The sequence below is a fragment of the Nonomuraea sp. NPDC050540 genome, assembly GCF_044457485.1.
In the GTDB taxonomy this organism is placed as follows: domain Bacteria; phylum Actinomycetota; class Actinomycetes; order Streptosporangiales; family Streptosporangiaceae; genus Nonomuraea.
Genome location: NZ_JBITHA010000005.1, coordinates 452,551 through 507,210, shown reverse-complemented (window position 1 = coordinate 507,210; position 54,660 = coordinate 452,551). Strand labels below are relative to the sequence as shown.

The 54,660-nt window shown below is 70.6% G+C and carries 58 protein-coding genes and 3 pseudogenes (1 of these 61 only partly in view); 26 read left to right on the top strand and 35 right to left on the bottom strand.

Going from position 1 to position 54,660, the window contains the following annotated elements; all coding sequences use genetic code 11:
* Positions 1-1,463, bottom strand: partial view of a pyruvate, phosphate dikinase gene (gene ppdK / locus ACIBI5_RS20305; RefSeq protein ID WP_397248829.1) — the 5' portion only. Its footprint begins 1,171 nt before the window's first position; 1,463 of the gene's 2,634 nt are visible here — the first part of the coding sequence; it begins with the start codon at positions 1,461-1,463; the stop codon falls past the left edge of the window.
* A gap of 231 nt (positions 1,464-1,694) precedes the next feature.
* On the opposite strand from ppdK, the gene ACIBI5_RS20300 reads away from it, so the two are divergent.
* On the top strand, positions 1,695-3,020 hold the full coding sequence (locus ACIBI5_RS20300; RefSeq protein WP_397248827.1) for a cytochrome bc complex cytochrome b subunit: 1,326 nt from the start codon (positions 1,695-1,697) through the stop codon (positions 3,018-3,020).
* A 13-nt stretch (positions 3,021-3,033) separates the two neighbouring features.
* Complete coding sequence (locus ACIBI5_RS20295; RefSeq protein WP_397248825.1) at positions 3,034-3,453, top strand: septum formation family protein; 420 nt, start codon at positions 3,034-3,036, stop codon at positions 3,451-3,453.
* Here ACIBI5_RS20295 and ACIBI5_RS20290 read toward each other — a convergent pair.
* From ACIBI5_RS20290 to ACIBI5_RS20260, 7 genes are all read right to left on the bottom strand, one after another.
* The gene (locus tag ACIBI5_RS20290; protein WP_397248823.1) at positions 3,450-4,619 is read right to left on the bottom strand and encodes a sensor histidine kinase; all 1,170 of its coding nucleotides are present in this window, start codon (positions 4,617-4,619) and stop codon (positions 3,450-3,452) included. The two genes, ACIBI5_RS20295 and ACIBI5_RS20290, sit on opposite strands and share 4 nt — an antisense overlap.
* Positions 4,616-5,278 carry a response regulator transcription factor gene (locus ACIBI5_RS20285; RefSeq protein ID WP_397248821.1) on the bottom strand — a complete coding sequence of 221 codons (663 nt, stop codon included), beginning with the start codon at positions 5,276-5,278 and terminating at the stop codon, positions 4,616-4,618. The genes ACIBI5_RS20290 and ACIBI5_RS20285 overlap by 4 nt, the downstream gene beginning before the upstream one ends.
* A gap of 5 nt (positions 5,279-5,283) precedes the next feature.
* The gene (locus ACIBI5_RS20280) at positions 5,284-6,078 is read right to left on the bottom strand and encodes a S1C family serine protease (protein ID WP_397248819.1); all 795 of its coding nucleotides are present in this window, start codon (positions 6,076-6,078) and stop codon (positions 5,284-5,286) included.
* 65 nt (positions 6,079-6,143) lie between these two features.
* A complete protein-coding gene (locus ACIBI5_RS20275; protein WP_397248817.1) occupies positions 6,144-7,085 on the bottom strand; it encodes a VWA domain-containing protein in 942 nt (313 codons plus the stop codon).
* A complete protein-coding gene (locus ACIBI5_RS20270; RefSeq protein ID WP_397248815.1) occupies positions 7,082-8,026 on the bottom strand; it encodes a DUF58 domain-containing protein in 945 nt (314 codons plus the stop codon). Before ACIBI5_RS20270 ends, ACIBI5_RS20275 begins: the two co-directional genes overlap by 4 nt.
* Positions 8,023-9,051 (bottom strand): AAA family ATPase, encoded by a 1,029-nt coding sequence (locus ACIBI5_RS20265; RefSeq protein ID WP_397248813.1) that lies wholly within the window; start codon positions 9,049-9,051, stop codon positions 8,023-8,025. The genes ACIBI5_RS20270 and ACIBI5_RS20265 overlap by 4 nt, the downstream gene beginning before the upstream one ends.
* On the bottom strand, positions 9,048-9,245 hold the full coding sequence (locus ACIBI5_RS20260) for a hypothetical protein (protein ID WP_397248811.1): 198 nt from the start codon (positions 9,243-9,245) through the stop codon (positions 9,048-9,050). The genes ACIBI5_RS20265 and ACIBI5_RS20260 overlap by 4 nt, the downstream gene beginning before the upstream one ends.
* Positions 9,246-9,584: 339 nt before the next feature.
* Here ACIBI5_RS20260 and ACIBI5_RS20255 point away from each other — a divergent pair, with 339 nt between their 5' ends.
* The 5 genes from ACIBI5_RS20255 (at position 9,585) to ACIBI5_RS20235 (ending at position 12,450) form a co-directional block, all read left to right on the top strand.
* Positions 9,585-10,508, top strand: a complete 924-nt coding sequence (locus ACIBI5_RS20255; RefSeq protein ID WP_397248809.1) for a dienelactone hydrolase family protein — start codon at positions 9,585-9,587, stop codon at positions 10,506-10,508.
* A gap of 109 nt (positions 10,509-10,617) precedes the next feature.
* Positions 10,618-11,094 carry a methylated-DNA--[protein]-cysteine S-methyltransferase gene (locus ACIBI5_RS20250; protein WP_397248807.1) on the top strand — a complete coding sequence of 159 codons (477 nt, stop codon included), beginning with the start codon at positions 10,618-10,620 and terminating at the stop codon, positions 11,092-11,094.
* Positions 11,095-11,103: 9 nt separating this feature from the next.
* Positions 11,104-11,841 (top strand): 2OG-Fe(II) oxygenase, encoded by a 738-nt coding sequence (locus tag ACIBI5_RS20245; RefSeq protein WP_397248805.1) that lies wholly within the window; start codon positions 11,104-11,106, stop codon positions 11,839-11,841.
* Positions 11,838-12,104: an Ada metal-binding domain-containing protein gene (locus tag ACIBI5_RS20240; protein WP_397248803.1), complete on the top strand. Its 267-nt coding sequence runs from the start codon at positions 11,838-11,840 to the stop codon at positions 12,102-12,104. Before ACIBI5_RS20245 ends, ACIBI5_RS20240 begins: the two co-directional genes overlap by 4 nt.
* Entirely contained in the window at positions 12,097-12,450 is a 354-nt protein-coding gene (locus tag ACIBI5_RS20235) for a hypothetical protein (RefSeq protein WP_397248801.1), read from the top strand. The genes ACIBI5_RS20240 and ACIBI5_RS20235 overlap by 8 nt, the downstream gene beginning before the upstream one ends.
* A gap of 175 nt (positions 12,451-12,625) precedes the next feature.
* Here ACIBI5_RS20235 and ACIBI5_RS20230 read toward each other — a convergent pair whose 3' ends face one another.
* From ACIBI5_RS20230 to ACIBI5_RS20220, 3 genes are all read right to left on the bottom strand, one after another.
* Complete coding sequence (locus ACIBI5_RS20230; protein ID WP_397248799.1) at positions 12,626-14,011, bottom strand: glycine--tRNA ligase; 1,386 nt, start codon at positions 14,009-14,011, stop codon at positions 12,626-12,628.
* An 88-nt stretch (positions 14,012-14,099) separates the two neighbouring features.
* Positions 14,100-14,390 (bottom strand): antibiotic biosynthesis monooxygenase family protein, encoded by a 291-nt coding sequence (locus ACIBI5_RS20225; protein WP_184966420.1) that lies wholly within the window; start codon positions 14,388-14,390, stop codon positions 14,100-14,102.
* A gap of 12 nt (positions 14,391-14,402) precedes the next feature.
* Complete coding sequence (locus ACIBI5_RS20220; protein ID WP_397248797.1) at positions 14,403-15,632, bottom strand: BtrH N-terminal domain-containing protein; 1,230 nt, start codon at positions 15,630-15,632, stop codon at positions 14,403-14,405.
* 434 nt (positions 15,633-16,066) lie between these two features.
* On the opposite strand from ACIBI5_RS20220, the gene ACIBI5_RS20215 reads away from it, so the two are divergent.
* Entirely contained in the window at positions 16,067-16,456 is a 390-nt protein-coding gene (locus ACIBI5_RS20215) for a DUF6703 family protein (RefSeq protein WP_397248795.1), read from the top strand.
* Between the two features lie 62 nt (positions 16,457-16,518).
* Here the strand turns inward: ACIBI5_RS20215 and ACIBI5_RS20210 are convergent, their stop codons facing one another.
* From ACIBI5_RS20210 to sucC, 4 genes are read right to left on the bottom strand one after another with little or no spacing between them, the layout of a single operon-like run.
* On the bottom strand, positions 16,519-18,054 hold the full coding sequence (locus ACIBI5_RS20210) for an aldehyde dehydrogenase family protein (protein ID WP_397248793.1): 1,536 nt from the start codon (positions 18,052-18,054) through the stop codon (positions 16,519-16,521).
* An 8-nt stretch (positions 18,055-18,062) separates the two neighbouring features.
* Positions 18,063-19,739, bottom strand: a complete 1,677-nt coding sequence (locus ACIBI5_RS20205) for a thiamine pyrophosphate-dependent enzyme (protein WP_397248791.1) — start codon at positions 19,737-19,739, stop codon at positions 18,063-18,065.
* On the bottom strand, positions 19,736-20,614 hold the full coding sequence (gene sucD / locus ACIBI5_RS20200; RefSeq protein WP_397248789.1) for a succinate--CoA ligase subunit alpha: 879 nt from the start codon (positions 20,612-20,614) through the stop codon (positions 19,736-19,738). The genes ACIBI5_RS20205 and sucD overlap by 4 nt, the downstream gene beginning before the upstream one ends.
* Complete coding sequence (sucC, locus tag ACIBI5_RS20195; RefSeq protein WP_397248787.1) at positions 20,614-21,744, bottom strand: ADP-forming succinate--CoA ligase subunit beta; 1,131 nt, start codon at positions 21,742-21,744, stop codon at positions 20,614-20,616. Before sucC ends, sucD begins: the two co-directional genes overlap by 1 nt.
* Before the next feature lie 90 nt (positions 21,745-21,834).
* On the opposite strand from sucC, the gene ACIBI5_RS20190 reads away from it, so the two are divergent.
* From ACIBI5_RS20190 to ACIBI5_RS20175, 4 genes are all read left to right on the top strand, one after another.
* Positions 21,835-23,040 (top strand): hypothetical protein, encoded by a 1,206-nt coding sequence (locus tag ACIBI5_RS20190; protein WP_397248785.1) that lies wholly within the window; start codon positions 21,835-21,837, stop codon positions 23,038-23,040.
* 79 nt (positions 23,041-23,119) lie between these two features.
* A complete protein-coding gene (locus ACIBI5_RS20185) occupies positions 23,120-23,848 on the top strand; it encodes a GntR family transcriptional regulator (protein WP_397248783.1) in 729 nt (242 codons plus the stop codon).
* Between the two features lie 56 nt (positions 23,849-23,904).
* Positions 23,905-24,087 (top strand): hypothetical protein, encoded by a 183-nt coding sequence (locus ACIBI5_RS20180; protein WP_397248781.1) that lies wholly within the window; start codon positions 23,905-23,907, stop codon positions 24,085-24,087.
* Between the two features lie 25 nt (positions 24,088-24,112).
* Positions 24,113-24,421, top strand: a complete 309-nt coding sequence (locus ACIBI5_RS20175; protein WP_397248779.1) for a hypothetical protein — start codon at positions 24,113-24,115, stop codon at positions 24,419-24,421.
* Positions 24,422-24,458: 37 nt separating this feature from the next.
* Here ACIBI5_RS20175 and ACIBI5_RS20170 read toward each other — a convergent pair whose 3' ends face one another.
* The 7 genes from ACIBI5_RS20170 to ACIBI5_RS20140 form a co-directional block, all read right to left on the bottom strand.
* Complete coding sequence (locus tag ACIBI5_RS20170) at positions 24,459-25,418, bottom strand: TerC family protein (RefSeq protein ID WP_397248777.1); 960 nt, start codon at positions 25,416-25,418, stop codon at positions 24,459-24,461.
* On the bottom strand, positions 25,415-25,807 hold the full coding sequence (locus ACIBI5_RS20165) for a hypothetical protein (protein WP_379632684.1): 393 nt from the start codon (positions 25,805-25,807) through the stop codon (positions 25,415-25,417). The genes ACIBI5_RS20170 and ACIBI5_RS20165 overlap by 4 nt, the downstream gene beginning before the upstream one ends.
* Complete coding sequence (locus tag ACIBI5_RS20160) at positions 25,807-27,294, bottom strand: Nramp family divalent metal transporter (protein WP_397248775.1); 1,488 nt, start codon at positions 27,292-27,294, stop codon at positions 25,807-25,809. The genes ACIBI5_RS20165 and ACIBI5_RS20160 overlap by 1 nt, the downstream gene beginning before the upstream one ends.
* 76 nt (positions 27,295-27,370) lie before the next feature.
* A complete protein-coding gene (locus ACIBI5_RS20155) occupies positions 27,371-29,485 on the bottom strand; it encodes an acetate--CoA ligase family protein (RefSeq protein WP_397248773.1) in 2,115 nt (704 codons plus the stop codon).
* A complete protein-coding gene (gene frc / locus ACIBI5_RS20150) occupies positions 29,485-30,708 on the bottom strand; it encodes a formyl-CoA transferase (RefSeq protein ID WP_397248771.1) in 1,224 nt (407 codons plus the stop codon). The genes ACIBI5_RS20155 and frc overlap by 1 nt, the downstream gene beginning before the upstream one ends.
* A 7-nt stretch (positions 30,709-30,715) precedes the next feature.
* Positions 30,716-32,380, bottom strand: coding sequence for a thiamine pyrophosphate-binding protein (locus ACIBI5_RS20145; protein WP_397248769.1), 1,665 nt, complete (start codon positions 32,378-32,380; stop codon positions 30,716-30,718).
* 88 nt (positions 32,381-32,468) lie between these two features.
* The gene (locus tag ACIBI5_RS20140; RefSeq protein ID WP_397248767.1) at positions 32,469-33,590 is read right to left on the bottom strand and encodes a molybdopterin molybdotransferase MoeA; all 1,122 of its coding nucleotides are present in this window, start codon (positions 33,588-33,590) and stop codon (positions 32,469-32,471) included.
* A gap of 74 nt (positions 33,591-33,664) precedes the next feature.
* On the opposite strand from ACIBI5_RS20140, the gene ACIBI5_RS20135 reads away from it, so the two are divergent.
* From ACIBI5_RS20135 to fdhD, 5 genes are read left to right on the top strand one after another with little or no spacing between them, the layout of a single operon-like run.
* Positions 33,665-34,642: a 2-dehydropantoate 2-reductase gene (locus tag ACIBI5_RS20135; RefSeq protein WP_397248765.1), complete on the top strand. Its 978-nt coding sequence runs from the start codon at positions 33,665-33,667 to the stop codon at positions 34,640-34,642.
* 38 nt (positions 34,643-34,680) lie between these two features.
* Complete coding sequence (locus ACIBI5_RS20130; RefSeq protein WP_397248763.1) at positions 34,681-36,582, top strand: molybdopterin oxidoreductase family protein; 1,902 nt, start codon at positions 34,681-34,683, stop codon at positions 36,580-36,582.
* The gene (locus ACIBI5_RS20125) at positions 36,582-38,327 is read left to right on the top strand and encodes an NAD(P)H-dependent oxidoreductase subunit E (protein WP_397248761.1); all 1,746 of its coding nucleotides are present in this window, start codon (positions 36,582-36,584) and stop codon (positions 38,325-38,327) included. The genes ACIBI5_RS20130 and ACIBI5_RS20125 overlap by 1 nt, the downstream gene beginning before the upstream one ends.
* Complete coding sequence (locus tag ACIBI5_RS20120; protein WP_397249147.1) at positions 38,327-39,166, top strand: 2Fe-2S iron-sulfur cluster-binding protein; 840 nt, start codon at positions 38,327-38,329, stop codon at positions 39,164-39,166. Before ACIBI5_RS20125 ends, ACIBI5_RS20120 begins: the two co-directional genes overlap by 1 nt.
* Positions 39,159-40,016 carry a formate dehydrogenase accessory sulfurtransferase FdhD gene (fdhD, locus tag ACIBI5_RS20115; RefSeq protein WP_397248759.1) on the top strand — a complete coding sequence of 286 codons (858 nt, stop codon included), beginning with the start codon at positions 39,159-39,161 and terminating at the stop codon, positions 40,014-40,016. Before ACIBI5_RS20120 ends, fdhD begins: the two co-directional genes overlap by 8 nt.
* Before the next feature lie 147 nt (positions 40,017-40,163).
* On the opposite strand, the gene ACIBI5_RS20110 is transcribed toward fdhD, so the two are convergent.
* From ACIBI5_RS20110 to ACIBI5_RS20090, 5 genes and pseudogenes are all read right to left on the bottom strand, one after another.
* Positions 40,164-40,976 (bottom strand): lysostaphin resistance A-like protein, encoded by an 813-nt coding sequence (locus ACIBI5_RS20110; RefSeq protein WP_397248757.1) that lies wholly within the window; start codon positions 40,974-40,976, stop codon positions 40,164-40,166.
* A gap of 28 nt (positions 40,977-41,004) precedes the next feature.
* Positions 41,005-41,313: a hypothetical protein gene (locus ACIBI5_RS20105; RefSeq protein WP_397248755.1), complete on the bottom strand. Its 309-nt coding sequence runs from the start codon at positions 41,311-41,313 to the stop codon at positions 41,005-41,007.
* Positions 41,314-41,475: 162 nt separating this feature from the next.
* Positions 41,476-41,742, bottom strand: coding sequence for a hypothetical protein (locus ACIBI5_RS20100; protein ID WP_397248753.1), 267 nt, complete (start codon positions 41,740-41,742; stop codon positions 41,476-41,478).
* Positions 41,743-41,777: 35 nt separating this feature from the next.
* Positions 41,778-42,233, bottom strand: coding sequence for a serine hydrolase (locus ACIBI5_RS20095; protein ID WP_397249145.1), 456 nt, complete (start codon positions 42,231-42,233; stop codon positions 41,778-41,780).
* Positions 42,234-42,406: 173 nt separating this feature from the next.
* Positions 42,407-42,754 (bottom strand): annotated as a pseudogene (locus ACIBI5_RS20090) (serine hydrolase domain-containing protein); the annotation flags it as partial.
* Positions 42,755-42,865: 111 nt separating this feature from the next.
* On the opposite strand from ACIBI5_RS20090, the pseudogene ACIBI5_RS20085 reads away from it, so the two are divergent.
* Both ACIBI5_RS20085 and ACIBI5_RS20080 read left to right on the top strand, forming a co-directional pair.
* Positions 42,866-43,018 (top strand): annotated as a pseudogene (locus tag ACIBI5_RS20085) (sigma factor); the annotation flags it as partial.
* A gap of 37 nt (positions 43,019-43,055) precedes the next feature.
* Positions 43,056-43,190 carry a hypothetical protein gene (locus ACIBI5_RS20080; RefSeq protein WP_397249153.1) on the top strand — a complete coding sequence of 45 codons (135 nt, stop codon included), beginning with the start codon at positions 43,056-43,058 and terminating at the stop codon, positions 43,188-43,190.
* A 4-nt stretch (positions 43,191-43,194) separates the two neighbouring features.
* Here the strand turns inward: ACIBI5_RS20080 and ACIBI5_RS20075 are convergent, their stop codons facing one another.
* Positions 43,195-43,836: a TetR/AcrR family transcriptional regulator gene (locus ACIBI5_RS20075; protein ID WP_397248751.1), complete on the bottom strand. Its 642-nt coding sequence runs from the start codon at positions 43,834-43,836 to the stop codon at positions 43,195-43,197.
* A 125-nt stretch (positions 43,837-43,961) separates the two neighbouring features.
* Between ACIBI5_RS20075 and ACIBI5_RS20070 the strand changes: the two genes are divergently transcribed.
* Entirely contained in the window at positions 43,962-44,291 is a 330-nt protein-coding gene (locus ACIBI5_RS20070; protein WP_397248749.1) for a hypothetical protein, read from the top strand.
* Between the two features lie 34 nt (positions 44,292-44,325).
* A complete protein-coding gene (locus ACIBI5_RS20065) occupies positions 44,326-44,958 on the top strand; it encodes an SRPBCC family protein (protein WP_397248747.1) in 633 nt (210 codons plus the stop codon).
* A 67-nt stretch (positions 44,959-45,025) separates the two neighbouring features.
* Here ACIBI5_RS20065 and ACIBI5_RS20060 read toward each other — a convergent pair whose 3' ends face one another.
* The 3 genes from ACIBI5_RS20060 to ACIBI5_RS20050 all read right to left on the bottom strand — a co-directional run bounded on the left by ACIBI5_RS20060 (position 45,026) and on the right by ACIBI5_RS20050 (position 48,301).
* A complete protein-coding gene (locus ACIBI5_RS20060; RefSeq protein ID WP_397248745.1) occupies positions 45,026-45,961 on the bottom strand; it encodes a LysR family transcriptional regulator in 936 nt (311 codons plus the stop codon).
* Between the two features lie 103 nt (positions 45,962-46,064).
* Entirely contained in the window at positions 46,065-46,784 is a 720-nt protein-coding gene (locus ACIBI5_RS20055; protein WP_397248743.1) for a DUF5941 domain-containing protein, read from the bottom strand.
* Entirely contained in the window at positions 46,781-48,301 is a 1,521-nt protein-coding gene (locus ACIBI5_RS20050) for a CDP-alcohol phosphatidyltransferase family protein (protein WP_397248741.1), read from the bottom strand. Before ACIBI5_RS20050 ends, ACIBI5_RS20055 begins: the two co-directional genes overlap by 4 nt.
* A 118-nt stretch (positions 48,302-48,419) precedes the next feature.
* On the opposite strand from ACIBI5_RS20050, the gene recO reads away from it, so the two are divergent.
* Positions 48,420-49,154, top strand: coding sequence for a DNA repair protein RecO (gene recO, locus ACIBI5_RS20045; RefSeq protein ID WP_379622000.1), 735 nt, complete (start codon positions 48,420-48,422; stop codon positions 49,152-49,154).
* Positions 49,151-49,930, top strand: coding sequence for an isoprenyl transferase (locus ACIBI5_RS20040; protein ID WP_397248738.1), 780 nt, complete (start codon positions 49,151-49,153; stop codon positions 49,928-49,930). Before recO ends, ACIBI5_RS20040 begins: the two co-directional genes overlap by 4 nt.
* Positions 49,931-49,970: 40 nt before the next feature.
* On the opposite strand, the gene ACIBI5_RS20035 is transcribed toward ACIBI5_RS20040, so the two are convergent.
* The gene (locus ACIBI5_RS20035) at positions 49,971-50,519 is read right to left on the bottom strand and encodes a CGNR zinc finger domain-containing protein (protein ID WP_397248736.1); all 549 of its coding nucleotides are present in this window, start codon (positions 50,517-50,519) and stop codon (positions 49,971-49,973) included.
* Between the two features lie 72 nt (positions 50,520-50,591).
* Here ACIBI5_RS20035 and ACIBI5_RS20030 point away from each other — a divergent pair, with 72 nt between their 5' ends.
* The gene (locus tag ACIBI5_RS20030) at positions 50,592-51,515 is read left to right on the top strand and encodes a DMT family transporter (protein WP_397248734.1); all 924 of its coding nucleotides are present in this window, start codon (positions 50,592-50,594) and stop codon (positions 51,513-51,515) included.
* 95 nt (positions 51,516-51,610) lie between these two features.
* Positions 51,611-52,534, top strand: a complete 924-nt coding sequence (locus tag ACIBI5_RS20025; protein ID WP_397248732.1) for a hypothetical protein — start codon at positions 51,611-51,613, stop codon at positions 52,532-52,534.
* On the opposite strand, the gene ACIBI5_RS20020 is transcribed toward ACIBI5_RS20025, so the two are convergent.
* Positions 52,531-52,935, bottom strand: coding sequence for a YybH family protein (locus ACIBI5_RS20020; RefSeq protein ID WP_397248730.1), 405 nt, complete (start codon positions 52,933-52,935; stop codon positions 52,531-52,533). The two genes, ACIBI5_RS20025 and ACIBI5_RS20020, sit on opposite strands and share 4 nt — an antisense overlap.
* Positions 52,936-53,079: 144 nt before the next feature.
* Between ACIBI5_RS20020 and ACIBI5_RS20015 the strand changes: the two genes are divergently transcribed.
* The gene (locus ACIBI5_RS20015) at positions 53,080-53,634 is read left to right on the top strand and encodes a dihydrofolate reductase family protein (RefSeq protein ID WP_397248728.1); all 555 of its coding nucleotides are present in this window, start codon (positions 53,080-53,082) and stop codon (positions 53,632-53,634) included.
* Between the two features lie 62 nt (positions 53,635-53,696).
* Here ACIBI5_RS20015 and ACIBI5_RS20010 read toward each other — a convergent pair.
* A pseudogene (locus tag ACIBI5_RS20010) lies at positions 53,697-53,873 on the bottom strand (NAD-binding protein); the annotation flags it as partial.
* A gap of 208 nt (positions 53,874-54,081) precedes the next feature.
* The gene (locus ACIBI5_RS20005; protein ID WP_397248726.1) at positions 54,082-54,279 is read right to left on the bottom strand and encodes a DUF397 domain-containing protein; all 198 of its coding nucleotides are present in this window, start codon (positions 54,277-54,279) and stop codon (positions 54,082-54,084) included.
* Positions 54,280-54,660: the final 381 nt, after the last annotated feature.

Here is a 54,660-nt window from a genome sequence, read left to right as displayed (position 1 = left end):
CCCTCGCGCACCTCGACGCCGCCCGGGGCGGTGAAGCGCTTCTGCGAGGCGGAGACCTCCAATTCCTCCGCGCCGCAGACACACGTCTTGCCCATGCCACGGGCGACCACGGCGGCGTGGGAGGTCTTGCCGCCGCGCGAGGTGAGCACGCCGCGGGCGGCGATCATCCCGGACAGGTCGTCGGGGTTGGTCTCGCGGCGGACGAGGATGACGTCCTCGCCCTGCCCTGCCAGTTCGACCGCGCGCTCGGAGGTGAAGACGGCCTTGCCGACGGCGGCGCCGGGCGAGGCGTTCATGCCCTTGGTGATCTTCTGGCGCCCGCCGTCCTTGGCGAAGCGGGGGAACATCAGCTGCGCGAGCTGGTCGCCGCTCACCCGGGTGACGGCCTCGTCGAGCGTGATGAGGCCCTGGTCGACGAGCTGGACGGCGATGCGGAAGGCGGCGGCCGCCGTGCGCTTGCCGACCCGGGTCTGCAGCATCCACAGCTTGCCGCGCTCGATCGTGAACTCGATGTCGCACAGGTCGCGGTAGTGCGTCTCCAGGGTCTCCATGATCGACAGGAGCTCGTCGTAGGAGCGCTTGTCGATGTGCTCCAGATCCTGCAGGGGGACGGTGTTGCGGATGCCGGCGACGACGTCCTCGCCCTGGGCGTTCTGGAGGTAGTCGCCGTAGATGCCCTGGCGGCCGGAGCCGGGGTCGCGGGTGAAGGCGACGCCGGTGCCGGAGTCGTCGCCGAGGTTGCCGAAGACCATGGCGACGATGTTCACCGCGGTGCCGAGGTCGGCGGGGATACGTTCCTGGCGGCGGTAGAGGACGGCGCGGGGCGCGTTCCACGAGTCGAAGACGGCCATGACGGCCAGGCGCATCTGCTCCCGGGGGTCGGCGGGGAAGTCCTTGCCGGTCTGCTCGCGCACGATGCCCTTGTAGGTCTCGACGAGCCCCTGGAGCTCCTGCGCGGTGAGGTCGGTGTCCTGGCGGCCGTTCTTGAGCTCTTCCAGCGCGTGCTCGAACAGTTCGCCGTCGATGTCCTGGACGGTCTTGCCGAACATCTGGATGAGCCTGCGGTAGGAGTCCCAGGCGAAGCGGTCGTTGCCGCCCGCCTGCTTGGTCAGACCGTGGACGGATTCGTCGTTGAGCCCGATGTTGAGGACGGTCTCCATCATGCCGGGCATGGAGAACTTGGCGCCCGAGCGCACGCTGACGAGCAGCGGGTCGTCGGCCTGGCCGAGCTTCTTGCCCATGGCGCTCTCAAGCGCGCTCAGGTGGTCGGCGATCTCCCGCTCCAGCCCCTCGGGGACGGAGCCTTCCGCCAGGTAGTGGCGGCACGCCTCGCTGGTGATCGTGAACCCGGGGGGAACCGGCAGCCCGAGGTTGGTCATCTCGGCGAGGTTGGCTCCCTTGCCGCCGAGCAGGTCCTTGAGATCCCTGTTGCCCTCGGTGAAATCGTAAACGAACTTGGCCACCACAGCTCCAATCAACGCCTCTGCCTTGGACTGTACCGGCGAAAAAGATGATGAAACTGCACACGTCGGTTAAGTCACTGTTTCCCCAGCTCAATGGCCGTCATGAGGTCTAATCCAATTAAAACTCTAGTCTCCTGGAAATTGGTTTATACCAATTGGTTTAAACCAATTCTTGAGAAAGCCGTGGGGTAGGAGGAGAATGAGGGACGACCCCCTGACCGGGAGGCGCCGATGGTCACCCCCACCACCAAGCCGACGCGCCGCGCGCGCCTGACCGCCGGATCGGCGCGGGCCGCGGCCGGCAGCGCCCGCTACCTCGACGACCGGCTCGGCACCGGCCGCTGGCTGGCACCCAACCTGCGCAAACTCTTCCCCACCCACTGGTCGTTCCTGCTGGGCGAGTTCGCGCTCTACTCCTTCGTCCTGCTCGTGCTGACCGGCACGTTCCTCACGTTCTTCTACAAGCCGGAGGCGGGCGCGGCGTTCGAGTCGGTGCGCGAGCTCAGCGTGGACGTGCGCGGCGGGCTGCTCATCCGGCAGATGCACCACTGGTCGGCGACGATCTTCGTGCTGGCGATCGTGGCCCACATGTTCCGCGTCTTCTTCACCGGGGCGTTCAGGAAGCCGCGTGAGCTGACGTGGGTGCTGGGGGCGCTGCTGTTCGGGCTGGCGCTGTTCGAGGCGTTCCTCGGGGTGACGCTGCCGGCCAACCAGCTCGGGATGTCCGGGCTGCGCGAGACCCAGGGCCTGCTGCTGTCGATCCCGCTGGTCGGCACGTACCTGTCGTCCTTCGTCTTCGACGGCCCCTTCCCCGGCCAGGTGATCCCGCGCGCGTTCGTCGCCCACGTCCTGCTGGTCCCCGGCCTCCTGCTGGCGCTGGTGCCGCTGCACGCGCTGGTGCTGACCTGGCGGCAGAAGCACACCGAGCACCACGGCGAGGGCCGCCGGGTCACCGGGGTGCCGTTCTTCCCCGCCTTCTCCCTCAAGCAGGGCATCACCTCGCTGGGCACGTTCACGGTCATCACCGCGCTGGCCACGCTCGTCATCGTCAACCCCGTCTGGACCGCCGCGCAGGCCTACCGGGCCGGCGCCGCGCCGCCGTCGGCGCAGCCGTTCTGGTACTACGGCGTGCTCGAAGGCATGCTGCGCCTGCTGCCGCCGTGGGAGTTCACGATCGCGGGCTTCACCTTCGCCGCCGGGCTCTGGATCCCGATGCTCGTCCTCGGCGGCTTCTTCACGGCCCTGCTGTTCTGGCCGTTCATCGAGCGCCGCTTCACCGGTGACCGCGCCTACCACCAGGTCGTGCAACGCCCCGCCGCCGCGCCCGTACGGACCGCGCTGGGTGTCGCGGTCGTCGTCTTCTTCACCGTCATCTGGTCGGCGACCTGGTTCACCACCGACCTCACCGCCGGCCCGCCCCTGCTCGCCGTCCCCGCCGAGCTCTATCCGGCCCTCCTGTACGGCTTACGCGCCGCCGTCATCGTCCTGCCCGGCGTGGCGTACGCGCTCACGTTATGGCTGTGCAAAAGGCGATATCGCGATGTGATCTCCGAATGACACGCTGCCCTGCGTGCGATCCCTGTTAGCCGCGGCGGCGCTGCTGGCGGCCACCGCCTGCTCCGCCTCCACCACACCACCGTCGGCCAGTCCACAACGTGCCCATGCTGCCGAATTGCGGACCGGTGACTGTTTCGACGAGATTGCCCAGGATGGCTCTGCCACTCCGGTCCCGTGCGAGAACCCTCACGCCTACGAACTGGCGGGGGTCTGGGTGCTGCCCGACGAACCGTGGCCGGGAGAGGAAGAGGTGATCACCCGGGCGACGGAGGGCTGTGAGGAGAAGGTAAAGATCAAAAAAGAGTTCCAGGACACGGTGACCTGGACCGCCTTCAGCCCGACCCAGGAGACCTGGCCCAAGCAACGGACCGCCTACTGCGTCGCCCTGTCGGTCGAGGAGGGCGTCAAGCTCACCGGCCACGTGCTCGGCTAGGTGAACGGGTTCCCGGCGGGGACCACGGTGCCCGCGCCGCCCAGCGGCGGGAACCACAGCACGAACGTCGCTCCAGCGCCGAGCCGGGAGAAGACCGCGACCCTGCCCCCATGCGACTCCACGATCTGCCGGACGATGGCCAGGCCCAGGCCCGTGTGCCGGTCGCGGCGGCTGCTCTCGCCCCGCCAGAACCGGTCGAAGACCCTCGGCTGGTCCTCCTCCGCCAGGCCGGGGCCGTCGTCGGCGACCGCGGTCCAGAGCCAGCCGTCCTCCCGGCCCGCCGCCACCCGGACCCGGCCGTCGGGAGGCGAGAGCCGTACCGCGTTCGACAGGAGGTTGGCCACGGCGCGGCGCAGCGCGTCGTGGTCGCCGCTCATCGCGAGGTCCTGTTCCAGCCGGCGGGTCAGTGTGAGGCCGCGGGCGTCGGCCAGCGCGGCGTACTCCTCGCTGGCCTCCTGCACCACGCGGCCCAGGTCGAGGTCGGCGTCGGCGAAGGCGGCGCCCTGGCGTCTGGCGCTGGCCAGCAGGTCCTCGACCAGGCGGGTCATGCGGGTCGTGGCGCGGTCGACGACGGCGACCGCGCGGGTGCGCTCCTCGTCGCTGGCGTCGGGGGTGGCGAGGACGGCGTCCACGTTGGCCCGGATGATCGTGAGCGGGCTGCGCAGCTCGTGCGAGGCGTCGTCGATGAGCCTGCGCTGGGCGCTGAAGGCGGACTCCAGCCGGTCCAGCATGGTGTCCACGGTGTCGGCCAGGTCGCGCAGTTCGTCGCGCGGGCCGTTCAGCCGGATGCGCCGGGTCAGGTCGGTGGCCTGGATCTCCTCGGTCGTGCGCGTGATGGCCCGCACCGGGCGCAGTACGCGGCCGGACAGCACCCAGCCGATGCCGAGGCCGGCCAGGAACAGCGCGCCGAGCGTCACCAGTGAGTAGTCGCGCAGCGTGGCCAGGGTCCTGACGTTGATCGCGTTCTCGACCTCCTCGACGAACACGACCTCCTCCTTGCCCACGTACTCGCCGCCCCGGTAGGCCTTGGCGTACTCGGTGGTGTAGGGGCGCTGGTCCGTGGTCGTGGAGATGCCCCAGTAGATGCCGCCCAGCACCAGCGCGGCCAGCACGAACAGCAACCCCGAGTACAACACCGTCAGCCGGAACCGGATCGTGTGGATCATGCCGGCTCCTTCAGCCGGTAGCCCCTGCTGATGACGGTCTCGATGAGGCCGTCCTCCTGGAGCTTGCGCCGCAGGTTGCCGACCGTCACCCGGACGGTGTTGGTGAACGGGTCGGCGTGCTCGTCCCAGACGTGCTCCAGCAGTTCCTCCGAGGAGACGACGTGCCCCGGCCTGGTCATGAGGTAGTGGAGCACGCCGTACTCCTTGGGGGTGAGCGCGAGCGCGCGGCCGCCCAGCGACACCTCCATCCTGGCCGTGTCGATCCGCAGCTGCCCGACTTCCAGGACGGAGGTGCCGCCGGTGTCTCTGCGCAGGAGCGCGCGCACTCTGGCCAGCAGTTCGGGGAAGGCGAAGGGTTTGACGAGGTAGTCGTCGGCGCCTTCGTCGAGCCCGCGGACCCGGTCGTCGAGCCGGTCGCGGGCGGTCACCATGATGACCCGCACGCTCTTGCCCGCCGCCCGGATCTCCCTGCAGACCTGGAAGCCGTCGCCGCCGGGCAGGTTCAGGTCGAGCAGCACCAGGTCGTACGTGTTGACCTGGAGCTTCTCGTGCGCGACGGGCGCGTCCAGAGCCACGTCCACGGCATATCCGGCGCGGGCCAGGCCGACGCGCAGCGCGTCGACCAGGTCCTCTTCGTCTTCGACGACCAACAAGCGCATATTTCCTAGTCTCTGATGATTTGTTCGGCTATGGGAGCTGCGCGATCGATAGGGATCGCGAAGCCGATGCCGATGTTGCCGCCGCCCCGGCTCGACGCGATCGCCGTGTTCACCCCGACGACCTCGCCGCGGGCGTTGACCAGCGGGCCGCCGGAGTTGCCGGGATTGATGGAGGCGTCGGTCTGCACCGCGCTGCGGGAGGTGCCGCCCAGCCGTACCCGGCGGTCGAGGGCGCTGACGATGCCCGAGGTCACCGTGCCCGACAGGCCCAGCGGCGAGCCGATCGCCAGCACCTGGTCACCGACCGCCAGGTCGGCCGAACGGCCCAAGGTGGCGGGCGCGAGCCCAGTGACGCCCGCCACCTCCAGCACCGCCAGATCCTCGTCCTGATCAGCACCCAGGACTCTGGCGGAGAACCTGCGGCCGTCGTTCAGCACCACGCTCACCGTGCTCGCCTCGCCGACGACGTGCGCGTTGGTGATGATGTGGCCGGCCCCGTCCACGATGAAGCCGGAACCGCCGCCCCGGCCGACGTCGATCGAGACCACGCTCGGCAGCAGCCGCGCCGCCGTACCGGACAGTCCCGTCGTGTTGGGCGCGGCGGGGGCCGCGCGGGGCAGCGTGACCGGCGCAGGACCCGTCGCCAGCCCCGCGCCGGCGAACCCGGCCACCGCCCCGGTCAGCCCGGCGACGAGCACCGCGCCGAGCAACAGCGCTCCCCTGCGAGGAGCCCGCCCAGCCGGTACGCCTCCCGCGTCCTCCACCCCCGCCCCCTCGGCCGCCGCCTCCCCGAATGCCATGTGACCCGGCGACGGCGAGACGAAGTCGGGCCCACGCGGCGTCCCCAGCCCTCTGCGCGTCCCGGTCATGGCAGCCTCGAGAACCAGATCATGGACCCGACGGCCGCGAGCAGCGCCGCCACCAGGCCCGCCGCCACGAACCACATCCAGATCTCCTGCCGTTCCGTCCGGTAGCCGACCGAGGTGCCGATGTCCTCGTACACGGCCTGCAGTTCGTCGCCGCTGGCCGCCTCGTAGAAGCCGCCGCCCGCGGCTCCCGCCAGCTCACGCAGCGCCGGGCCGTCCACGGGCACCGGGACCCGGCTGCCCTGCAGCTCGACGGTGCCGCCCGGCGTGCCGTACGCGATGGTCGTGACCGGGACGCCGCGCGCGGCGGCCTGCCCGGCGGCCTCGCGGATCCCGCGCCCGGTGGTGTTGGAGCCGTCCGACAGCAGGACGATGTGCGCGGGCGGCGGTTCCGCCTCGCGGTCCACGCCGGCGATGGCCTCCAGCGAGGAGTGGACCGCGTCGCCGATCGCGGTGCCCGAGGAGGTGGTCAGGCGGTCCAGCGCGTTGAAGACAGCCTGCCGGTCCGTGGTCGGCGGCACCGCCACCGACGCCTCCGACGAGAACGTCACCAGCCCGAGGTTGAAGCGCTCCGGCAGCCCGCGCACGAACTGCGTCGCCGCCGCCCGCGCCGCCGTGAACCGGTCGGGGGCCACGTCCGTGGCGCCCATCGAGGCCGACACGTCGAACGCCACCATGATCGTGGCCCGTTCCCTGGGCACCTGCACCTCCGCCGTGGGCCGGGCGAAGCCGACCACGAGCAGCGCGAACATCCCCAGCAGCGCCCCGGCCGGAACGTGCCGCCGCCAGCGCGGGCGCTTCGGGGCCACCTTGTCCAGCAGGTCGAGGTTGGTGAAGCGGACGGCGTAGGCGCTGCGCCGTACCGACATCAGGACGTAGGCGAGCGCGAGCAGCGCGACCGGCACGAGCAACCACAGCCAGACCGGAGAGATCAGCGTCATGCGGCGCCGCCCCCTCCCTGCCCGGACCCACGCGCGCCCAGCTGGGCCAGCCGGCGCCGGCGCAGCACGTGCTCCACCAGGTCGCGCACCCAGTCGCCGTCGGTGCGCAGCCGCAGGTGCGCGGCGCGGGCCCGGCGCAGCGCCGTCTCGATCCCGGCCCGCTGCCCGGCGGCGGCCTCGGCGTAGCGGCGGCGCAGCCGGGCGCCGGCCGTCGCGTACTCGCGCCGCCGGCCCGTCTCCGGGTCCATCAGCGTGAGCAGCCCCACGTCGGGCAGCGCGAGCTCGCGCGGGTCCAGCACCTCGACCGCGAGCACCTGATGGCGTACGGCCAGCCGCCGCAACTCCGGCTCCCACGTCTCCGGCGGGTCCAGGAAGTCGGACACCACCACGACCAGCCCGCGCCGCACCACGGTTCGGCCCAGCCGACGCGCCGCAGTACCCAGGGCGGCGGCCTTCGTCCCCGGCCTGGCCCGCGGCATCGTGAAGATCTCCTGCAGCAGCGCCATCAGGTGCGGCCGGCCGGTCCTGGCGGGCAGCGCCCTGAGGCCGGAGCCGTGCAGGAGGTGGGCGCCGATCCGGTTGCCGGTCCGCTGGGTCAGGAACCCGATCGCGGCCGTCGCGGCCAGGGCCAGGTCCCGTTTCTCCATCGCGGCGGTGCCGAAGTCCATGCTGGCGCTGGCGTCCAGCAGTACCCACAGCTCCAGCTCACGGTCGGCGACCACGTCGCGTACGTGCGGCTCGGCGGTGCGCGCGGTCACGTTCCAGTCGATCCGCCGCACGTCGTCACCCGCCTGGTACGGCCGCGCCTCGGCGAGCTCACTTCCCGGACCGGGCAGCAGGCCGAGATGGTCGCCCTGCAGCAGGCCGTCGAGCCGCCGGGTGATCGTCAGCTCCAGGCGGCGCAGCGCGGGCTCGGCCCGCTCGTACCCGTGAAGGTTCATGCCGCCGACTCCCCCCGCCCGAGCGCCGCGAGGCCCGTCTGCGGGGCGATCACCGGCGTCGGGACCGCCGCCAGGACGCGGTCCACCAGCTGACGGGGCGTGACCCCCTCGGCCAGCGCGTCGAACGACAGCACCAGCCGGTGCGCCATCACGTCGTGCGCCACGTCCCTGACGTCCTCCGGCAGGACGTACTCCCTGCCGCGCAGCAGGGCCAGCGCGCGACCGGCCGCCAGCAGGCCCAGCGTGGCGCGCGGGCTGGCGCCGAAGGCCAGCATCCGCTCCACGTCGGGTACGGCGTAGCGGGCCGGAGCCCGGGTGGCGTAGACGAGGCGGACCGCGTACTCGGCGACCGCGTGGTGCACGAACACCCGGTGGGCGCGCCGCTGCAGCGCGATCACCCGGGCCGGGTCCAGGATCGCCCGCGCCCGCGGCGGGTCCACGCTCATGCGATAGACGATCGCCAGCTCCTCCGATTCGCTGGGATAGCCCACGTCGATCTTCATGAGGAACCGGTCCCGCTGCGCCTCGGGCAGGTGGTAGACGCCTTCCGACTCGATGGGGTTCTGGGTGGCCAGCACCAGGAACGGCGCGGGCACCGGGTGCGTGACGCCGCCGATGCTCACCTGCCGCTCGGCCATGATCTCCAGCAGGGCCGACTGCACCTTGGCCGGGGCGCGGTTGATCTCGTCGGCCAGCAGCAGGTTGGCCATGACCGGGCCGAGTTCGATGTCGAAGCTCTCGGTGGAGGGGCGGTAGATCCGGGTGCCGACGATGTCCGACGGGACCAGGTCGGGCGTGAACTGGATCCTGGCGAACGTGCCGCCCACCACCCGGGCCGTCGTCTCGGCGGCGAGCGTCTTGGCGATGCCGGGGACGCCTTCGAGCAGGCAGTGGCCACGCGCCAGCACCGCCACGAGCAGGCGCTCGACCATGTGGTCCTGGCCGACGATCACCCGCTTGACGGCGAAGAGCGCGCTCTCCAGCAGGGCGGTGTCCTCCCGGGCATCGTCCGGCGCCTGGGTCACGGCTGGACCTTGCCGTCGGGGCAGTCGTTCAGCACGAGCCTGAGCTCGATCGGTGCGGGTGCGGGGGCGGCGGCGTGGGCGGCGCCGGTGGTGGCCAGGACCGCCCCACCGGCCAGCGCCAGCGCCGCCAGGCGTGGCAGGCGTGCCCGCCGGGCCCCGGAAGCATCGGCCGGACGCGATATGCGAAGCGACATGCTGTTCCTTTCGCGGGATGGGCATCAGGACGACTCCCGATGTCATCGCCCATGTCACCAAGCACCCGCGAAAGCTGCCGTAACGCACACCTTTATACGATTTTTCGCCTGACAGGCCCCCTAGAGGGCTATATCCCGCGCCGATCCCCTTGTACGGAGAAGACAGGACGACCCACCGCCGGCGCAACGGCCTCGCCGGACCCTTGCGGCTCGTCCCAAGCTCTGCGGGTTGTCCCGAGCTTGGCGCTTGCCTCGACCCTTGAGGCCCATCCCGAGCTTTGAGGATTGCCCGGCGCGGCCTTTATCTGAGCTTTCGGTGGCCCGGCGTACGGTCCGGACATGATGTCACCCTTCAAGCGGTATCTCGCGGAAGAGGTGGCCCTCGACCACGCCGAGGGACTCATCCCGCGCCGCGAGGCCCTGAGGCGGCTGGGCCTGCTCGGGCTCACCCTGCCCGCCGCCGGCGCGCTGCTGACCGCCTGCGGCGCCGACCCGCCCACCGGCACACCGGCCACCGGCATGACCCCGGCCCCGACGCGCGCGCAGCCGAGTCCCTCGGGGACACCCGTCGGCCCCTCTCCCCTGCCGACCGAGGCCATCACGTTCCCCGGCCCGCAGGGCGTGGCCCTCCAGGGCGCCTGGGCGGCGGCCGCGAGCCCCAAAGGCGCGGTCCTGGTCATCCACGAGAACCGCGGTCTCAACGACCACACCCGATCCGTCGCCGGGCGCCTGGCCGCGAGCGGCTACTCCGCGCTCGCCCTCGACCTGCTCTCCCGCGACGGCGGCACCGCCTCCTTCACCGACACCGCGCAGGCCACCGCCAAGCTGGGCGAGATCACGCCGGAGCGGTTCGTCGCCGACATGAAGGCCGCGCTGGGCGAGCTCCAGAACCGGGCGAAGGGCGCCAAACTGGGCATGGTCGGCTTCTGCTTCGGCGGCGGCATGACCTGGCTGCTGCTGTCGTCGGCCGAGCCGCGCCTGGCCGCCGCGGTCCCGTTCTACGGCCCGCTGCCCGCGGGCGCCGACATGACCGGCACGAAGGCCGCCGTCCTCGGCGTCTACGCCGAGCAGGACGACCGGGTCAACGCCACCCGCGACGCCGCGCGGGCGGCCCTGGAGAAGGCCGGTCTCACGCACGAGATCGCCACGTTCGAGGGCGCCGGGCACGCGTTCTTCAACGACACCGGCCAGCGCTTCAACCCCGCGGCCGCGGCGCGGGCGTGGGATCGGCTGCTCGGCTGGTTCGGCAGCCACCTCAGCTGAGGGACGTCACCCGGCCCGGTCGAGTAGCCGCCGCCTCCCGCGGCCGGGTGACCAGCACGAAGTCCGAAAACCGCGCCTCCATTCCGCCCTCGCCGGTGTTCTACTCAACATGAGCATCTACACCACCATCGACAGCCCGATCGGCGAGATCGTCCTCACCGGCACCGGCGGGGCGCTGACCTCCGTCAAGGTGGGCGCGGCCGTGCCGAGCGGGGCCACCAGGGACGACGCGCCCTTCGCCGAGGCCGTGCGGCAGTTCGCCGAGTACTTCGCCGGCGAGCGCACCGCCTTCGACCTCGACCTGCGGCCGTCCGGGACCGCGTTCCAGCACCGCGTCTGGGCCGAGGTCGCGGCCGTGCCGTACGGGAAGACGACCACCTACGGCGAGATCGCCGCGCGCATCGGCGCGCCGCGCGACCGCATCCGCGCGGTCGGCGCGGCGGTGGGGGCCAACCCCCTGCTGATCGTACGGCCGTGCCACCGCGTCATCGGCGCGGGCGGCGCGCTGACCGGCTACGCGGCCGGGATCGAGCGCAAGCGGTTCCTGCTCACCCACGAGGGCGCCCTCCAGCCGGCGCTCATCTGAAGGACGATCATGACCGACATCCAGGACAGAACATCCGACGCCGCGATCCGGGACCGGGTCGCGGCGACCGACTGGCCCGCGGTCGCCCGCGAGGTCGACGCCCACGGCTGCGGCCTCACCGGCCCGCTGCTGACGGCGGCGGAATGCCGGGAGATCGCCGGTCTGTACGACGACGTGGCCCGCTTCCGCTCGACGATCGACATGGCCCGCTACCGCTTCGGTTCAGGGCAGTACCGGTACTTCCGGGAGCCGTTCCCCGAGGTGGTGGCGGCGCTGCGGGAGACGCTCTACCCCAGGCTGCTGCCCATCGCCCGCGAGTGGGCCGCCCGCCTCGGATGGGCTGCCACGTGGCCGGAGGAGTTCGGCGAGTGGCTGGAACGCTGCCACGCCGCCGGTCAGGTCAAACCCACACCGATCCTGCTCAAGTACGGCGAGGGCGACTGGAACGCCCTGCACCGGGACCTCTACGGCGACCTGGTCTTCCCGCTCCAGGTGGTCGTCGGCCTGGACGTGCCCGGCGCCGACTACACCGGCGGCGAGTTCCTGCTGGTGGAGCAGCGGCCCCGGGCCCAGTCGCGTGGCACGGTCACCATGCTGCCGCAGGGCCACGGCCTGGTGTTCACCACCCGCGACCGCCCGGTGAGATCGGCCCGCGGCTGGTCGGCCGCACCGGTGCGGCACGGCGTGAGCACGGTCCGCTCGGGCCTGCGGCACACCCTGGGCCTGGTCTTCCACGACGCCACATGACAGCGGCCGAGCGCGCGTACGCGCTGACCGGGGCCGACGGCCGCACCTACCTCGGCCCGGCGCCCGGGACGCTCGGCGGATATCGGCGACGGCGCATTTACGGGCGGCTGGACTGCCCGTCCGCGCTGCGGGCCATCGCCGCGGGCGGGTACGTCCGGCACCGGGTCTTCTTCGCCGACGAACCGACCGCGCTGGCGGCGGGGTATCGGCCGTGCGCGGTGTGCCTGCCCGAGAAGTACCGGAAGTGGAGGAAAAGTGGTTGAGCCAGGACAGGTCCGGGACGTGGCGGAGCTCGCCGGGCTGTTGAAGTGGCAGGTTCCCGGGGTGGTGAGCGTCACCGTGGGACACGGCCGCGACCCCGGGTCCGTGGCGGCGGCCGAACGGTTCGTCCGGGAATGGGAGGCCGGGGGCGGGGTGGTGGGCGAGGTCGTGAGCTGGCCGGAGGAGGCCGCCTCGTGGCTGCGGCAGGCCCGCCGGTTCGCCTCGGGCGGGCCGGACGCGTGGGTGGTGATCGCCGGGCCGGCCGGGTGGGCGGGCATGCGGTCCCGCCTCCTGCGGCACACCACCTGGGACCCGGCCCGCACCCTGATCGCCCCGGCAAGCCCCTGACCATTCCGGACCCCGGCAGCCCGTGACCCCCACGAACCCGTGACCGCCCGGACCACGAGGGCTCTGACGCCGCGGCCCGCCGTACCGGAAAGCGCCGTGCCGGAAGCGTTGTACCGGAGAAGCGCGGGAGGGCGCCCGGCGGGGAGCCGGACGCCCTCGTATGTCTGTCGGGACCTCAGTCGTTGAGGTGCTGGCGGAGGTAGGAGTCGACCTGGTCGAGCGCGATGCGCTGCTGCGCCATCGAGTCGCGCTCGCGGATCGTCACCGCCTGGTCCTCCAGGGTGTCGAAGTCGACCGTGATGCAGAACGGCGTGCCGATCTCGTCCTGGCGGCGGTAGCGGCGGCCGATCGCCCCGGCGTCGTCGAACTCGACGTTCCAGCGGCGGCGCAGCTGGGCGGCGAGGTCGCGGGCCTTCGGCGACAGGTCGGCGTTGCGCGACAGCGGCAGCACCGCGGCCTTGACCGGCGCGAGGCGGTGGTCGAGGCGCATGACCGTGCGCTTCTCCATGACGCCCTTGGCGTTGGGCGCCTCGTCCTCGGTGTAGGCGTCGAGCAGGAACGTCAGCGTGGCGCGGTCGACACCGGCCGCGGGCTCGATGACGTAGGGCACGTAGCGCTCGCCGGTGTCCTGCTCGAAGAAGGACAGGTCGACGCCGGAGGCCTTGCCGTGGGCGGTGAGGTCGAAGTCGGTGCGGTTGGCGACGCCCTCGAGCTCACCCCACTCCGTGCCGGTGAAGTTGAAGCGGTACTCGATGTCGACGGTGCGCTTGGAGTAGTGGGACAGCTTGTCCTGGGGGTGCTCGTACAGGCGCAGGTTGTCCTTGTTGATGCCCAGGTCGGAGTACCAGCGGTAGCGCTCGTCGATCCAGTACTGGTGCCACTCCTCGTCGCTGCCGGGCTTGACGAAGAACTCCATCTCCATCTGCTCGAACTCGCGGGTGCGGAAGATGAAGTTGCCCGGCGTGATCTCGTTGCGGAACGACTTGCCGATCTGGCCGATGCCGAACGGGATCTTCTTGCGCGCCGACTGCTGCACGTTGAGGTAGTTGATGAAGATGCCCTGGGCGGTCTCGGGGCGCAGGAAGGCCAGGCCCGACTCGTCCTCGACCGGGCCGAGATAGGTCTTCAGCAGGCCGCTGAACTGCCGCGGCTCGGTGAAGGCGCCCTTGTTGCCGCAGTTGGGGCAGGTGATGTCGGCCAGGCCGTTCTCGGGGCCCTTGCCGTTCTTCTCCTCGTACGACTCGATGAGGTGGTCGGCCCGGAACCGCTTGTGGCACGACTGGCACTCGGTCAGCGGGTCGGTGAACGTCTCCACGTGGCCGGAGGCCTGCCACACCTCACGGGCCAGGATGACGCACGAGTCGAGGCCCACCACGTCGTCGCGGGCCTGCACCATCGACTGCCACCACTGCCGCTTGACGTTGTTCTTCAGCTCCACGCCCAGCGGACCGTAGTCCCATGACGCACGGAGGCCTCCGTAGATCTCGCTCGACGGGTAGACGAGCCCGCGGCGCTTGGCGAGGCTGACGATGGTGTCCATGACGTCTGTACGGCGTGCCATGAGGATGGGTCTCTTTCCGGCTGGAGGTCGGCGAGGGGAAACGGATGAGGTCCCAGCTTAGGGGACGTCCGGTCGCCCTCGCGCGCGACTATTCCTCTTGTCCGGATACGTAGATGTCCTCGAAGGCGCTCGGCTCGTTGACCATGAGAATCATCAACGGATACATCGCCATCTTCGCGGCTGAAAGGGCGCGGCGGTAGTAGCCCGCGCCCTCCCATTCGCTCACCAGCGCCCACAGGTTCGGCTCATCGACGGAACGCGCCAGCCTCCCGCGGAGGAATCCCGGCTGGGCGCGCAGGGTGTCGACGATGTTCTGACCTTGCTTGAGGAACTCTTGGGACTGAGCTTCCGGAACCATGTAGCGAATGACGGCGAGCACCTTCTTAGAATGTCAGACGATCTCCCGCAGCCGCGCGATCGCGGCTGACTCCGCCGCGTGGATCGCGCTCACCCGTTCGGCGATTGCGGAGAAATCCACCTTTCTCGGCGCGCGATCGGCTTCCGCCCGCAGCCGCCACAGCTCCGCCGCGTCCTCCTCGCGGGCCGCGCCGTCCGACAGCACCGCCTCGCGGACCGCCACCGTCAGCTCCCGGATCCGCCCGAACTCCTCGTACGGCACCGCCGTCTCCGCCATCTCATGCCACATCCCATGAATCCGCCGGAACTCGGTCGCCGACTCCCCCAGTTCCTCCCTCTGGAGCAGCCCGGCCGCCGCGTCAAGCCCGTCCGCGAACAGATCGCGCAGATTCCCGCCGTCGATGCCCACCGGCTCGACGCACTCCCAGATCGACAGCAGCGCCCCGGCCAGCCGCGTGCCGTCCCCGAACACCTTCGGCCACCCCTTGGCGTTGCGCTCGTCGGTGAGCAGGCGGCTCCACTTGCGCCAGGCGGGCAGCGAGAACGAGTCGGACGCCGACGACAGGTGCTCCGCGCAGTCCCTGAGCCCCTCGAGCACCGCCCCCGCCAGGTCGACCCGCGCAGGAGGCTCCCCCAGCACATACAGACTGTTCTTGTACGAGGTGACCCGCCCCCTGGCCGCCTCCATCCGGTCCTCCGGCACCAGGATCGGCCCGCTGCCCCGGTCGTCGACGTGCACGTAGCCGCCGGACCTGCGGTAGGCGATGACGGGGTGCCCGCCGTACCCGTCGAGCTCCTTCGGCAGCCGCCAGTACCCGATGTGATAGCGGTCGGGCAGCACCACGCACGGCCGCCCCGCGTCGAGTTCCTCCGCCATCCGCCGCGCCGCCCCCTTGGCGCCGCCCGTCGTGTGGTGCGTGTACGGCACGCCGAGCCGGTCGAGCGTCTTGGTCATCCAGCGGTCGTAGTACTGCCACTGGTTGAGGAAGGCCATGACCAGGGCGGCGCTGTTGTGCCGCTTGAACTCCCAGAGGATGTACCCGGCCCCGATCCCGCCGCCCGCCAGGAGCACCAGCGGCTCGGGAACCCCCGTGAGCCGCGACACGACCGCCGTGCTGGGATGCTGCCCGCCCTTGAACTCCCACCCGTGATCGCCGGGCGTCGCCTGGGCGCCGAGCGTGTGCCGCCTGGCGGTGGTGTAGCTTTCGCCGGTCTTCGCCATGCGTGCCCGGACGCGGGCTTTGAGCTGCTTCTTGTCGGTCATAACCGGTGTCCGTGTCCGCGGTCGCGCAGGGGCCCGGTCCACGCCCGCCGACCCCGGCCGCCGCGATGCTCTGGGCTATGCCGAAGATTCGTCCCCCGAGGCGCCTGCGTCCCCTTTGCCTCCGTGGTGCTCGGCGGGCAGCGTGGATGCTCGCTTTCAGGAGGTGCGGCGCTGGGAGTCGCCGTGCCGCCCATCCTAGGGACCCCATGAGCTCCTGTCACGCGCCCCGCCCCCGTTGTCCCGGCACGCCTTGCCCTCCTCCCGTGGACTCGCTGCCCGCCTCAGAGGAGGGCAGCTCGCCTGGCCAGCGCCCTGGGAGCGCGGAGGGTGGCCGGAGGGAGGCGAGGTCCCGGAGGTTGGGTGCGGGGTGGGTGGGCCGGGGAGTTGGGGTTGGTGGGGGGCGGGGTTGGGGGGTGGGGGGTTAGGCTCGGGCCGTGGCCCAAGACAATGACCGCAGGCATCCGCTGGCCCAGCCCAGGGCGGCGGCCAAGGCCAAGCGCCCGTTGCCGCCCGGTGAGCGGTTCTTCACGCCCGGCGCGACCGGCCTGCGCAAGGCGGTGGAGCAGCGCAGCGCCACTCCTATGGCCTATCTGTTCACGCAGGTTCCGCGCTGGATCACGCCGGTGGTCATGGTCGTGTTGCTGCTGGCGGGGTTCGCCGTGCAGAACTGGCTGGGCGGGGTGGCGGTGCTGCCGGTGGTCGCCTTCGTGGGGCTTCTGGCGTACCTGTCGTGGCCGTCGCTCAGCACCGGCGGCAAGCTGCTGCGGGTGGCCATGCTGACGTTCCTGCTGCTGGTCGTGGCCAGCCGCTTCGGCGCCTTCTGACCGACCGCACCCTCCGCCGCCCGGTCGCGGGTGGCGCGGCCGGGCGGCGGTGCGGGGTGGGGTCAGCTGGCCAGCAGGGTGTAGGTGGGGAAGTTGCCGGGCAGGCGTTCGCCTTCCGGGCCTGTGGTCACGGCTCGGACCAGGAGATCGCCGCCGACGAAGGCGCCGCGCCACGACGCCCCCAGGCCGCCGAACAGCTCGTCCCGGTCCCCGCGCGAACGCGGCTTGTTGTGGCCGACCTTGAAGGCGCGCACCTCGGGCGAGATCCGGGCGAAGGTCTCCTCGTCGTCGCAGGACAGGGTGGCGACCAGGGCGCCGTTGCTGGCGTTCATGGCGGCCAGGAGCTCGGCCTCGGTGTCCACGAGCATCATGGTGTCGACGGGCCCGAACGGCTCGGCGTGGTGCAGGGGTGAGGAGCGGGGCGGGTTGAGGATCGCCGTCGGCGCGAAGTAGGCGGAAACATCCTGGTTCGGCAGGAAATGCCCGTCTGACAACCTCGCCCGGTACAACGGCACGCCGCCTCGTGCGATCGCCTGGTCCACCTGGCCGGCCAGTTCGGCCGCCTTCGCCGCGTTGATGAGCGGGCCGAAGTCGAGCTGCGGCAACGGGTCCTCCGGCGACTCCACCGCCAGCGGATGCCCGAACCGCAACGACCCCACCGCTTCCATATAGGCGGCCAGGAAGTCCGGAAAGAGCTCACGCTGTACGACGAACCGCGGATACGCGGTACACCGCTGCTTGGCGTAGTCGAAGGACGCGCGGATCTGCCGCGTGAGCAGTTCCCACCCCGAGTACTCCCAGACGCCCCAGCAGTTGAGACCCTCCTGCTCCAGTACGTGCCGCCGCTCGACGTCGGCCAGCGAGGTCGCCACCTGGGCCCCCGCGTCCCTGCCGCCCACGAACGACACGCACCCCAGCGCGCGCCCGCCCACCAGCACCGGCGACAGCGCCGCCCCGCCCCCGCTGACCAGCGTGAACGGCAGCCCCTCCCGTACGGCCAGCGCACAGGCGAGCGTGAGGCAGGCGAGCCCGCCGTCGGTGGGCGTCTTGGCGATCACCGCGTTCCCGGCCAGCGCCTGGACCAGCATCGCGTGCATGAGCACGCTCATCGGGTAGTTCCAGCTGGCGATGTTGCTGACCGGTCCGGGCAGCGGGGTGCGCCCGGCGGTCATGCGGTCGATCTCCCCGACGTACCAGCGCACGCCGTCCAGGCAGCGGTCCACGTCGGCGCAGGCCGTCTTCCACGGCTTGCCGATCTCCCACACGAGCAGCATCGCGAGCAGGTCGCGGTGCCCGGCCATCGCCTCGACGGCGGCCGTGACGCGGGCCTTGCGTTCGGCCACCGGCACGTGCCGCCACTGCCGGTGCTCGGACTCGGCGCCGGCAACCGCGCGGCCCGCGCCCGACCGGTCCAGCCTGGGCGGGACGGCGATGGCGGTGCCGTCGATCGGCGAGAAGACCGGGTTGTCGGGGCGGCCGTCGCGGTGCCAGAAGCCGCCCCAGTGGTTGAGCACCCTGTCGTCGTGGAACGCCTCCGGCGCCGCCGTACAGCATCTGTCGTAAGTGTCCTGCCAGGCTGTGCCCGGTTTGATCCGCATCTGGCCTCCTAGTCCGACCAGTCGACGGTGACGAGCTCGGGCAGCGGCTCGAACTCCTTGATCGCGTCGAGCGCGGGGCCCATGGCCGCGTTGGCCTCCCGCTCGACCATGACCTCCACCAGCACCGGCAGCCGCTTGTGCGCCGCCTCGGCGGACGCCCAGGCCAGGGCGTCGCGGATGTCGCCCGGCCGTTCGACCCGGCGGGCCGGGCAGCCGAAGGACTCCATCGCCTTGACGTGGTCGGCTCCGCCTTCGCCGTCGTGGAGATCCACGGCGTCGTTCGTGTCGTACGGGAGCTCCTCCTGCCTGATCAGCCCGAGGCACTCGTTGTTGATCATCACGATGACGAACGGGACCCGGTACCGCGCCGCCACTCCGACCTCCTCCATCAGGCACTGGAAGGAGTGGTCTCCGACGATCGCGACGACCTGTCGTTCCGGATGGGCGCATTTGACGCCGATCGCTGCGGGCACCTCCCAGCCCGGCGGCCCGGCCTGCCCGCACACGAGGTAGCGGCGGGGCAGGTAGGTGGTCTGGAACTGGCCCGACCAGATCTGGTGGAGCCCGATCGCGGTGACGAAGGTGGTGTCGCGCGGGTAGAAGGCGTTGATCTCCCTGAACACGCGGGGCGGCTTGATCGGCACGTCGTCGAAGTCGTCGCGGCGTGCCATCGTGCGGCGCAACTCGCCGACCCTGCGCACCCATTTGCCGGGTCGCAGGGCCGCAGTACGGCTGCGCGCCTCCGCCACCATCTCAGCCAATACGGGCCTGGCATGCCCGAACACCCCTAAGTCCGGCTCGAAGACCCTGCCGAACTGGGTGGGTTCGATGTCGACGTGGATGAAGCGCCGGCCCTTGCGGTAGACGTCCAGCTCGCCGGTGTGCCGCCCGCCGAAGCGGACGCCGACGGCGAGCACCAGGTCGCCGGCCAGGAACGCGGCGTTGCCCCAGCGGGTCTGCGCCTGGATCCCGGGCAGGCCGGCGAACAGGGGGTGGTCCTCGGGAAAGGCGCCCTTGCCCATGAGCGTGACCTGGACGGGGATCTGGAGGTGCTCGGCGAGTTCGAGAAGTTCGCCGCAGGCCCCGGCGGTGACGACGCCGCCTCCGGCCAGGATGAGGGGCCGCTTGGCCGTACACACCATGTCGACGGCCGCGCGCACGACCCGCGGCAGCGGGCGTGGGACCGCGACCGGCAGCGGCGCGTCCAGTGCGCGGTCGTACGGGCAGGTGCCGCGCTGCACGTCGATGGGCAGGTCGACGAGGACCGGGCCGGGCCGGCCGGAGCGGGCGATCCTGAACGCCTCGCGGAAGACCCACGGCGCCTGGGCGGGCTCCTTGAGCTGGACGGCCCATTTGGTGACGGGCCTGGCGACCTCCACGATGTCGGCCGTGTGGCCGGTGACGCAGATCATCGGGACGGAGTCGGCCAGCGCGGCGTGGAGACCGGTGACCATCCCGGCGCCCGAGGTGCCGACGCAGACGCCGGCGTCGCCCGTCGCCCTGGCCCAGCCGTCGGCGGCGTGGGCGCCGCCCTCCTCATGGCGTACCGTGACGTGCCGGATGGAGCTGTGGCGGAGCGCGGCGTACAGGGGCAGGATCGTGGCGCCCGGGGCGCCGAAGACGGTGGTCACTCCCTCCGACTCCAGCACCGCGACCACCGCCTCCACGCAGGGGACGCGCCTCATGTCACGGCCGGCGCCGACCGCAGGAGCCGCGCGGTCTCCGACGGGGTACGTCCGACCCGCACGCCGGCCGCCTCCAGCGCCTCCTTCTTGGCCTGCGCGGTACCCGAGGAACCGGAGACGATCGCGCCGGCGTGGCCCATCGTCCTGCCTTCCGGGGCGGTGAAGCCGGCCACGTAGGCGACGACCGGTTTGGTGATGTTCGCGGAGATGTAGGCGGCGGCCCGCTCCTCGGCGTCGCCGCCGATCTCGCCGATCATCACGATCGCGTCGGTGCCCGGATCGTCCTGGAACGCCTGGAGGCAGTCGATGTGCGTGGTGCCGATGACCGGGTCGCCGCCGATCCCGACCGCGGTGGAGAAGCCCAGGTCGCGCAGCTCGTACATGAGCTGGTAGGTCAGCGTGCCCGACTTGGAGACCAGGCCGATGCGCCCGGCGGTGGTGATGTCGGCGGGGATGATCCCGGCCGACGCCTGGCCGGGGCTGATCAGGCCGGGGCAGTTGGGGCCGATGATCCGGGTCCCGCCGCGGGCCAGGGCGCGGAACCTGATCGCGTCGTGCACGGGCACGCCCTCGGTGATCACCACGCACAGCGGCACCGCCGCCGCCACCGTCTCCTCCACGGCCGCGCCGGTGAAGCGCGGCGGCACGAAGACGACGGACACGTCGGCGCCGGTCTCGCCCACGGCCTCGGCGACCGAGCCGAAGACCGGAACCGTACGCTCGCCGAAGTCGACCGTGCGCCCGCCCTTGCCGGGCGTCACCCCTGCCACCACGTTCGTTCCCGCGGCCAGCATGCGCGCGGTGTGCCGGGCGCCTTCGGAGCCGGTCATGCCCTGGACCAGCACGCGGCTGTCCTTGGTCAGGAAGATCGCCATCACGCACCTGCCGCGAGTCTGGCCGCCAGCTGGGCGGCGCCGTCCATGGTGGGCACCTGGCGGACCGCCGGGTGCCGGGCGTCGCTGAGGATGCGCCGGCCGACCTCGGCGTTGTTGCCGTCCAGCCGGACCACGATGGGCCGGGCCCGGCCGCGTTCACCCAGCAGTTCCAGCGCGGTGACGATGCCTGTGGCCACCGCGTCGCAGGTGGTGATGCCGCCGAAGACGTTGACCAGAACCGAGCGCACGTCCGGGTCGGACAGGATGATCTCCAGTCCGTCGGCCATGACCTGAGCGGAGGCCCCGCCGCCGATGTCGAGGAAGTTCGCCGGGCCGGCGCCGGCCCCGGCGACGACGTCGAGCGTGCTCATGACCAGCCCGGCGCCGTTGCCGATCACGCCCACGCGGCCGTCCAGCTTGACGTAGTTGAGCCCTTTCGCGCGGGCGCGGTCCTCCAGGCCGCCGGTCAGCTCCTCGGGTACGCGCTCGTGCCGGAACGCGGCGTTGTCGTCCAGGGTGACCTTGCCGTCGAGCGCCACGATCCGCTGGTCGGTGGTGAGGATGAGCGGGTTGACCTCGACCAGCAGGGCGTCCTCCGCCACCATGACGTCCCACAGCCGCTGCAGCGTGGCCGCGGCCGCCTCGGGCAGGCCCGCCTTGGCCACGAGCTGCTGGGCGACGCCGGCGTCCACGCCGGCGACCGGGTCGACCGCCAGCCTGACCAGCGCGCCGGGGTCGCGTTCCGCCAGCTCTTCGATCTCCATGCCGCCCTGCGCCGACACCATCGCCAGGAACGACCCGGCCGCCCGGTCGACGAGGAAGGCGGCGTAGTACTCCTCGAAGGGCACCGTGGCCACCTCCACGAGCACGGCGCGGGTGAGATGTCCCTTGATGTCCATCCCGAGGACGTGCCCGGCCTCCTCCTCGGCGGCCCCCGGCCCCGGCGCGGCCCTGATGCCGCCCGCCTTGCCTCTGCCGCCGGTCTTCACCTGGGCCTTGATGACGACGGGAGCGCCGATCTCGGCTGCTATCGCGCGGGCCTCGGCGGGGGTGCGGGCCACGTCGCCGAGGGGGACCGGGATGCCGTGGCGACCGAAGAGTTCCTTCGCCTGGTACTCGTACAGGTCCATGCGAGCCTCCTTTGTAGACGGTATACCGTATGGAATATTCCTCGTCCAGAGGCTCGACAAGGATCCGATTGTGTGGATATTCCATACAGTATGGAGAATGCAATTCGAGACTGGCGTGGCCGCGCGTACCTGCCCGGCCCCGTGCCCGCCGACCGTCCCCGCACGTTCTGGCTCGCCTGGGCCTCGATGGCGGCCATAGCCCCGCTCCAGTACGGCTACGCCGCCCTGCTCACCCGCGACCAGGCCGCGCTCATCCCGCTGGGCGTGTGGATCGTCTGCCAGGCGGCCGGAGCCCTGCTGCGCCGCCGCCTCTCGCTCACCGCGGGCGCCGTCCTCACCACCGCGGGCCTCCTCGCCCTCGGCCTCGGCGGCTCCTGGCCCTTCCTCACCGTGTACGCCGTGCTCGGCGGCCTGGGCGCCGGACTCGTCTACGGCGTGTGCGGCGAGACCGTCGCCGCCTGGCACCCGGAACGGCCCGCCCTGCGCGTCGGCCTGGTGACCGGCGCCTTCGGCTACGGGGCGCTGCCGCTGCTGCTGTGGGCGGGCCTGTTCCCCGGCACGCTCCCCCAGGCGTTCCTGGCCTCCGGGGCCGTCGCCGCCCTGGTCATCGGCACCGCCGCCCGGCACCTGCGCATGCCGCCTCCCCTGTGGTGGCCCGACACCGTCGACCCCCGCTCGTACGCGCTCGACGCCGCCGTCCTGCGCCGCACGCCCGGGGCGCTCCGCGAGTTCTCGCTGGCCCAGGCGCTGCGCACCAGGGCGTTGCCGGTGCTGGCGGCCATCCTGGTGGGCGCGGGGGCGGTCTCGATCGCCGACGTGGTCATCGTGGCCGCGTCGGGCGCCTGGGGCGCGGTGGCGATCCTGGTGGGGCTCAACGGGGCGGGCAGGGCGCTGGCCATGCGGTGCTCGGAGGCGCTGGGCCGTACGGCGGTGCTGGCCGTCGTGCTCATCCTGCTCGCGCTGGGCCAGCTCCTCCTGGCCGCCCACGCGAGCACCGGCGCCTCTCTCGGGCTCTGGGCGGGGGCCGTGGCGGCGGGCCTGGGCGGCGGGGCCTTCTATCCGCTGGTCGCCAGCCTGGTCCGCGACTACTTCGGCGTGGCCGGCACCGGCACCATCCATCCGGTCGTCTACAGCGCCAAGGCCGCGGCCGGGCTGGTGGCGGTGGCGCTGAGCTGGCTCGCTCTGTCCGGGTCCGCCACGCCCGCGCTCCTACTCGCCGCCGCGTGCGCGGGGCTGCCCGCGCTGGCCGCCCGGCGGTTGCGCGCGCCCGGCAGGCCGGTCACGATCCCCGTGTGATGAGGCTCACCGGAAAGGCGAGAAGCGCAAACTGTATGCTGTAGGCAGTCGACGACAAACCGTTAGTGGAGCCGCGAACATGTTGCTGTCGGATCAGGCCGGTCAGACCGCGGCCAAGATTCCCCGCCCCGCCACGCTCCGCGAGAGCGTCATCGAGGCCATCCAGGAGCTCATCGTCTCCGGCCAGCTCAAGCCCGGTCAGCACCTGGTCGAGAGCGAGCTGGCCGAGCTTCTCGGCGTCTCCAGGCAACCGGTGCGCGAGGCGCTCCAGCAGCTCAGCGGCGAAGGCTGGGTCGACCTCTTCCCCGGCCAGGGCGCCTTCGTGCACGTGCCGACCCTCGAAGAGGCCGACCAGCTGCTCGCCGTACGCACGCTGCTGGAGACCGAGTCGGCGCGGCTGGCCGCGCAGAACGCCGGCGAGGACGGCGTGAGGCAACTGCGCGCCCTGTGCGCGCGCGGCGTCGCGGCGGTGCGGTCGGACGACGTCGACGGCGCGGTCGCCACCAACTCCGAGCTCCACGCGCTCGTGACGGCGCTGTCGGGCAACAAGGTGCTGGCCGAGCTGGCCGCCCAGGTGGCCAGGCGGGTGCGCTGGTACCACACGCCCGTGGCCAGGCGGCGCGGCATGACCTCGTGGGAGGAGCACACCGCGCTCATCGACGCCATCGAGGCCCGCGACGAGGAGACCGCCGCGCGGATCATGCGCGAGCACACCGAGCACACCCGCGCCTCCTACCTGGAGTCGCGCGCGGGCCAGCCCGTCGAACCCGCCCCCAAGCCGGTACGGCGCCGCCGCCGCACCGGCTGACCCGCCGATTACCAGACCCCTCCTCGGGCAGAGGAAGACACCGGACAGGAGGTGACGTGACGATGAAGGCGTTGTTGAGCTTTCTCCGCGGTGATCCCATGGGCCAGAGCGGAGACGGACGCTCCTTCGGCGTCGGCCTGAGCGCCGCGCTCAGAAAGCACTACTCGGCCGAGCAGGCCGACCGCTACCTGCGCCTGTGGACCGCCGACCGCGATATCCACAGATCCCCTCGACCGTGACAGCCCCGCCGGTACCCTTGTTTCCATGCCGTACCTCGAACAACGCATGGACAGCGTTGAAACCGACATCAAGGAGATGCGAAGCGACATCTCCGATCTGAAAGCGGACATGACGGTCGTCAAGGCCGACATTGCCGAGATGAAGAGCGACATCGTCGTGATGAAGAGCGACATCGTCGTGATGAAGGGCGACATCGGCGTCCTTCAGCGGTCGGTAGGCAACATGGAGAAATCCATGGCCATCATGAGAGATGACATCAACGACATCAAGGCCAATCAGATGGAGACAAGTAACCTGCTGGCCAGGCTCGTAGCGAAGCTCGAAGGCGTCTAGGCCGCGAGCGGACCGGCCGCGCCCGCCCGCGGCCGTGTCAGCGCTCAGCCGGCTCCTCGTCCCGAACGGCACGGGACTTCAGCAGGCTGAGCACGGTGGTGACGGCGAGCGTCCCGAGGATGACGCCGAGAGAGACCACGATCGGGATCTCCGGCGCCCAGGACACCCCGTCGTGGTGCAGCGCCTCCAGGATGAGCTTCACCCCGATGAACGCCAGCACCACCGACAGCCCCTTGCTCAGGTAGACGAGCCGGTCCAGCAGCCCGCCGATCAGGAAGAACAGCTGCCGCAGCCCCATGAGCGCGAAGGCGTTGGCGGTGAACACCAGGTAGGGCTCCTTGGTCAGGCCGAAGATGGCCGGGATGGAGTCCAGGGCGAACAACAGGTCGGTGGTCCCGATGGCGACCATGACGATGAGCATCGGGGTCACCATGCGGCGGCCGTGGTGCACGGTCAGGCGGGCGCCGTGGTAGGTGTCGGTGGCCGGCAGCACGCGGCGTACCATCCGCAGCGCGATGTTCTCGGAGAACTCCGCTTCCTCCTCCTCGTGCCCGATCAGCTTCCACGCGGTGTAGACGAGGAAGGCGCCGAAGACGTAGAAGAGCCAGTCGAAGCGGGTCACCGCCTCGGCGCCGGCCGCGATGAAGCCGCCGCGCATGACCAGCGCCAGCACGATCCCGATGAGCAGCACCTTCTGCCGGTACTGCCGCGGCACCCGGAACCGGCTCATGATCAGCAGGAAGACGAAGAGGTTGTCGACGCTGAGGGAGTACTCGGTGATCCAGCCGGCGAAGAACTCCCCGCCGTGCGCGGGCCCCGAGAACATCAGCAGCCCGAAGCCGAACAGCACGGCCAGGGCGACGTAGAAGGAGACCCAGCCGACGCACTCCTTGAAGGAGGGTTCGCGCGGGTTGCGGGCGACGAGGGAGAAGTCGAGGGCGAGGATGAGGCCGAAGCCGCCGATCGTGGCGAGCCAGACCCATACGGGCAGGTTCATCGTCTCCTCACGGTCAGGCGTTCGTGCAGCCACACGAAGCCGATGGCGAAGCCGACGCTCACCATCGCCTGGTAGGCCAGGAACAACAGGACGCCGTCCCGCATCCCCACCCCGGCCAGGCTCTCCTGGATGAGTCTGGACATCGGAAACGCGACCATCCAGAACAGGGCGACAGGTGCGAAGGCCCCGGGCCGGAAGAGCCAGCGTCCGATGAGCAGGCCGTACGCGCCGCCGCACAGCGCCAGGGGTACGGCCAGCGCGAGCGCCGACAGCGCGGCCCGTCCGAGAGGCTGCCCCGCGAGCAGGGTCAGCCCCCCGGCGGCCACGCCGGCGACGGCTCCGATCGCCGCCCCGGGCAGGGCGGGTTCGAGGCTGTGCCGGATCGCCATCAGTCCACGACCACGCCGAACGCGAACAGGCTGTAGAAGAGCATGCCCAGGTAGAACACCGCGCCGAAGCCGACGATCACGTTGGTCCACCACTTCGGCCGGATCGGCTTGGGCAGCATGCGGTTGTTGACCAGCAGCAGCGTCACGCAGTAGGCGCCCATGGCGAACGTCGACAGGAACGCCAGCGTGTCCAGGATCCCGCTGGGCCCGTCGGCCGGGCCGAAGAGCAGGATCAGGATGCCGAAGATGATCACACCCCAGAGGAAGCCCGCGTACAGGTGGGACATCTTCCGCTTGCGGGCGCCGGGCACGAAGTTGTAGGTCATGTCGGCCTGCCCGCGCGAGAACGAGTCGAACAGCCCGAGCGTGGCGTTGAGTCCGATCAGCGCGATGAACCCGAGGAAGACCACCCCGAGCACCGAGCTGCCCGCCGAGGAGACGGCGTTCGACATCGCGGTCAGCGCCACCTCCCGGTCGTCGCCGGAGATGATCGTGCGCACCCCCGGGTTCTGCCGGACGGCGGCCTGGGCGATGACCGTGAAGGAGATCGTGACCAGCATGGTCACGCCCCAGAACAGCAGCAGCGCGTCGAAGGTGACCCAGCGCCGCCAGCCCTTCCACTTGGCCATCTCGGCGGGGTCGTCGGTGTCGAACATGAAGCCGCGCGCCGGCATCGCCTCTTCCTCGCCGGCGTGGCGCAGGCCGCGGATGCGCGGGATGTGCGCGCCCATGCCGGCGCCGGAGTCGCGCAGGTGCAGCGTGTACCACATCTGCTGCATCCCGGACGGCCCGGCGAACGCGCACGCCCCGACGATGACCGGGAACCACGCGGCCGACAGCGCCTCGGGCGGCAGGTAGCCGAAGGAGAACATGCCGGTGATCGTGGAGACCACGTCACCCCAGGAGCCGACCATCGCCGCGACCACCGCGGTGCTGAGCACGAGCACGCCGATGAGCACCGACAGCAGGTTCTCCAGCACGTTGTAGATCACCTTGGCCAGGGAGAAGACCACCCCGACCAGGATGAGCCCGATGACCGCGGTGACCACCCAGGGAATGCCGGTGATCTCCTCGAAGGCCGCCGCGCCCGCCGACAGGTGGCCGGGCCAGATGTAGACGGCGATGGCCGTCACGAAGAAGAACCACATGATCGGTTTGAACACGCGGGCGGCGCCGGAGAAGATGCTCTCCCCCGTCGCCATCGCGTACCGCGCCATCTCCAGCATCACGACGGCCTGCAGGGTGACGCCGATCAGGAACAACCACCTGATCTCCGGCCCGAACAGCAGGACGAGCCTGGGCCACATGTAGGACTCGCCCATCCCCACGCCCAGGGCGACCAGGAAGACGGTCGGCCCGAGAATGTGCACCGACGGGGGCGCGTCGGGCAGTTTTCTGATGGGCATCGGCTCCAGCCGGCCCGCTTTCCATACGCGTTCGTCCTCAACCGGCGGCGCCGCGGCCGCCGATGGTTTGGATGTGTCCACCTAAGGACCTCCTGGGGGGAAAGGTTGGTTCCTGTGGGCTGCCCCGATGTGCCCCCTCGCCTGCCGCGTCCGGCTCTTAACGCAGCAGTCCGGCCGCTCTGGCCCAGCGATACTTCGCGCCGAGCACGGCCACCGGCTTCTCAGTCGTGTACGGGTAGGCGATGACTCCGTGGTCGAACAGGTACGCGCAGGCTTCCTCCACTTCGGTGTCACCGGCCAGGGACGCGACGACCGGCTTGACGTTGCCCTTCTCCCGCTCCTCCGCCACCACGCGGGCGAGGAGTTCGGCGAAGACCATGGGCGGGGTGACGATCGTGTGCCAGTACCCGAGGACCAGCGCGTGCACGCGCCCGTCGGACAGCCCGAGCCTGACCGTGTTCTCGTAGGTCGACGGCGGTTCGCCGCCGGTGATGTCGATGGGGTTGCCCGCGGCCCCGAAGGGCGGGATGAAGGCGCGGAAGGCCTCGTCCAGGTCGGCCGGGATGTCCATGAGCGTGAGCCCGGCGTCCACGCACGCGTCGGACAGCAGCACGCCGGATCCGCCCGCTCCGGTGATGATGACGACGTTCTCCCCCTGCGGGGCGGGCATCAGCGGCAGCGCCCTGGCGTACTCCAGCATGTCGTTGAGACCGGGGGCGCGCACGACTCCGGCCTGGCGCAGGATGTCGTCGTAGACCTTGTCGTCGCCGGCCAGCGCCCCGGTGTGGGAACCGGCCGCCCGCGCGCCCATCGCCGTACGCCCGGCCTTGAGCACGATGACGGGCTTGTTCTTGACGACCCTGCGCGCGGCGTCGACGAAGCCGCGCCCGTCCTTGAGGTCCTCCAGGTGCATGGCGACCGCGCGGGTGTTGTCGTCCTGCTCGAAGAAGGTGAGCAGGTCGTCCTCGTCGACGTCGGCCTTGTTGCCGACGCCGACGATCGCCGAGACGCCCATCTTGGTGGTACGGCTGAAGCCCAGGATGGCCATGCCGATGCCGCCGCTCTGCGAGGTCAGCGCGACACTGCCCTTCACGTCGTACGGCGTGCAGAACGTGGCGCAGAGGTTCTCCGGCGTGTAGTAGTAGCCGTAGATGTTGGGCCCGAGCATCCGCACCCCGTGCCGGCGCGCGATCTCGACGATCTCCCGCTGGCCGTCGAGGTTGCCGGTCTCGGCGAACCCCGACGGGATCATGATCGCTCCCGCGACCCCCTTCTTGCCCGTCTCCTCCAGCGCGGGGGCCACGAAGGCGGCGGGGATGGCGAAGACGGCGACGTCCACGTCGTAGGGGACGTCGGCGATGCTCTTGTAGGCGGGCAGTCCCATGATCTCGGTGGCCTTGGGGTTGATCGGGAAGATCTGGCCCTGGTAGCCGCCGTTGATGAGGTTGCGCATGACCGAGTTGCCGATCTTGCCCTGTTCGGCGGAGGCGCCGATGACGGCGATGGCGCGCGGCTTGAAGATGCGGGTCATCTGGGCGAGGATGCGCTCCCTCGGCAGGCGTTCGACCGGCGCGGGCGCGGCGCCGACGAGGATGCGCACGTCGGCGGCGACGGCCCCGGAGGCACTGGCGAAGACGGGGTTGAGGTCGATCTCCACGATCTCGGGGTGCTCGTCGACCAGCCTGCCGACGCGCTCGATGAGCTGGGCGAGTGCGGCGCGGTCGGCGGGCTCGGCACCGCGCGCCCCACGCAGCACCTCCGCCGCTTTGATGTCGTCGAGCATCGTCAGGGCATCATCACCCGAGACGGGGGCCAGGCGGAAGGTCACGTCCTTGAGCACTTCGACCAGGACTCCGCCCAGGCCGAAGGCGACGACCTTGCCGAAGGTGGGGTCGGTGACGGCGCCGACGATGACCTCGTGGCCGCCGCCGACCAGTTGCTGGACCTGGACGCCGTCGATCTGGGCGCCGGGGTTGTAGGCGAGCGCGCCGGCGATGATCTTCTGGTGGCCCTCGCGGACCTCCTCGGGGGTCTTGAGCCCCACGAGCACGCCGCCGGCCTCGGTCTTGTGCAGGATGTCCGGTGAGACGATCTTCAAGACCACGGGGAAGCCGATTTTTGCTGATATTTCGACCGCTTCCTCGGCCGTGGTGGCCAGGCCCTCTCCCGGGGTGGCGATGCCGTACTCCTCGCAGATCGTCCTCCCCTCGGGGGCGGTCAGGGCCGTGCGGCCCTCGGCCAGCGCCTTCTCGATGACTTCCCTCGCGGACATCAGATGACTCCGTTCGTCTTCAGCTCGGCCAACTCGCCCGCGCTCACGCCGAGCGCACCGTAGATCTCCTGGTTGTGCTCGCCGAGCAGGGGCGGGGTGCGCACGTCCACCGGCGAGTCGGAAAGCTGCAGCGGGCTGCCCACGGTGACGAACTCGCCCCGCTCCGGGTGCTCCACCGCGACGACGATGCCCTCCTCGCGCAGGCTCTCGTCCTGCGCCAGCTCCCTGGTCGACAGGATCGGGCCGCACGGGACGTTCTCGGCGTTGAGCCGGTCGAGCACCGACCACTTGTCGTGGCGGATGGTCCACTCCTCGATGAGCTGGAACATCTTGTCGAGCTTGCCCAGCCGGGCCTCAGGGGTGGCCCACTCGGGGTCGTCGGCCAGCTCGGGGCGGCCGATGATGCCGGCGATCGGCCGCCAGCCGACCGGCTGGACGATCACGTAGATGTAGTCGTTGGGGCCGCCCGGCGCGCAGCGCACCGCCCATCCGGGCTGGCCGCCGCCGCTGGCGTTGCCCGAGCGCGGCACCTCGTCGCCGAAGCTCCTGTTCGGGTACTCGCGCAGCGGCCCGTGCGCCAGCCGCTGCTGGTCACGCAGCTTCACCCGGCACAGATTCAGGACGGCGTGCTGCATCGCCACCTGCACCCGCTGCCCCCGCCCGGTGCCCTCCCGCTGGTACAGGGCGGCGAGGATGCCCGCCACCACGTGCACTCCGGTGCCCGAGTCGCCAATCTGCGCGCCCGTGGCCAGCGGCGGCCCCTCCTCGAAGCCCGTCGTGGTCATCGAGCCGCCCATGGCCTGGGCGATCACCTCGTACGCCTTGAACTTGGCGTACTTCCCGGCGCCGAAGCCCTTGATCGAGGCGTAGATGAGGCGCGGGTTGAGCTCGCTCAGGCGCTCCCAGGTGAAGCCCATCCGGTCGACCGCGCCGGGCCCGAAGTTCTCGACCAGGATGTCGGCGCCCTTCACCAGTTCGGTGAACAACTCCTTGCCCCGCTCGGACTTCATGTTGAGGGTGATACTGCGCTTGTTGCAGTTGAGCATCGTGAAGTAGAGGCTGTCGACGCCGGGTTTGTCGCGCAGCTGCTGACGGGTGATGTCGCCCGTGGGCGCCTCCAGCTTGACCACGTCGGCGCCGAGCCAGGCGAGCAGCTGGGTGGCCGACGGCCCGGACTGGACGTGGGTCATGTCGAGGACGCGGACGCCTTCCAGAGCCTTCATCTGAGCCTCACTTGTACATCGTCTGGTTCATGGTTCCGGGGGCGTAGACCTCGGGGTCGACCCACACGTTGATCAGCGAGGGCTTGCCGGACTCGCGGGCCCTGCGCAGGGCCGGGGCGATCTCGTCCGGGTCGCGGACCTCCTCGCCGTGGCCGCCGAGCAGCTTGGCGAAGTCGCCGTAACGGATGTCGCCCAGCGTGTTGCCGACGCGGGCGCGGTCCTCGCCGTACTTGGCGGCCTGGCCGTACCTGATCTGGTTCATCGAGGAGTTGTTGCCGATGACGCCGATGAACGGCAGGTCGAAGCGGATCATCGTCTCGAAGTCCCAGCCGGTCAGGGAGAAGGCGCCGTCGCCGAACAGGCAGAGCACCTCCTTGTCACGGCGGGCCTGCTTGGCGGCCATCGCGAACGCCATGCCGACGCCGAGGGTGCCCAGCGGGCCCGGGTCCATCCAGTGGCCGGGCGACTTGGGCTGCACGACCTGGCCGGAGAAGGTGACGATGTCGCCACCGTCGCCGATGTAGATGGTGTCCTCGGTCAGGAACTCGTTGATCTCGTGGACGAGGCGGTAGGGGTCGATGGGCGTGCTCGCCGACAGCTGCCTGGGCAGGCGCTTGTCGTAGGACTGGGTCTCGACCGCGCGCAGTTCCTCGATCCACTCCTTGCGCCTGGCGGCGGCGTCGCTGATCCGGCCGCTGGCCGCCTGGACCGCGGCCGACAGGATGAGCCCGGCGTCGCCGACGATGCCCAGGTCGATGTCGCGGTTCTTGCCGACCGTGCGGTAGTCGAGGTCGATCTGGACCACGGTGGCGGCCAGGGACAGGCGCTTGCCGTACCCCATCCTGAAGTCGAACGGCGTGCCGACGATGATGATGAGGTCGGCCTCGGTGAAGGCGTACCTTCTCGAGAGCTGGAAGTGGTGCGGGTCGCCGGGCGGGAGTGTGCCGCGCCCGGAGCCGTTCATGTAGGCGGGCACGTTCAGGCTTCTGACGAAGTCGATGGCCGCGTCGGTGGCCCGGCAGGTCCAGACCTGGCTGCCGAGCAGGATGCACGGCTTCTCGGCGTGGGCGAGCATGTCGGCCAGGCGCTCGATCGCCTCCGGGTCGCCGGCCTGCCGCGTGGAGGCCCGGTAGTTCTTGGGGATGCGCGCCTTCTCCAGCGGGATCTTCGCGTCCAGCACGTCGCGCGGGATCTCCAGGAACGACGGGCCCGGAGCGCCGTGGTAGCACTCGCGGAAGGCCATCGACACGATGTCGGCCACGCGTTCGGTGCTCGGCACCGTGGCGGCGAACTTCGTGATCGGCGTCATCATGTCCACGTGCGGCAGGTCCTGGAGTGAGCCCATCTTGTGCTGGCTCAGCGCGCCCTGGCCGCCGATGAGCAGCATGGGGCTCTCCGCGCGGAAGGCGTTGGCCACGCCGGTGACCGCGTCGGTCGTGCCCGGTCCCGCGGTGACCACCGCGCAGCCGGGTTTGCCGGTGATGCGCGCGTAGCCGTCAGCGGCGTGCGCGGCCACCTGCTCGTGACGAACGTCGATCACCTCGATGCCCTCATCGACGCAACCGTCGTAGATGTCGATGATGTGCCCGCCGCACAGCGTGTAGATCACATCCACGCCCTCGGCCTTGAGCGCTTTGGCTACCAGATGACCGCCAGAGATCGTTTCCGACATCGTGCACCCTTCTCGGCGACTGTCTCCCGCATACTGCATACCGTATGACGCCAATGGTTACTCCCTTGTGAACGGCCTGTCCAGACCTCTACGGCAACTCGATCAACTCCACGGGCCCGCCGCACCACCCCGGCGGCACCGCCGCCAGGGCCTCGGCCAGCGCCGCTCCCCACAACGAACCCGGCCGGTCGCGCCCCACGGGAACCGCGCCCTCCTCCGAGCGCCGGACCGGCACCAGGCGGGTGTCGCGCGGATGCGCCCGCACCGGCCCCGCCAGCGCGCTCATCTCGCCCCGGTACGGCCGGCCGAGCAACGGCACCAGCAGCGTGAGGGCCGCCCCGAGCGCGGCGAAGGGGTTCCCCGGCAGGCCCACGAGCATGGCCCCCGACTCCAGCCCGGCCAGGATCTGCGGATGCCCGGGGCGCACGGCCACCCCGTCGACCAGGATCTCCGCGCCCCGCAGCACGGCACGCAGATGGTCGGCCGGACCCTTGGACGAGGCCCCGCAGACCACGACCACGTCGGCGTCCTGGCTCGCGAGCGCCTCGCGCAGCGCCCGCTCGCCGTCGGGCAGCCTGGCGACGCCGGCCAGGCGGCCGCCCGCCCACTCGACCAGGCCGGGCAGCATCGGCCCGATGGCGTCGCGTACCCGGCCGGGCCCCGGCACGCCCGCGAAGACCACCTCGTCCCCGGTCACCAGCACCGACACGGCGGGTCTGGGCACCACACGCAGCCGGTCGTGCCCCAGCCCGGCGGCCAGCCCCAGCACGGACGGGGTCACCACGGTCCCGGCGCCGAGCACCACGGCGTCCTCGGGGATGTCCTCGCCCCGGCGCCTGATGTGCCGTCCCGCCTCGGCCGGGCCCTTGACCCACTTGCCGTCGGCGTCGGCGGCCTCGTAGGGCAGCACCGCCGCCGAGCCCGCGGGCACCGGGGCTCCGGTGGCGATCTCGACGGCCTCGCCGTCCGCCAGCGACGGGTACGCCGCTCCCCCGGCCAGCACTCTGCCCATCAGGCGCCAGGGCGGCGGGCCGCAGACCGCGTAGCCGTCCATGGCCGACACGTCCGTGCCCGGCACCGGGACCAGGGCGCGGAGGGGTGCGGCCAGGCGGCAGCCGTACACCTCGGCGAGGGGGAGATCGGCCGGTGCGGGCGGGCGGGCGCGGGCGGCGGCGAGGGCGCGCGCCCGCTCCCAGGACAGCGTGCTCATGGGGCGGCTCCTTGACCGGCATTTTTCCATACTGTATACCGAATGCAGATTCCGACGCGAGAACGGAGCGCAGCATGAAAGTCGCTGTTCTTGGCGCCGGCGCCATCGGCGCGTACGTGGGAGCCGCCCTGCACAGGGCGGGAGTCGAGGTGCATCTGATCGCGAGAGGCGAGCACCTTGCGGCCATCCGCCGCGAGGGAGTACGGGTGCTCAGCCCCCGGGGCGATTTCGTCGCCCACCCCCATGCCACCGACGATCCGGCCCACGTCGGCCAGGTGGACCACGTCTTCCTGGGCCTCAAGGCGAACAGCTACGCCGCCGCGGGCCCCATGATCAAGCCGTTGCTGCACGAGGCCACGAGCATCATCGCCGCGCAGAACGGCATCCCGTGGTGGTACTTCCACGGGCTCAACGGCCCCTACCGGGGCTACCGCATCGAGAGCGTCGATCCGGACGGGGCCGTCACCGCGGCGTTGCCGCTGGAGCGCGCGATCGGCTGCGTCGTCTACGCCGCCACCGAGATCGAGGCGCCGGGCGTCATCCGGCACCTGGAGGGAACCCGGTTCTCCATCGGCGAGCCGGGCGGGCAGCTGAGCGCCCGGTGCGCCGCCTTCAGCCGGGCCGCGGTCGAGGGCGGGCTCAAGTGCCCGGTCGAGGCCGACGTCCGGCGCGATGTGTGGATCAAGCTGATGGGCAACATCGCCTTCAACCCGATCAGCGCCCTGGCCCGCGCCACCATGGCCGGCATCGCCCGCCACCAGGGCACCCGCGAACTGGTCATGGCCATGATGCGGGAGACCGTCGAGGTGGCGGGAAGGGTCGGGTGCGATCCGGGTGTGTCGATCGAACGGCGGCTGCGCGGCGCGGAGAAGGCGGGCGAGCACAAGACCTCCACGCTGCAGGACCTGGAGAAGGGCAAGCCGCTGGAACTGGACGTCCTGCTGGCCGCGGTGGTCGAGCTGGCCGATCTGACCGGCGCCGAGGTGCCGGTGCTGCGTGCGATCCACGCGGTGAGCGACCTGCTGAACGAGAACGTTGCTCCTACGGCCTAGCCAGGCATACCGTAGGCTGTATACAGAATGGAGGGATCATGAGCTACGACCGCCTGACCCATCCACTGGTGCGCGAGGACGGCGTGCTGCGCGAGGCCACTTGGGACGAGGCGCTCGACCGCGCCGCCGAGGGCTTCAGGCGCGCCGTCGACCGGCACGGCCCCGACACCTTCGCGATGTTGTCGTGCGCCCGCTCCACCAACGAGATGAACTACATAGGCCAGAAATTCACCCGTGTGGTCATGGGCACCAACAACGTGGACTCCTGCAACCGCACCTGCCACGCCCCCAGCGTGGCGGGGTTGTCGGCGGTGTTCGGCAGCGGTGGCGGCACCTCCTCCTACCAGGAGGTCGAGGACACCGACGTCATCGTGATGTGGGGCTCGGCCGCCAGGAACGCCCACCCGATCTTCTTCCACCACGTGCTCAAGGGCATCCACAAGGGCGCCCGCATGTTCGCCGTCGACCCCAGGCGCACCGGCACCGCACAGTGGGCCGACCGCTGGCTCGGCCTGAACGTCGGCACCGACATCCCCCTCGCCCACGCCGTGGCCCGCGAGATCATCCACGCCGGCCTGCACAACAAGGCGTTCATCGAGCGGGCGACGGCGGGCTTCGCGGAGTTCGCCGCCTCGGTCGAGCCGTGGACGCTCACCGCCGCCGAGCAGGTGACCGGCGTGCCGGCCGAGGCGATCAAGGAACTGGCCCACGCCTATGCCCGCGCCGACCGCGCCCAGCTGTGCTGGACGCTCGGCATCACCGAACACCACAACGCCACCGACAACGTGCGCGCGCTGATCAACCTGTCGCTGCTGACCGGCCACGTCGGCCGCTACGGTTCCGGCCTGTCACCCCTGCGCGGCCAGAACAACGTGCAGGGCGGCGGCGACATGGGCGCCATCCCCAACCGCCTGCCCGGCTTCCAGGACATCCTGGATCCGACGGTACGGCGGCGCTTCGAGTCAGCCTGGAACATCGGGATTCAGCCGAAATATGGTCTTAATCTCACCCAGATGCTGGAGGCGATGGCCGAGGGCGAGGTCACCACCTGCTACCTCATCGGCGAGAACCCCGTCCAGTCCGAGGCCGACTCGCTGGCCTGCGTCAAACGCCTGTCCATGCTCGACCACCTGGTCGTCCAGGACATCTTCCTCACCAAGACCGCCCAGCTGGCCGACGTCGTCCTGCCCGCCAGCGCCGCCTGGTGCGAGAGCGACGGCACGTTCACCAACAGCGAGCGCCGCGTCCAGCGCGTCCGCAAGGCGCTCGACCCGCCGGGCGAGGCCCGCGACGACATCTGGATCATGTGCGAACTGGCGCGCAGGCTCGGCCACGACTGGCACTACGACGGCGCCGAAGAGGTCTGGAACGAACTGCGCGCCCTCTCCCCCGCCCACGCCGGCATGACCTACCAGCGGCTGGCCGACCTGCAGGGCATCCAGTGGCCCTGCCCGTCCGAGGACTCCGTCGAACCGCCCTACCTGCACGGGCGGCTCTGGGAGAGCGACCCGGCCAGGCGCGGCACGCCGGCGCCGTTCGCCGTGCTGCGTCACTCACCGCCGGTGGACCTGCTCGACGAGGAGTACCCGCTCCGGCTCACCACCGGACGGCGGCTCGACTCCTACAACACCGGCGTCCAGTCCTCCGGGTTCGCCTCGCCGCTGCGCCGCGGCGAGACCATCGAACTGTGCCCGGAGGACGCGCTGCGCCTCGGGCTCGCCGCCGGGGAGGAGGTGCGGATCACCTCCAGGCGCGGCTCGGTCGTCGCGCCCGTCTTCATCGACCCCGCGCTGCGGCCGGGGCTGGTCTTCATGACGATGCACTTCCCGGACGAGGTCGACACCAACGCCCTCACCATCGAGGCGACCTGTCCCATCGCGGGGACGGCCGAGTTCAAGGCGGCAGCCGTACGCGTCGAGAAGCTTGTGGCGGTGGGCTGATGGACCTGCGCTTCCGCGACGCCGAGCCCACCGCGGAGGAGCGCGCCGCCGTCGACGCGCTGCTCGGGCCGCCCGCCACCGCGTGGGACGGCGGCGACAGAACCGCCGCCGACCTGCGCTCCGCCACCCGCGCCGAACCGGCGCGGGACCTGCTGCTGCCCGCGCTGCACGCGGTCAACGACCGGATGGGCTGGATCAGCGAGGGCGCGCTCGACTACATCTGCCGCCGGCTGACCGTGCCGCCCGCCGAGGCCTTCGGGGTGGCGTCGTTCTACTCGCTGTTCTCCCTGTCCGAGCGGCCCGCCTCCGTGCTGCACGTCTGCACGGACCTGGCCTGCCACGCTCAGGGCGCTTCCGAGGTACGGCAGGCCGTCGCGGACCGGCTCGGACCGCCGGGGAAGTCCTGGCAGGAGAGCCCGTGTCTCGGGTTGTGCGAGCGGGCACCTGCCTGCCTGACGTTGACGGCGGGCGATCCGGCCTCGGCCACGGTGGACGCCCCCTATTCCGCGGGTCAGGCCGGTGAGCCGCCCGTGGCGGCGGCGGTGCCGCAGGCCGGGCAGGACGGTCTCGTGCTGCTGCGGCGGGTCGGGGTCGTGGATCCGCTGAGCCTGGACGACTACCGGGCGCAGGGCGGGTACCAGGCGTTGCGCCGCGCCTTCCAGCTCGGCCCCGCCGGGGTGATCAGGGAGGTCACCGACTCAGGGCTGGTCGGCAGGGGCGGCGCCGCGTTCCCGACCGGCCGCAAGTGGGAGGCCACGGCCCGCCAGCCCGACCATCCGCGCTACCTGGTCTGCAACGCCGACGAGAGCGAGCCGGGCACCTTCAAGGACCGCGTGATCATGGAGGGCGACCCGTACGCGCTGATCGAGGCCATGACGATCGCCGCCTACGCCACCGGGTGCGCCAAGGGCTACCTGTACATCAGAGGCGAATATCCGCGGGCGCGGCACGCGCTGGAGAACGCCATGGCCACGGCCCGCGCCCGGGGCCTGCTCGGCGCGGACATCCTCGGCCAGGGGTTCTCCTTCGACATCGAGCTCCGGCGGGGGGCGGGGGCGTACATCTGCGGGGAGGAGACGGCGATCTTCAACTCCATCGAGGGGCGGCGCGGCGAGCCGCGCAGCAAGCCGCCGTTCCCGGTGGAGAAGGGCCTGTTCGGCAAGCCGACCGTGGTCAACAACGTGGAGACGCTGGTCAACGTGCTGCCGATTCTGGAGAGGGGGCCGTCGGCTTATCGGGGAGCGGAGCCCAAGTTGTTCTGCGTATCCGGAAATATCGTGAAACCTGGGGTCTATGAGCTGCCCTTCGGCGCCACGCTCAGGGAGCTTCTCGACCTGGCCGAGCCCACCGGCACGGTCAGGGCGGTGCTGCTGGGCGGCGCGGCCGGGGCGTTCGTCACCGACCTCGACATCCCGCTGACCTTCGAGGGCACCCGGCAGGCCGGTGCCACCCTGGGCTCCGGCGTCGTGCTCGTCCTCGGCGACGACGTCGACCTCAAAGCCATCCTGCTGCGCATCGCCGAGTTCTTCCGCGACGAGTCGTGCGGGCAGTGCGTGCCGTGCCGGGTCGGGACCGTGCGGCAGGAGGAGGCGCTGCACCGCCTCTCGCGCCGCGTCGACCACTCCGACCTGGTCCTGCTGCGCGAAGTCGGCCAGACCATGCGTGACGCCTCCATCTGCGGGCTCGGCCAGACCGCCTGGAACGCGGTCGAATCCGCCATCGACCGGTTGGGAGTCTTCAAGTGATCCCGTTGCAGCCCCCCCGGCGGCTGATCGACGTCGAGATCGACGGCGAAGCCGTACGCGTGCCTGAAGGAGCGACGCTCCTCGACGCCTGCGCGACGGCGGGAAAGGACATCCCGACGCTCTGCCACGGCGACACCCTCACCCCGAAGAACGCCTGCCGCGTCTGCGTGGTCGAGGTCGAGGGCGCGCGCACGCTGGCCCCGGCCTGCTCGCGCAAGGCAGAAGCCGGGATGAAGGTCGCCACCGGCACCGAGCGCGCCCGCCACAGCCGCAAGATCGTCCTCGAACTGCTGGCCTCCTCCACCGACCTGTCCACCACCCCGCGGGCCAAGGAATGGATGGCCGAGTACGGGGCCGACCCGGCCAGGTTCGGCGAGGACGCGGCCACCGTCGAGCAGCCCGCCAAGGTGGACAACGACCTCTACGTACGCGACTACGGCAAATGCATCCTCTGCTACAAGTGCGTGGACGCCTGCGGCGAGCAGTGGCAGAACTCCTTCGCCATCTCCGTGGCCGGACGCGGCTTCGACGCCACCATCTCCACCGAATGGGACGCGGCGCTCACCGACTCGGCCTGCGTCTACTGCGGCAACTGCGTGGAGGTCTGCCCGACCGGGGCACTGTCGTTCAAGACCGAATTCGACATGCGCGCCGAAGGCACCTGGGACGAGGACCGCCAGAGCGAGACCACCACCATCTGCAGCTACTGCGGCGTCGGCTGCAACCTCACCCTCCACGTCCAGGACAACAAGATCGTCAAGGTGACGTCGCCCCACGACAACCCCGTCACCCACGGCAACCTCTGCGTGAAGGGACGCTTCGGGTACGGCTATGTCTAGAGTGACGATCAAGCGCCCCATCCTGCGCGTGCGCGACACCACGACCCGCCGCTTCGACTCCCTGGCCGCCGAGGAACCCCTGGAGATCCGCCTCGACGGCACCCCGCTGACCGTCACCATGCGTACCCCCGGGGACGACTTCGACCTGGCCGCCGGATTCCTCGTCAGCGAAGGCGCCGTGGGCCGCGCCGCCGACGTCGCCGCCATCCGCTACTGCGCGGGCGCCCTGGCCGACGGGACACAGACGTACAACGTCCTGGATGTACGGCTGGCGCCCGGCGTACCCCGCCCTGAGCCCCGCAACTTCTACACCACCTCCTCCTGCGGCGTTTGCGGGAAGGCGTCGCTGGAGGCGGTACGCACCGTGGCCCGCTGGACGCCGCGCGAGGACCCCGTCAGGCTGAGCCGCCAGACGATCACCGCCCTGCCGGATCGGCTGCGCTCGGCCCAGCGCGTCTTCGACCGGACCGGCGGGTTGCACGCGGCCGGCCTGTTCTCACCGGCCGGCGAGGCGAGGTGCGTGCGCGAGGACGTGGGCCGGCACAACGCCGTGGACAAACTCCTCGGCTGGGCCCTGCGCGGCGACCTGCTGCCGCTGCGCGAAACCGTCCTGATGGTCTCCGGCCGCGCCTCCTTCGAACTGGTGCAGAAGGCGGTCATGGCCGGGATACCGGTGCTGGCCGCGGTCTCGGCACCCTCCTCCCTGGCCGTGGAACTGGCCGCCGAGGAGGGGATGACGCTGATCGGCTTCCTGCGGGGGGAGTCGATGAACGTCTATGCCGGCGAGCACCGCCTCGACGTCACCCCGGCCACCGGCCTCGGCTCGGCCGGTGGACGCACTCCGGGATGATGACGGGATGCCGAACGGTGCTCCGGTGCCCCCGACACCGTCCGGCATCCCACCGGGCAACCAGCCGCTTCACGCCAATGGACCTACGCGAACTGGCGCTTCGCGCCATTGGGCCCGATGCCTGGCCGCACCAGAAGGTGCAAGGAATCAAACCTCCCCGCGGACGAGCTGCGTCCGGCTCGGGCGCATCAGCCACACGGCGGCGGCGAGCGTGAGCACCCAGCCGATCACTTCGATGAGCAGGTGATCCGTTGCGTTGGGGACGGATTGCAGCAGATACACCCGGACGCTGTTGATCGCTCCGTGCGTCAAGACCGCGGGCCAGACGCTCCTCGACCGCCAGCGAAGCGCGAGCAACATCGGCGCCCATGGCAGCATGCCCGCGTAGTAGATGACGAGGTCCCAAAGGGGTCGATCGCCGATGACGGCGAGGACCGGCAGGTGCCAGACGATCCAGACCAGGCCGCTGACAAGGGCCAGCGGCCAGAATCCCCATGACGCGGCGCGTGTCGCCAGCCAGCCGCGCCAGCCGAACTCTTCACCGATGGCGAAGACCGACTGCATGAGGAAGACCGGAACGATCCAGATGGCCGCCACGAGGATCTGGTCGAGCGGGTTGAGCTGCCAGATCCCCGATGCCAGGGCGATGGCGGTCTGGATCGCGGCGATCGCGGCGATGAGGCCGATGCCGATGCCGGCCCACTTGGGTGTGCCGCGCCACCTGGTGGCGAACGTCTCTCGGAACGTTCCGGGTCGTCGGGCAAGCCACATGATGATCGCCGCGAGCAGCGGGGTCAGTTGCAGGATCGGCGTGATCAGGTTGTTGAAGTCCGTCGAGACGAGCCGGAAGACCATCGGAACGGACAACGCGAAACACAGCAGAACGGCGATCGTGAAGAACCACGTGACATCGAAAGTAGTTGATCTGGCGGAACGGGAGCGCGTGGGAGACGCGGTCATGATGACCTCGATTCGTGCGGGCGAGGATTTAGCTCGATGAACATACGGTGATCTTGGTGTAGCGCGGATCGGCCATCTTGAACTCGGGGAGAACCTCGATGACCTGGTCGTCCACGGAGATCCGGCCCGTCAGCCGCATGATCGCCGTCATCGACTCGCTCAAGGACGCGATACGGGACGGCGTCCGGGGCGTCACCGCGTGGTCGTCCCCATCCCGGCCGCGGGCGATCGCCTCGACGGACGACCCGTCGATCGGCTCCCGGTCACCGGCACAGGCCGGGGCCGTCCGGCCGATGGGCATGACGACGCCGCGAAGTATGAGACGGAGGAAACGCACATTCCCGAAGCTAGGCCGGGCGGAACCTGTCCCGCCTCACCCGAAGGGGTGAAGCCGGTACCGCCCGTCAGGATGGAATTCGTGCACGCGGTCACGCAGGTCGAGCTTCTGCCGGCCGGCGATCGGCCGGGGTTCACTCGTGATCACTGTGGTGGCAGGCTCCTAGAGTTGCCTCCACTGGTCCGACGGGGAGACGCCCGGTAGTGGCTTGCCGATGAGGGCCAGAGGGAGGAAGAAGCCGCCGGTGTGCAGGACGGTCAGGTACGTGCTGCCGGCGAGTTGCCCGGCGCGCAACTGGACCAGGCTGATGGTGGTCTGCGGGATCGTGCCGTTGCCCGTCGCCTTGTACAGGGCGCCGCCGATGTCCTTGAGCTCGGGGATGAGCGCGAGAGGGTTGGACAGGCGCGACTGCGGCTCGATGGCGGTCATGGTGGTGGGTTCCTTTCCGAACGGTGGTCTCGCCGCTATGACGGATCGCGCGTGACGAAGGTGACGGCGCGGTGCAGGGCGGCGGCGAGGCGGTCGTGTTCGGGGTAGGACCAGCCGAAGCCGAAGCGGCGCCGGGTGTAGCCGAGGACGATGCCGGTGCGGGGGTCGGCGAAGGCCTCGGAGCCGGCCGAGCCGTCGTGGCCGAACGCGTTCGCGCTGAGAAACGGGTAGCGCAGCCCCTTGGCCTGGAATCCGAGCGCGTAGTTGCCCTGGTCGCCGCGGACCAGGTCGGCGCCGACGGAGCGCGGCTGGGCGAACTCGGCGACGGTGTCCGGCTCGAGTAGCGGGGGACGCCCGTTCACGCCCCACAGGACCGCCGCGTACAGGGCGGCCAGGCCGCGGGCGCTGCCGACGCCTGGCCGTTCGCGCGGACGGTACGGTCGTTGGCGAAGGCCGCCTGGTCGAGCGGAGGCGTGCTGTTGAGCCCGTATCCGATGCCCGGGAGGCTGTGCGGGCCAGGGACGTTCGTCCAGAACGCGGCTTCCTGCTCAGGCGTCGCCGTCCACCATTGGATCGGGCGGAACCGGGCCTCCTCGGACGACGGCAGTCCCAGGTAGAGGTCCAGCCCGTACGGGATCCGGATGCGCTCGTCGTAGACCTGCCGCAGCGTCTGCCCGGTCACCCGACGGACCACCTCGCCGACCATGGCGAAGGAGACGAAGCCGCCGTAGCCGTAGGCCGCGCCCGGCCGCCAGTACGGGCGCTGCGTGGCCAGGCGGCGCGCGATCACCGCGTCGTCGGCGAGTTCGGCGGCGGACAGGCCGCCGTCGACTCCGATGACGCCGGAGCGGTGGGTGAGCACGTCCCGCAGCGTGATCGTGTCCTTGCCCGCGGCGGCGAACTCCGGCCAGTGCCGGGCCACGGGCTGGTCCAGGTCGAGAACTCCCTCCTGGGCCAGCACCGCCACCACCAGCGTCGCGGCGCCCTTGGTGGAGGAGTAGACGCCGGTCAGCGATCCGTCCCGCTCATCGCGGCCACCTTTCCCGAGTGTCTTTCCCGGGATGACGGTGAGCGCGGGTCAGAGGTGACCGGTCACCCTTTCTCGGTTCGACACGTCACCTGTATGAGAGAGAGGTACGCGACCCATGACGCGCTGGCTGTCCGGTTCGAAGGGCACCGCCCTCATCTGAGGGCGGTCGCCTACCGTATGCTCGGCTCGCTGAGCGAGGCCGAGGACGCGGTCCAGGAGCCGTGGCTACGGCTGGCGCGCTCGGACCACCACCCGCCCGGCGCTCGTGAACGGCCTCGCCGGCTTGGTCAACACCATCGACGGCCGGCTGGTGTCCATCATGAGTTTCACCGTCTCCGGCGGCAGGATCGCCGCGATCGACATCCTGTCCGACCGCGACCGGCCGGCCCGGCTCGACCTCGCCCATCTGGAGCCGTGATCGGTCAGGGGGCCAGGAGGTCGTTCAGTTCCGCCTCGAAGAGCAGGGCGGTGTCGATGCGCATGCCGTTGAAGTGGCCGGCGAGTTCCAGGGAGAGGACGCCGTGCACGCGGGTCCAGAAGCTCAGGGCCCGGTGAAGCGCCTCGGGCGGGGCGGAGTGGCCGGCGGCCCAGTCGCGGTGGTCGGCCAGGTGCGCGTCGAGCGGCGTCGCGGGGGCGTGCGCGGGTAGTTTGACGGCGGCGTCGAGCAGGGCCGTCATGATCTCGGAAGAGATGAGCGTGATGTCGTCGGGCGCCCGGTAGCCGGGGACGGGGGTGCCGTAGATCAGCAGGTACCGCTGGGGGTCCTCCAACGCCCAGGCGCGCATCGCGTGTGCCAGCCCGGCCAGGTCGGCACCGGCCGCGGCGGCTTCCTGGACGGTGTCGGCGAGGCTTCGGTAGGCGTCCCTGATGAGCTCGGTGATCAGGTCGTCGCGGCTGGCGTAGTAGCGGTAGAGGGCGGGGCCGCTCATGCCCATCTGTTTGGCGATCGCGTTGAGGGAGAGCGCGGAGGCGCCTGTCGTGGCGATCTGTTCCCAGGCGTGTTCCTTGATCTCCGCGCGTACCTGGGCCCGATAGCGCTCGCGGGGGGTCATCGTCTCCGCCATCTCCAGCCACCTTACATCGTGAAGATTTCGTTAGAAGGTATCACGAAATCTATTGACGCCTTCTTCCGTTGCTAGTTATAACTTCTAACGTAAGCATGAAGCCCTAACGGAACAGAGGGAGCGCCATGACCACCGCAACCATCCGCCGCACTCCGCTCGCGGTGACCATCTCCGCCTGGGCGGTTCCCATCATGGTGATCGGCCAGTTCGCCATGCTGGCGGTCATCCCGGTCGTCATCGCCCTCGTCGGCGCGCTCCGCAGCGGCCACGACCGGCTGGTCCGGTGGACGGCCGCGGCCGTGGCCGCCGCGTGGACGATCCCGTTCGTCATCTGGCAGGCGCGTCCCGACGGCGCGCCGAGCATGTCCAAGGACATCCACCCCGGCTTCGTCGCCTTGATCGTCGTCGCGTCCGCCGCGCTCATCCTCGCCATCTTCCGCGCCCGCCGCGGCTGACCGCTCCCCATCAGACGCCCCGAAAGGAACCACCATGTCCACGAACCGCACCCGCTTCGCCGCCCTCACCGTCTCCGTCGCCACCGCCGCCGCCGTCCTCGCGGGCAACGTCTCGGCCGCCCAGGCCGCCACCGCGCGTCAGCCCGGCCCCGCCGGGCTGACGTGCCGCGGCGCGGGCGTGGACCCCGGCGCCAAGGTCCGCTACCGGAGCGAGATCCTGATCAAGGCGCCCCTGCGCACCATCTGGAGCCTGCAGACCGACGTGGAGCGCTGGCCCCGGTGGCAGAAGCCCGTCGCCACCATGAAGCGCCTGGACAAGGGCCCGTTCCGCAAGCACTCGCAGTTCCGCTGGACCACCCCGGTGCCCGCCACCCCGGTCAGCCCGCCCACCACACTCGTCATCACCTCCACGGTGAAGCAGGTGAAGAAGGATCGGTGCATCCGCTGGACCGGGCCCGCGATCGGCAAGGGTCTGCGCATCGACCAGGGCGTCCACGTCTGGACGTTCGAAAAGGTCAAGGGCGGTGTCCTCGTACGCACCGAGGAGACCCACGCCGGCGAGCAGATCGAATCCGACGTCCCGCTCGCCACCCAGTTCCTCGGCCAGGGCCTGGAGGCCTGGCTGAGTGCCCTGAAGACCACGGCCGAGGCCGGCCACCAGCGATAGAACCGCCGTCCACGAGGCCCGCACCGGCGCGAAGAGCGCCGATGCGGGCCTCGGCGTTACCAAGGCGTCAGCCCCGATGCGCCCAGGCAGGTGTCCAGACCTCGCCGTCCTGGCCGCCGGACCACCTGGAACCGAAGTGGTCGCGAAGGGCGGCGAGTGCCGGGTGCGCGTTGTCGCGGTGCCAGGTCAGCGAGTGCGGATAGACCGGCATCGGACCACGTACGGCGATGCGCCGCAGCCCCTGGTCGGCGGGCCAGACGAGCCGGGTCTGCTCCCCCACGAACGTCGCCAGCGACCGGGAGTCGGCGATCGTGTCCAGCAGCGGCTCGGTCCCGAAGTCGGGCCCGGTGGTCTCGATCGTGAGCCCGAACGCGGCGGCGAGGTCGGCGTAGTAGGCGGCCCACTCGGTTCCGGGGACGATGCCGGGCATCCAGATCCGGTGCCCGGCCAGGCCGGCGGGCGTGACCGTGCGGGCGGCGGCGAGGTCGTGGGCGGGGCCGGTGACGAGCTGGATGGGTTCGTCGTGGACCCGGGCGGCCTCGATGTCGCCGGGAAGCCGCCGGCCGGGCATGGTGACGGCGCGGAAGGACGCGTCGATCGTGCCGGACGCGAGGGCGGCGAGGGCCGCGTCGGCGTCGAAGAGGGTCACGACGTCGAGTTCGATCTCGGGACGCGCGCGGTGGAAGGCGCCCAGCAGAGCGGCGGGGGCGAGCCGCCGGCCGATCACGTCGACGCGCAGCGCGCGGCTGCCGGGGCGTACGCTGGCGACCGCCCGCTCCGCCGCCCGCAGGAGGTCGCGGGCGTGCGGCAGAAACGCCTGCCCGTCGATGGTGAGCCGGGTTCCGCGCGCGGCACGCGTGAACAGCCGCACCCCGAGGTCGCGCTCCAGTGCGGCGACGCGCTTGGACACGGCCTGCTGGGTGATCGACAACTCGTCGGCGGCGTCCTGGAAACGCCCCGCGTCCGCGGCGGCCACGAAGGTGCGCACAGCATCGAGATCCACGCCGCCCGATGCTAGCCGCACAACGTCTGGTTGTGTCCGAAGGGCGGACGGGGCCCGGCGTCGTCGCCGCGCCTGGTCCCGTCCGGCCTGCCGTACCGGAGAATCAGCCCTTGTCGGCTTCTCCGGTGGCGGCTTCCTGAGCTTCTTCCGGGGAGGCCTCCAGGTCCTGCTCGGCGTCGGCGCCCGCCTGGGCGGAGGCCTTGTCCAGGCGCACCCACGAGGTGACGCTCTCCACCGCGAACAGGACGAACAGGTACGCCGTGAGCACCGCCAGCACCGGCAGCAGAATGTCCAGGGCGGCGCCGGCGCCGATGATCAGCAGCCGCACCTCCCAGCCGAGGCCCGCGTGGAAGACCCAGGCGGGCGGCCAGATGCTCTGGCGGGTGCGGTAGACGGTGTCGTAGGTGTGGTAGCCGACCACGTACACCAGCACGAACAGCAGCCACTTCGGCGCGTCGGCGGCCAGGCCCACCAGGATCACGGTCAGGAACTCGGTGCCGCGCAGCAGCGGCGGCGTGAGCCAGTCGAAGCGGCCCAGGTGGTCGCGCGGGGCGGTGGGCAGCACCAGCAGGACCACGACCAGCGGCGCCACGAAGAGCATCGGGCCCGGCTTCAGCAGCCCGGCGACGCCCAGGGCGATGACGACCAGCAGCGCGGCGAGCGTGGCGGGGACCGGAGGGAGGCCCTTGCCGATCTTGCCGGCGACGGCGTGGACGAGGAGCCCGTCGTCGCGGTAAGCGAGCAGACGGGCCGTCTGGATACGGCGCCGCTCCTCGTCGGGGTCGGGTGTGGGGGTGGCGGCGGCCTGCGGCTGAGTGATCATGCGAGCGACCTCATGAGGCGTCCGGTGAGGGTGTAGGCGGCGGCGACGGTGCCCCAGGCCACCAGGGTGATGAAGGTGACGCGGGCGTCGAAGAGGGCGGCGGTGATCGCGATGGCCGCGAACCGCTCGCCGATGGGGAACACGACCATCTTGCGGGCCCAGTGGACGGCCCGGTAGCGCCCGGCCTTGGTCCACATCTTCAGCAGGCCGCGGATGCCCTGGCTGCGCTCGATCTTGCGCTTCTCCAGGTCCTTGCGGAGTTTGCGGTCGTCGGGGGCGTCCAGCGCCAGCGTGGGCAGCTGCGCGGGGGGCTTGCGGCGGTTGGAGATGCCGAAGGAGAAGTCGAGCAGGTGGCGCACCGACTGCAGGCCGAGCGCGGCCAGCGCGAGGATCCAGATGTCGTCGCCGTTGCCGGAGACCACCCAGCCGACGGCCAGGCCGGCGAAGACCACGTACTCCTTGAACCGATCGAAGGTGGCGTCCAGCCACGCGCCCAGCACGCCGAACTTGCGGGCGTAGCGGGCCACCTGGCCGTCGACGCAGTCGAAGACGAAGGCGAAGTAGATGAGCACGCCGCCGGCGACCATCCACGGCCGCTGGCCGGTGGCGAAACAGCCCGCCGCCGCCACGCCGAGCAGGATGGAGATCAGCGTCACCTGGTTGGGGGTCAGGCCGCGGCGCGCCGCCCAGCGGGCGATGAAACGCGAGTACGTCGAGACGAAGTAGGTGGTGAAGAAGCCGTCGGCGCCCTTGACCGCGTTGTCGAGCTTGGCACGGTCCTCGTTCATGCCGGCCATCTCGGAGCCGGCCTCGTTGGCCTCCTCCTGGGTGGAGACCCGGCGGAAGAACAGGTCGCGGCGGCCGCGGATGCCGACCGAGACGCCCTTGCGCACCAGCCCGAACGCGACCAGCTGCGCCAGGTCGTCGTCGGGGCCGAAGCCGCCGGCCAGGTCGGCCAGCTCGCGGCAGGTCTCGGCGAGCACCGGCAGGTGCTGCGCCTTGATGTGGAGCGGGCCGAGCAGCACCGTGTTGGGCCTGGTCACCGCGATGGTGGCGGTGCCGACGGAGACGATGCGGGACTTGCCGGCGCGGGCACGGACGGGCAGGCCCTCCAGGGTGCGGTCGCCGATCTCGGGCTCGGCCTCGTCGATCGGGACGATGTCGGCGGCGCTGTCCTCCTGCGTGTCCTCACCGTTGTCCGGCCGCGGCTCCTTGGCCACGAGCGCGAGGGCGCCCCGCTTGGCCTTGGTGATCTGGTAGATCAGCTCGTCGTGGATGACGGAGTTGGCCGGGAGGATGAGAAGGTTGTCCGTTGCGGATTCTGCGACGTCGGCAAGGGCACGCAAAGCGGCGGCCACGTCGTGGGGCTCGATCGTGGCCGGCTGCGGATCCAGGGAGAGGATCTGACCGCGCAGTCTCTCGCCAACCGTGGGGTTGCCGGGCAGCGCGGCCAGCCGAAGGCCGGTCGGAGCGGTGTCGGGGCCGGGCGAAGAGCCCAGCAGGACCACGCGGGTCATGACTCCCTTTCGAGGCAGTTGCGGGGGGTTGAACAACGGGTAATGCGGGGACAGACGTCAAAGTCTAGTGAGCCTTGAGTAAAGCCGGTCCACCCCTGTGCCCCAATAGGATGTCCTCGTGAGTCTCTATCGTGACGAGGGCGTGGTCCTGCGCACGCAGAAACTGGGCGAGGCCGACCGCATCATCACGGTGCTCACCAAGCGCACGGGCAAGGTCAGGGCGGTCGCCAAGGGCGTGCGCCGCACCACGAGCAAGTTCGGGGCGCGCCTCGAACCGTTCACTCACGTAGATCTTCAACTGCACGTCGGACGCTCCCTCGACGTCGTCACACAGGCCGAGACGCTCAGGCCGTACGGCGAGGCGCTGGCGATCGACTACCCGAAGTACACCGCGGGCAGCGCGATGCTGGAGACCGCCGACCGGCTCACCCACGGAGAGAAGGAGCCGGCGCTGCGGCAGTTCCTGCTCCTGGTGGGCGGGCTGCGCACGCTGGCCGAGGGCGAACACGAAGCCAGGCTGGTCCTTGACGCGTATTTCCTGCGCTCGCTGGCCGTCGCCGGGTACGCTCCGGCGCTGGAGGCGTGCGCCAGGTGCCGTGCCCCGGCGATCAGGGCGTTCGCGATCGTGGCCGGTGGCGTGGTCTGCGGCGGCTGCAAACCGGCGGGCTCCGCCGTACCGTCGATCGAGACCATCGGGCTCATGACGGCGCTGCTGAAGGGCGACTGGGCGGCGGCCGACGCCTCGCTGCCGCGCCACCGCGGCGAGTGCAGCGGGCTGGTGGCCGCCTACCTGCAGTGGCACCTGGAGCACGGCATCCGCTCGCTCCGACACGTAGAAAGAGAACCGGTTTGAACGTCCGTCCCCCGACGCCCCACCCCTCCGGCGTGACGCCGCCGCCGATCCCCCGTGAGCTGGTGCCCAGGCACGTGGCGATCGTCATGGACGGCAACGGCCGCTGGGCCAAGCAGCGCGGGCTGCCGCGCACCGAGGGGCACAAGGCGGGCGAGGCGTCGCTGTTCGACGTGATCGAGGGCGCGATCGAGCTGGGCGTTCCCTATCTGTCGGCCTACGCCTTCTCCACGGAGAACTGGAAGCGTTCGCCGGACGAGGTGCGCTTCCTCATGGGCTTCAACCGCGACGTGATCCGCCGCCGCCGCGACGAGCTCAACGCCATGGGCGTGCGGGTGCGCTGGGCGGGCCGGCCGGGGCGGCTGTGGAAGAGCGTGATCTCCGAGCTGGAGACGGCCCAGGAGATGACCGAGCGCAACCGGACGCTGACGTTGCAGTTCTGCGTCAATTACGGCGGCCAGGCCGAAATCGTCGACGCCGCGGTGAAACTGGCCGCCGACATCGCCGCAGGCCGGGTGAAACCCGGCAAGGTCAACGAGAAGGTCTTCGCTCGCTACCTGGACGAACCGGACGTCCCCGAGGTCGACCTGTTCGTCCGCTCATCGGGCGAGCAGCGCTTCTCCAACTTCCTGCTGTGGCAGTCGGCCTACGCGGAGATGGTCTTCCTCAACCGCCTCTGGCCGGACTTCGACCGGCGCGATCTGTGGGAGGCCTGCGAAATCTACGCCAAGCGCGACAGAAGGTACGGCGGAGCCGTACCCAACGAAGTCGCCCGCTGAGACGGGAGGGGGCCCGCGCCACGCGGACCCCCGGAGTCCGTCAGGCGCGGCGGCGCGCGCGGTAGGCCGCGACGTGCATGCGGTTTCCGCAGGTACGGCTGTCGCAGTAGACCCGCGAGCGGTTGCGGGACTCATCCACGAACACCCGGTCGCAGTCGGGCGCCGAGCAGGTGCGCAGCCGCTCCCACTCGCCCTCGACGAGCAGATGGGCCAGCGCCACCCCGCAGTCGGCGGCCACGTGCTCGGACAGCACGGCGTCCTGCGCGAAGTAGTGCATGTGCAGCGGATGTCCGTCGTGCTCGGCCAGCCGGGGCGTGATACGCGTGTCGGCCAGCAGCGAGTTGAGCAGCCGGACCGCGACGGTCTGGTCGGTGGCGAGGAACACCCGGTGGAAGGCCTCCCGCAGCATGCGTACCTGGCCCAGGTCGCGCGGGGTGAGCACGCCGATGCCGCTGACCTGCCGCGACTCGACGAAGGCCTGCAGGTCGCCCAGATCCGCCAGCCCGTCGTCGCCCCCGGTGGAGGGCGAGGTGTTCACAAGCTCGACGACGGTGGCCAGCGAGTGCACCATGTCATGGCCAAACGGCATATTGACTCCTGTCTACGCCTGCTCATAGCGTGGACGAAGCGTATCTCTACAACGGGCGGGCGGGGGTCCTCGGTGAGTGCACATCGCCGTATCGTGCTGATCGCGGTGGTGGGCGCGCTGGTCATCTCCATGTCCGGGCCGCTCGTACGCCTGTCCGGCGTGTCACCGGCCACCTCGGCGTTCTGGCGGCTCGCCTACGCGGTTCCGCCCTTACTCCTGCTGGCCTGGCTGGAGCGACGCCGGCTCGGCCCCCTGCCGGCCAAGGGCCGCTACCTGTCCTGGGCCGCGGGCTTCGTCTTCGCCCTCGACCTGCTGTTCTGGCACACCGCGATCGAGTACGTCGGCGCCGGGCTGGCCACCGTACTCGGCAACCTGCAGGTCTTCCTGGTGGCGTTCGCCGCCTGGGCGATCTTCCGGGAACGCCCCTCCTCCCGGCTCATGATCGGCACCCCGGTGGTGTTCACCGGCGTCGTCCTGATCTCCGGCCTCTTCGACAGCGCCGCCTATGGCGCCGACCCCGGACTCGGTGTCGTGTTCGGCCTCGCCACCTCGGTCGCCTACGCCGCGTACCTGCTGCTGATGAAGGCCGCCGGCCCGCACGCCATGACCCCCCTCGCGCACACCGCCGCGGTCGCCACGCTCTCGGTGGCCGTCCTCGGCCCGCTGTTCGGCGGCGCCGACTTCACACCGGACTGGCCCGCCCACGGCTGGCTGCTCGCCCTCGCCCTGGGGCCCCAGGTCGTCGGCTGGGCGCTCATCACCTGGGCACTCCCCCGCCAGCCGGCCGCCCTCACCGCGCTGCTGCTCCTCATCCAGCCGATGACGACGGTCGCGCTGTCGGCGCTCCTGCTGGACGAACGTCCGTCGCCGTGGCAGCTCGCCGGCTGCGTGGTGATCATCATCGGCGTCCTGTACGGCTCCCGCGGCTCCTCACCCCCGCCACCCGGCCCCCCGCAACCGGCCGAAGCGCTCGGCACCTCGTCCCGCCGGATCTGAGGCGCCTGGCACGATCGTCGATCATCCACCACGTAATGTACCGGCCGAGAATCCGGACGCTATGGTGCGCTTTACCGCCATTTGATCTCTATCGCATGGAGCGCACGGTGCTGGAGACGAGAGAGCCTGACTGGGCGCATGTGGCCTGGTCGGTGACCAAGGTCCTGGTCGTCACCACGGCGCTGTCCCTGGCCGCATGCGTGGCGGACCGGGCGCTGTGGGTGTTCGTCGAGCTCGGCACCGACCAGACGGCCAGCGTGTACGGCACGGCCGCCCGCATCGCCAATCCCGACAAACGTTTCCTCTACGGCTCAAGCGACGGCTCCGGGCTGCTGGAGAAGACGCACACGCTGCGGGGTGAGCCGCGAAGGGCCGGGCCCAGCGCGGGCCGGACGGAGTACACGATCACGGAGAACGTGTTCGGCTCCGTCAGCGCCCCCCACCTCGACAAGCCGGAGGGGAGACTGGCCGACGCGATCGACTCCGTGGAGCCGGGCCACGACCCGGCCCTCAAGGACGAGGCCAGAGAGATCATCGACGCGCTGCCCCAGACGCTCAAAACCGTCGCCGTCGTGGGGTTCACCCGCGAGATGACCACCACGCAACTCATGGCCTTCAACCGCACGCACAGGATCTGCGGAGGCCCGGACGTCTCCTACATCTACCATCCGTCCTACTACGACGACTCCAGCGAGCCCGACTCCATGAACGCGGTCATCTGGAACCGCAACATGACCCAGGACGCCTACATGCCGGAGGTCCAATACCAGTGCGAGGGGGAGCCCAGCCCGGCGCTGGAGGAGTTCCGCGAATGGGTGGGGCTGCTCGATGAGGGAGACGACCTCTACGCGTTCGAACTGGACCACGAATGGCTCACGACGGCGGCCAAGGAGGGCGTCGTCTACGGACTGCTCCTCGACGGCTGGAAGCTGAGCGACGTCAGGAGGCTTCTCGACGACCCGCAGGTGGACACCATCCACCTCGCCGACGTCGCCCACGACATCAGCGGGACCCGTTAATGGCCGGGAATGCTGATCGGCACCGAGATGTGTTCGTGCGTGATCAGCCACTTGCCGGCTGACCGACGGCAGCACACGGTCGATCGCACCCACACCTCACCTTCGGGACCGCTCTTCCGTGCTCCCGAGTCCAGGTGCAGCATGTGCGCGAACGCCACGTCCCCGCTCACCGCGACGTTCAGCTCGTGCGTTTCCAGGCCGATCGGACCGTCGTAGCTGTCGAACCACCGCACGAAATTGCGGCGGACGTCATCGGTGCCCGCGAACTGGAGCGGCGGTACGACGTCGTAATAGACGATGCCGTCGGCGTAGTGCGACATGAGCCGGTCGATGTCCTTTTTTTGGGCGGCGTCGACGCGGCCTTCCAGAAACGTCCTGAACTCGGATTCGCTCGAAGTCATCTCATTCTCCGTTCAACAACGTGCTGTCGGTAATCCGACGACGCAGCTCTCCGGAACGTCAGGCCGGCGCCGGTAGTTCGACCGATGCGGCCCGATCGTCCGCGCTTCTAGCGTTCAGGTGAGCCACAGAACGGAGAACGCACGATGGGACAGCTAATCGTCCACAACTCCATCAGCGCCAACGGGGCCTTCGAGGCGCCCTCGCCCGAGGACTGGCTGGTGCTCGACGACGACAGCGCCAACGCCTCACTGGAGCAGTTGACGCTGGCCGACGCGATGGTCCTCGGCCGCAAGACCTACGAAGGGCTGGCCGCCGCCTGGCCGCACCTGACCGGCCATCCGGCGATGGGGCGCTTCGCCGGCCGTATCAACGCCATGCCGAAGTACGTCGCGTCGCGCACGCTGACCGGGCCGCTGGAGTGGAACGCCGCCCTGATCGAGGGTGAGCTCGGCCAGGCTGTGCCCGAGCTGAAGAAGGCGCACGGCGGCAACCTGATCGTCTCCGGCGCCGGCGAGTTCGCGCACGCCCTCACCCGGCAGGGGCTGGTCGACGAGTTCTGGATCTGGATCCACCCGGCCCTGTGGGCGACGGGCCCGCGCTTCTTCGACGGTGTCGGCCCCGTCCGCCTGCAGCTGGTGGCGGCCACGCCGTACCGGTCGGGCGTCGTGTGGCTGCGCTACCGGACCGCGAGCGGCTGAACCCACGACCTGCCCGCCTTCGTGGCCATCCCGCTCACGTACGCGTCATGGGCCCACGGCGGTCACCGCGGCTGCCGTTCCGCGATGACCGCCCAGTCGTCGGCCCCGCGGCCGTCGGCGATGGCATGATCGAAGACGGTCCGCAGGAGTTCACCGACCGGGAGCGGGATGTCGTGGTCGTGCGCCGCGTCGAGCGCGAGGTGGAGGTCCTTGCGGCCCAGCACGGTAGTGAATCCGGGCGGCTGGTAGCGCCGTTCGCCGCACGGTCATCGGATTCGGCACCGGTGGATCATCGCAACCCACGGCAGGCGGCCGACGCGATCAGGGCCACGGTGGACCAGATCGCCACCCGACGCCGGGCAGCGAAGCCGCCACCGCCGAAGTACGGCAGTCGATGTCTTCCACCACGGCCTGGCCGATCTTGTTGCCGCGCTGCGAAGCCGAAGCTCAGAGGTCGAACTCGTGCTTGCCCGCCCCGTTCAGGGACGCCGCCCACTCACCGTCGGTGAAGATGAGCGCGGGGCCTTCGGGGTCCTTGCTATCGCGGACTGCGACGATTCCAGGGAGATGGGTGGCGACTTCCACGCATTGCCCGTTGTCGCCGCTGGCAGTGGCCTTTCTCCATGCGGCGTTGTCGAGGTTCACCCGGTCCGTTTCTCATCGCATCCTCTAATGCCTGAGACGTGACGCCTTCGGTTGCGTGTCCGCTCTGATGCTGTCACATCTGCCGGTGGGGGTTGGTACGCGATCCGGCGGATGCTGATGCCCCTTCCGAACGGACTGTCGAACGTTCGATGCGGCGCAACCCTGGAAGAGCTCAAAAGCCACCTGGAGTCCGAGGCCCGTCTTCAAGCGATTCCACGGCCGCGGAAGCTCCGGGGTGTGGTGTGAAGCCAACCAGGCAAACCTGGGTGTCAGCCCCCTGAAGGAAAGCGCGCGGAGCGAAGCGGAGCACCTTTGCTCAGGATGGGATCCAACTGCTCAACCACTTGGCTGGGCAACGGGCGGGCCTCAAGAGGGCGGTCC

Coding starts and splice junctions, on each gene's coding strand:
- ACIBI5_RS20300 (WP_397248827.1), top strand. CDS start 1,695: ATGGTCACCCCCACCACCAAGCCGACGCGCCGCGCGCGCCTGACCGCC.
- ACIBI5_RS20290 (WP_397248823.1), bottom strand. CDS start 4,619: ATGATCCACACGATCCGGTTCCGGCTGACGGTGTTGTACTCGGGGTTG.
- ACIBI5_RS20285 (WP_397248821.1), bottom strand. CDS start 5,278: ATGCGCTTGTTGGTCGTCGAAGACGAAGAGGACCTGGTCGACGCGCTG.
- ACIBI5_RS20280 (WP_397248819.1), bottom strand. CDS start 6,078: ATGGCATTCGGGGAGGCGGCGGCCGAGGGGGCGGGGGTGGAGGACGCG.
- ACIBI5_RS20275 (WP_397248817.1), bottom strand. CDS start 7,085: ATGACGCTGATCTCTCCGGTCTGGCTGTGGTTGCTCGTGCCGGTCGCG.
- ACIBI5_RS20270 (WP_397248815.1), bottom strand. CDS start 8,026: ATGAACCTTCACGGGTACGAGCGGGCCGAGCCCGCGCTGCGCCGCCTG.
- ACIBI5_RS20260 (WP_397248811.1), bottom strand. CDS start 9,245: ATGTCGCTTCGCATATCGCGTCCGGCCGATGCTTCCGGGGCCCGGCGG.
- ACIBI5_RS20255 (WP_397248809.1), top strand. CDS start 9,585: ATGATGTCACCCTTCAAGCGGTATCTCGCGGAAGAGGTGGCCCTCGAC.
- ACIBI5_RS20250 (WP_397248807.1), top strand. CDS start 10,618: ATGAGCATCTACACCACCATCGACAGCCCGATCGGCGAGATCGTCCTC.
- ACIBI5_RS20245 (WP_397248805.1), top strand. CDS start 11,104: ATGACCGACATCCAGGACAGAACATCCGACGCCGCGATCCGGGACCGG.
- ACIBI5_RS20240 (WP_397248803.1), top strand. CDS start 11,838: ATGACAGCGGCCGAGCGCGCGTACGCGCTGACCGGGGCCGACGGCCGC.
- ACIBI5_RS20230 (WP_397248799.1), bottom strand. CDS start 14,011: ATGGCACGCCGTACAGACGTCATGGACACCATCGTCAGCCTCGCCAAG.
- ACIBI5_RS20220 (WP_397248797.1), bottom strand. CDS start 15,632: ATGACCGACAAGAAGCAGCTCAAAGCCCGCGTCCGGGCACGCATGGCG.
- ACIBI5_RS20210 (WP_397248793.1), bottom strand. CDS start 18,054: ATGCGGATCAAACCGGGCACAGCCTGGCAGGACACTTACGACAGATGC.
- ACIBI5_RS20205 (WP_397248791.1), bottom strand. CDS start 19,739: ATGAGGCGCGTCCCCTGCGTGGAGGCGGTGGTCGCGGTGCTGGAGTCG.
- sucD (WP_397248789.1), bottom strand. CDS start 20,614: ATGGCGATCTTCCTGACCAAGGACAGCCGCGTGCTGGTCCAGGGCATG.
- sucC (WP_397248787.1), bottom strand. CDS start 21,744: ATGGACCTGTACGAGTACCAGGCGAAGGAACTCTTCGGTCGCCACGGC.
- ACIBI5_RS20190 (WP_397248785.1), top strand. CDS start 21,835: ATGGAGAATGCAATTCGAGACTGGCGTGGCCGCGCGTACCTGCCCGGC.
- ACIBI5_RS20185 (WP_397248783.1), top strand. CDS start 23,120: ATGTTGCTGTCGGATCAGGCCGGTCAGACCGCGGCCAAGATTCCCCGC.
- ACIBI5_RS20175 (WP_397248779.1), top strand. CDS start 24,113: ATGCCGTACCTCGAACAACGCATGGACAGCGTTGAAACCGACATCAAG.
- ACIBI5_RS20170 (WP_397248777.1), bottom strand. CDS start 25,418: ATGAACCTGCCCGTATGGGTCTGGCTCGCCACGATCGGCGGCTTCGGC.
- ACIBI5_RS20165 (WP_379632684.1), bottom strand. CDS start 25,807: ATGGCGATCCGGCACAGCCTCGAACCCGCCCTGCCCGGGGCGGCGATC.
- ACIBI5_RS20155 (WP_397248773.1), bottom strand. CDS start 29,485: ATGTCCGCGAGGGAAGTCATCGAGAAGGCGCTGGCCGAGGGCCGCACG.
- frc (WP_397248771.1), bottom strand. CDS start 30,708: ATGAAGGCTCTGGAAGGCGTCCGCGTCCTCGACATGACCCACGTCCAG.
- ACIBI5_RS20145 (WP_397248769.1), bottom strand. CDS start 32,380: ATGTCGGAAACGATCTCTGGCGGTCATCTGGTAGCCAAAGCGCTCAAG.
- ACIBI5_RS20140 (WP_397248767.1), bottom strand. CDS start 33,590: ATGAGCACGCTGTCCTGGGAGCGGGCGCGCGCCCTCGCCGCCGCCCGC.
- ACIBI5_RS20135 (WP_397248765.1), top strand. CDS start 33,665: ATGAAAGTCGCTGTTCTTGGCGCCGGCGCCATCGGCGCGTACGTGGGA.
- ACIBI5_RS20130 (WP_397248763.1), top strand. CDS start 34,681: ATGAGCTACGACCGCCTGACCCATCCACTGGTGCGCGAGGACGGCGTG.
- ACIBI5_RS20125 (WP_397248761.1), top strand. CDS start 36,582: ATGGACCTGCGCTTCCGCGACGCCGAGCCCACCGCGGAGGAGCGCGCC.
- fdhD (WP_397248759.1), top strand. CDS start 39,159: ATGTCTAGAGTGACGATCAAGCGCCCCATCCTGCGCGTGCGCGACACC.
- ACIBI5_RS20110 (WP_397248757.1), bottom strand. CDS start 40,976: ATGACCGCGTCTCCCACGCGCTCCCGTTCCGCCAGATCAACTACTTTC.
- ACIBI5_RS20100 (WP_397248753.1), bottom strand. CDS start 41,742: ATGACCGCCATCGAGCCGCAGTCGCGCCTGTCCAACCCTCTCGCGCTC.
- ACIBI5_RS20075 (WP_397248751.1), bottom strand. CDS start 43,836: ATGGCGGAGACGATGACCCCCCGCGAGCGCTATCGGGCCCAGGTACGC.
- ACIBI5_RS20070 (WP_397248749.1), top strand. CDS start 43,962: ATGACCACCGCAACCATCCGCCGCACTCCGCTCGCGGTGACCATCTCC.
- ACIBI5_RS20065 (WP_397248747.1), top strand. CDS start 44,326: ATGTCCACGAACCGCACCCGCTTCGCCGCCCTCACCGTCTCCGTCGCC.
- ACIBI5_RS20055 (WP_397248743.1), bottom strand. CDS start 46,784: ATGATCACTCAGCCGCAGGCCGCCGCCACCCCCACACCCGACCCCGAC.
- ACIBI5_RS20050 (WP_397248741.1), bottom strand. CDS start 48,301: ATGACCCGCGTGGTCCTGCTGGGCTCTTCGCCCGGCCCCGACACCGCT.
- ACIBI5_RS20035 (WP_397248736.1), bottom strand. CDS start 50,519: ATGCCGTTTGGCCATGACATGGTGCACTCGCTGGCCACCGTCGTCGAG.
- ACIBI5_RS20025 (WP_397248732.1), top strand. CDS start 51,611: ATGGAGCGCACGGTGCTGGAGACGAGAGAGCCTGACTGGGCGCATGTG.
- ACIBI5_RS20020 (WP_397248730.1), bottom strand. CDS start 52,935: ATGACTTCGAGCGAATCCGAGTTCAGGACGTTTCTGGAAGGCCGCGTC.
- ACIBI5_RS20015 (WP_397248728.1), top strand. CDS start 53,080: ATGGGACAGCTAATCGTCCACAACTCCATCAGCGCCAACGGGGCCTTC.